This is a genomic window from Rhodococcus sp. 05-2255-1e, from assembly GCF_002259025.1.
Taxonomy (GTDB): domain Bacteria; phylum Actinomycetota; class Actinomycetes; order Mycobacteriales; family Mycobacteriaceae; genus Rhodococcoides; species Rhodococcoides fascians.
The window spans coordinates 1-57373 of record NZ_NOZE01000007.1; the positions used below are offsets into that span (position 1 = coordinate 1).

57 protein-coding genes and 2 pseudogenes (1 of these 59 cut by a window edge) are annotated in these 57373 nt (G+C 64.6%); 31 read left to right on the plus strand and 28 right to left on the minus strand.

Annotation, left to right across the window (positions count from 1 at the left end; all coding sequences use genetic code 11):
• Positions 1–186, minus strand: a 186-nt coding sequence (locus tag CH262_RS02835) for a recombinase family protein (protein WP_256988656.1), incomplete at its 3' end; no start/stop codon positions are given.
• Positions 187–547: 361 nt separating this feature from the next.
• On the opposite strand from CH262_RS02835, the gene CH262_RS02840 reads away from it, so the two are divergent.
• The gene (locus tag CH262_RS02840; protein ID WP_094716828.1) at positions 548–1096 is read left to right on the plus strand and encodes a recombinase family protein; all 549 of its coding nucleotides are present in this window, start codon (positions 548–550) and stop codon (positions 1094–1096) included.
• 124 nt (positions 1097–1220) lie between these two features.
• Here CH262_RS02840 and CH262_RS02845 read toward each other — a convergent pair whose 3' ends face one another.
• The 4 genes from CH262_RS02845 to CH262_RS02860 all read right to left on the minus strand — a co-directional run bounded on the left by CH262_RS02845 (position 1221) and on the right by CH262_RS02860 (position 7657).
• Positions 1221–3773, minus strand: coding sequence for a DEAD/DEAH box helicase (locus CH262_RS02845; RefSeq protein ID WP_032406392.1), 2553 nt, complete (start codon positions 3771–3773; stop codon positions 1221–1223).
• Positions 3770–5788, minus strand: coding sequence for a site-specific DNA-methyltransferase (locus CH262_RS02850; protein WP_032406391.1), 2019 nt, complete (start codon positions 5786–5788; stop codon positions 3770–3772). The genes CH262_RS02845 and CH262_RS02850 overlap by 4 nt, the downstream gene beginning before the upstream one ends.
• A gap of 316 nt (positions 5789–6104) precedes the next feature.
• Positions 6105–6464 carry a hypothetical protein gene (locus CH262_RS02855; protein WP_052060480.1) on the minus strand — a complete coding sequence of 120 codons (360 nt, stop codon included), beginning with the start codon at positions 6462–6464 and terminating at the stop codon, positions 6105–6107.
• Positions 6461–7657, minus strand: a complete 1197-nt coding sequence (locus CH262_RS02860; protein WP_032406390.1) for a TRAFAC clade GTPase domain-containing protein — start codon at positions 7655–7657, stop codon at positions 6461–6463. Before CH262_RS02860 ends, CH262_RS02855 begins: the two co-directional genes overlap by 4 nt.
• A 200-nt stretch (positions 7658–7857) precedes the next feature.
• Here CH262_RS02860 and CH262_RS02865 point away from each other — a divergent pair, with 200 nt between their 5' ends.
• A complete protein-coding gene (locus CH262_RS02865) occupies positions 7858–8139 on the plus strand; it encodes a hypothetical protein (protein ID WP_052060479.1) in 282 nt (93 codons plus the stop codon).
• Positions 8140–9139: 1000 nt separating this feature from the next.
• On the opposite strand, the gene def is transcribed toward CH262_RS02865, so the two are convergent.
• Entirely contained in the window at positions 9140–9715 is a 576-nt protein-coding gene (gene def / locus CH262_RS02875; RefSeq protein ID WP_306436768.1) for a peptide deformylase, read from the minus strand.
• A gap of 277 nt (positions 9716–9992) precedes the next feature.
• Between def and CH262_RS02880 the strand changes: the two genes are divergently transcribed.
• Both CH262_RS02880 and CH262_RS02885 read left to right on the plus strand, forming a co-directional pair.
• Positions 9993–10472 carry a DinB family protein gene (locus CH262_RS02880; protein ID WP_094716829.1) on the plus strand — a complete coding sequence of 160 codons (480 nt, stop codon included), beginning with the start codon at positions 9993–9995 and terminating at the stop codon, positions 10470–10472.
• A 432-nt stretch (positions 10473–10904) separates the two neighbouring features.
• Positions 10905–11900, plus strand: a complete 996-nt coding sequence (locus tag CH262_RS02885) for a hypothetical protein (RefSeq protein ID WP_094716830.1) — start codon at positions 10905–10907, stop codon at positions 11898–11900.
• A 165-nt stretch (positions 11901–12065) separates the two neighbouring features.
• Here CH262_RS02885 and CH262_RS02890 read toward each other — a convergent pair.
• The 3 genes and pseudogenes from CH262_RS02890 to CH262_RS28025 all read right to left on the minus strand — a co-directional run.
• Positions 12066–12242, minus strand: a pseudogene (locus CH262_RS02890) (dienelactone hydrolase family protein); the annotation flags it as partial.
• 50 nt (positions 12243–12292) lie between these two features.
• Positions 12293–12808 (minus strand): hypothetical protein, encoded by a 516-nt coding sequence (locus CH262_RS28020; RefSeq protein WP_256988686.1) that lies wholly within the window; start codon positions 12806–12808, stop codon positions 12293–12295.
• Positions 12809–12881: 73 nt separating this feature from the next.
• Positions 12882–13094, minus strand: a pseudogene (locus tag CH262_RS28025) (hypothetical protein); the annotation flags it as partial.
• 122 nt (positions 13095–13216) lie between these two features.
• Between CH262_RS28025 and CH262_RS02900 the strand changes: the two are divergent.
• Positions 13217–13819, plus strand: coding sequence for a class I SAM-dependent methyltransferase (locus CH262_RS02900; protein ID WP_094716831.1), 603 nt, complete (start codon positions 13217–13219; stop codon positions 13817–13819).
• Here CH262_RS02900 and CH262_RS02905 read toward each other — a convergent pair.
• From CH262_RS02905 to CH262_RS02920, 4 genes are all read right to left on the minus strand, one after another.
• Positions 13797–14720: a serine hydrolase domain-containing protein gene (locus CH262_RS02905; RefSeq protein ID WP_094716832.1), complete on the minus strand. Its 924-nt coding sequence runs from the start codon at positions 14718–14720 to the stop codon at positions 13797–13799. The two genes, CH262_RS02900 and CH262_RS02905, sit on opposite strands and share 23 nt — an antisense overlap.
• Before the next feature lie 158 nt (positions 14721–14878).
• Positions 14879–15958: a hypothetical protein gene (locus tag CH262_RS02910; RefSeq protein ID WP_094716833.1), complete on the minus strand. Its 1080-nt coding sequence runs from the start codon at positions 15956–15958 to the stop codon at positions 14879–14881.
• A complete protein-coding gene (locus CH262_RS02915; RefSeq protein ID WP_094716834.1) occupies positions 15955–17121 on the minus strand; it encodes a site-specific integrase in 1167 nt (388 codons plus the stop codon). The genes CH262_RS02910 and CH262_RS02915 overlap by 4 nt, the downstream gene beginning before the upstream one ends.
• 345 nt (positions 17122–17466) lie before the next feature.
• A complete protein-coding gene (locus CH262_RS02920) occupies positions 17467–18396 on the minus strand; it encodes a LysR family transcriptional regulator (RefSeq protein ID WP_094716835.1) in 930 nt (309 codons plus the stop codon).
• A gap of 90 nt (positions 18397–18486) precedes the next feature.
• On the opposite strand from CH262_RS02920, the gene CH262_RS28330 reads away from it, so the two are divergent.
• The gene (locus CH262_RS28330; protein ID WP_218829289.1) at positions 18487–19038 is read left to right on the plus strand and encodes a DapH/DapD/GlmU-related protein; all 552 of its coding nucleotides are present in this window, start codon (positions 18487–18489) and stop codon (positions 19036–19038) included.
• Positions 19039–19246: 208 nt separating this feature from the next.
• On the opposite strand, the gene CH262_RS02930 is transcribed toward CH262_RS28330, so the two are convergent.
• A complete protein-coding gene (locus CH262_RS02930) occupies positions 19247–19738 on the minus strand; it encodes a GNAT family N-acetyltransferase (protein WP_256988664.1) in 492 nt (163 codons plus the stop codon).
• Positions 19739–19810: 72 nt separating this feature from the next.
• The gene (locus CH262_RS02935; protein ID WP_256988665.1) at positions 19811–20617 is read right to left on the minus strand and encodes an aminoglycoside 6-adenylyltransferase; all 807 of its coding nucleotides are present in this window, start codon (positions 20615–20617) and stop codon (positions 19811–19813) included.
• Between the two features lie 311 nt (positions 20618–20928).
• Between CH262_RS02935 and CH262_RS02940 the strand changes: the two genes are divergently transcribed.
• The gene (locus CH262_RS02940) at positions 20929–22284 is read left to right on the plus strand and encodes an MFS transporter (protein ID WP_218829290.1); all 1356 of its coding nucleotides are present in this window, start codon (positions 20929–20931) and stop codon (positions 22282–22284) included.
• Between the two features lie 519 nt (positions 22285–22803).
• Here the strand turns inward: CH262_RS02940 and CH262_RS02950 are convergent.
• Together CH262_RS02950 and CH262_RS02955 are read right to left on the minus strand one after the other, a co-directional pair.
• Entirely contained in the window at positions 22804–23334 is a 531-nt protein-coding gene (locus CH262_RS02950; protein ID WP_094716838.1) for a hypothetical protein, read from the minus strand.
• Positions 23335–23345: 11 nt separating this feature from the next.
• On the minus strand, positions 23346–25028 hold the full coding sequence (locus tag CH262_RS02955; RefSeq protein ID WP_256988667.1) for a Mu transposase C-terminal domain-containing protein: 1683 nt from the start codon (positions 25026–25028) through the stop codon (positions 23346–23348).
• A 248-nt stretch (positions 25029–25276) separates the two neighbouring features.
• On the opposite strand from CH262_RS02955, the gene CH262_RS02960 reads away from it, so the two are divergent.
• Positions 25277–25999 (plus strand): hypothetical protein, encoded by a 723-nt coding sequence (locus CH262_RS02960; RefSeq protein ID WP_143547046.1) that lies wholly within the window; start codon positions 25277–25279, stop codon positions 25997–25999.
• Positions 26000–26054: 55 nt separating this feature from the next.
• Here the strand turns inward: CH262_RS02960 and CH262_RS02965 are convergent, their stop codons facing one another.
• The 8 genes from CH262_RS02965 to CH262_RS03000 form a co-directional block, all read right to left on the minus strand.
• Complete coding sequence (locus CH262_RS02965; protein ID WP_143547047.1) at positions 26055–26567, minus strand: hypothetical protein; 513 nt, start codon at positions 26565–26567, stop codon at positions 26055–26057.
• Positions 26568–26611: 44 nt separating this feature from the next.
• A complete protein-coding gene (locus CH262_RS02970; protein ID WP_094716841.1) occupies positions 26612–27253 on the minus strand; it encodes an LNS2 domain-containing protein in 642 nt (213 codons plus the stop codon).
• Positions 27250–27915 (minus strand): TetR/AcrR family transcriptional regulator, encoded by a 666-nt coding sequence (locus CH262_RS02975; protein ID WP_094716842.1) that lies wholly within the window; start codon positions 27913–27915, stop codon positions 27250–27252. Before CH262_RS02975 ends, CH262_RS02970 begins: the two co-directional genes overlap by 4 nt.
• On the minus strand, positions 27912–28844 hold the full coding sequence (locus tag CH262_RS02980; RefSeq protein WP_094716843.1) for a DUF2637 domain-containing protein: 933 nt from the start codon (positions 28842–28844) through the stop codon (positions 27912–27914). Before CH262_RS02980 ends, CH262_RS02975 begins: the two co-directional genes overlap by 4 nt.
• 172 nt (positions 28845–29016) lie before the next feature.
• Positions 29017–29292, minus strand: coding sequence for a hypothetical protein (locus tag CH262_RS02985; RefSeq protein WP_094716844.1), 276 nt, complete (start codon positions 29290–29292; stop codon positions 29017–29019).
• Entirely contained in the window at positions 29289–29921 is a 633-nt protein-coding gene (parA, locus tag CH262_RS02990) for a ParA family partition ATPase (protein WP_094716845.1), read from the minus strand. Before parA ends, CH262_RS02985 begins: the two co-directional genes overlap by 4 nt.
• Positions 29922–30356: 435 nt before the next feature.
• Positions 30357–32255: a hypothetical protein gene (locus tag CH262_RS02995; protein WP_143547048.1), complete on the minus strand. Its 1899-nt coding sequence runs from the start codon at positions 32253–32255 to the stop codon at positions 30357–30359.
• Between the two features lie 174 nt (positions 32256–32429).
• On the minus strand, positions 32430–32852 hold the full coding sequence (locus CH262_RS03000) for a hypothetical protein (protein WP_143547049.1): 423 nt from the start codon (positions 32850–32852) through the stop codon (positions 32430–32432).
• A 162-nt stretch (positions 32853–33014) separates the two neighbouring features.
• Between CH262_RS03000 and CH262_RS03005 the strand changes: the two genes are divergently transcribed.
• Positions 33015–33851, plus strand: coding sequence for a class I SAM-dependent methyltransferase (locus tag CH262_RS03005; protein WP_179274899.1), 837 nt, complete (start codon positions 33015–33017; stop codon positions 33849–33851).
• On the opposite strand, the gene CH262_RS03010 is transcribed toward CH262_RS03005, so the two are convergent.
• From CH262_RS03010 to CH262_RS03020, 3 genes are all read right to left on the minus strand, one after another.
• The gene (locus CH262_RS03010; protein WP_094716849.1) at positions 33841–34779 is read right to left on the minus strand and encodes a hypothetical protein; all 939 of its coding nucleotides are present in this window, start codon (positions 34777–34779) and stop codon (positions 33841–33843) included. The two genes, CH262_RS03005 and CH262_RS03010, sit on opposite strands and share 11 nt — an antisense overlap.
• A gap of 12 nt (positions 34780–34791) precedes the next feature.
• Entirely contained in the window at positions 34792–34971 is a 180-nt protein-coding gene (locus CH262_RS28335) for a hypothetical protein (RefSeq protein WP_143547050.1), read from the minus strand.
• A gap of 434 nt (positions 34972–35405) precedes the next feature.
• The gene (locus CH262_RS03020; protein ID WP_143547051.1) at positions 35406–35897 is read right to left on the minus strand and encodes a hypothetical protein; all 492 of its coding nucleotides are present in this window, start codon (positions 35895–35897) and stop codon (positions 35406–35408) included.
• A gap of 1607 nt (positions 35898–37504) precedes the next feature.
• Here CH262_RS03020 and CH262_RS03030 point away from each other — a divergent pair.
• From CH262_RS03030 to CH262_RS03140, 22 genes are all read left to right on the plus strand, one after another.
• Positions 37505–39106, plus strand: a complete 1602-nt coding sequence (locus tag CH262_RS03030; protein WP_094716853.1) for a cutinase family protein — start codon at positions 37505–37507, stop codon at positions 39104–39106.
• 29 nt (positions 39107–39135) lie between these two features.
• Positions 39136–40473, plus strand: coding sequence for a hypothetical protein (locus CH262_RS03035; protein WP_094716854.1), 1338 nt, complete (start codon positions 39136–39138; stop codon positions 40471–40473).
• A 137-nt stretch (positions 40474–40610) separates the two neighbouring features.
• Positions 40611–41555 (plus strand): hypothetical protein, encoded by a 945-nt coding sequence (locus CH262_RS03040; RefSeq protein ID WP_094716855.1) that lies wholly within the window; start codon positions 40611–40613, stop codon positions 41553–41555.
• Positions 41552–42319 (plus strand): hypothetical protein, encoded by a 768-nt coding sequence (locus tag CH262_RS03045; RefSeq protein ID WP_094716856.1) that lies wholly within the window; start codon positions 41552–41554, stop codon positions 42317–42319. The genes CH262_RS03040 and CH262_RS03045 overlap by 4 nt, the downstream gene beginning before the upstream one ends.
• Positions 42316–42870, plus strand: coding sequence for a hypothetical protein (locus tag CH262_RS03050; protein ID WP_094716857.1), 555 nt, complete (start codon positions 42316–42318; stop codon positions 42868–42870). Before CH262_RS03045 ends, CH262_RS03050 begins: the two co-directional genes overlap by 4 nt.
• The gene (locus CH262_RS03055) at positions 42870–43157 is read left to right on the plus strand and encodes a hypothetical protein (RefSeq protein ID WP_094716858.1); all 288 of its coding nucleotides are present in this window, start codon (positions 42870–42872) and stop codon (positions 43155–43157) included. Before CH262_RS03050 ends, CH262_RS03055 begins: the two co-directional genes overlap by 1 nt.
• 80 nt (positions 43158–43237) lie before the next feature.
• A complete protein-coding gene (locus CH262_RS03060) occupies positions 43238–43516 on the plus strand; it encodes a hypothetical protein (protein ID WP_094716859.1) in 279 nt (92 codons plus the stop codon).
• Entirely contained in the window at positions 43504–43731 is a 228-nt protein-coding gene (locus tag CH262_RS03065; protein ID WP_143547052.1) for a hypothetical protein, read from the plus strand. The genes CH262_RS03060 and CH262_RS03065 overlap by 13 nt, the downstream gene beginning before the upstream one ends.
• Positions 43732–43835: 104 nt before the next feature.
• Entirely contained in the window at positions 43836–44129 is a 294-nt protein-coding gene (locus tag CH262_RS03070) for a hypothetical protein (protein WP_094716861.1), read from the plus strand.
• On the plus strand, positions 44126–44482 hold the full coding sequence (locus CH262_RS03075) for a hypothetical protein (protein ID WP_094716862.1): 357 nt from the start codon (positions 44126–44128) through the stop codon (positions 44480–44482). Before CH262_RS03070 ends, CH262_RS03075 begins: the two co-directional genes overlap by 4 nt.
• A complete protein-coding gene (locus tag CH262_RS03080) occupies positions 44479–45138 on the plus strand; it encodes a hypothetical protein (protein WP_094716863.1) in 660 nt (219 codons plus the stop codon). Before CH262_RS03075 ends, CH262_RS03080 begins: the two co-directional genes overlap by 4 nt.
• Entirely contained in the window at positions 45135–46016 is an 882-nt protein-coding gene (locus tag CH262_RS03085) for a hypothetical protein (RefSeq protein ID WP_094716864.1), read from the plus strand. The genes CH262_RS03080 and CH262_RS03085 overlap by 4 nt, the downstream gene beginning before the upstream one ends.
• Positions 46007–47566: a hypothetical protein gene (locus tag CH262_RS03090; protein ID WP_094716865.1), complete on the plus strand. Its 1560-nt coding sequence runs from the start codon at positions 46007–46009 to the stop codon at positions 47564–47566. Before CH262_RS03085 ends, CH262_RS03090 begins: the two co-directional genes overlap by 10 nt.
• Positions 47567–47744: 178 nt before the next feature.
• A complete protein-coding gene (locus tag CH262_RS03100) occupies positions 47745–49238 on the plus strand; it encodes an SCO6880 family protein (RefSeq protein ID WP_094716867.1) in 1494 nt (497 codons plus the stop codon).
• A gap of 55 nt (positions 49239–49293) precedes the next feature.
• A complete protein-coding gene (locus CH262_RS03105; RefSeq protein ID WP_094716868.1) occupies positions 49294–51189 on the plus strand; it encodes an ATP-binding protein in 1896 nt (631 codons plus the stop codon).
• The gene (locus tag CH262_RS03110) at positions 51186–51503 is read left to right on the plus strand and encodes a hypothetical protein (RefSeq protein ID WP_094661994.1); all 318 of its coding nucleotides are present in this window, start codon (positions 51186–51188) and stop codon (positions 51501–51503) included. The genes CH262_RS03105 and CH262_RS03110 overlap by 4 nt, the downstream gene beginning before the upstream one ends.
• Positions 51504–51574: 71 nt before the next feature.
• Positions 51575–53209: a M23 family metallopeptidase gene (locus tag CH262_RS03115; protein WP_094716900.1), complete on the plus strand. Its 1635-nt coding sequence runs from the start codon at positions 51575–51577 to the stop codon at positions 53207–53209.
• The gene (locus CH262_RS03120; RefSeq protein ID WP_094716869.1) at positions 53206–53784 is read left to right on the plus strand and encodes a hypothetical protein; all 579 of its coding nucleotides are present in this window, start codon (positions 53206–53208) and stop codon (positions 53782–53784) included. Before CH262_RS03115 ends, CH262_RS03120 begins: the two co-directional genes overlap by 4 nt.
• A 62-nt stretch (positions 53785–53846) precedes the next feature.
• Positions 53847–54230, plus strand: a complete 384-nt coding sequence (locus CH262_RS03125; RefSeq protein ID WP_143547053.1) for a hypothetical protein — start codon at positions 53847–53849, stop codon at positions 54228–54230.
• Between the two features lie 184 nt (positions 54231–54414).
• Entirely contained in the window at positions 54415–54546 is a 132-nt protein-coding gene (locus tag CH262_RS28040) for a hypothetical protein (RefSeq protein WP_256988675.1), read from the plus strand.
• Positions 54543–55142 (plus strand): hypothetical protein, encoded by a 600-nt coding sequence (locus CH262_RS03135; RefSeq protein WP_094716872.1) that lies wholly within the window; start codon positions 54543–54545, stop codon positions 55140–55142. Before CH262_RS28040 ends, CH262_RS03135 begins: the two co-directional genes overlap by 4 nt.
• A 31-nt stretch (positions 55143–55173) precedes the next feature.
• Positions 55174–57373, plus strand: partial view of a type IV secretory system conjugative DNA transfer family protein gene (locus CH262_RS03140; RefSeq protein ID WP_094716873.1) — the 5' portion only. It continues 17 nt past the right edge of the window; 2200 of the gene's 2217 nt are visible here — the first part of the coding sequence; the start codon lies at positions 55174–55176; the stop codon falls past the right edge of the window.

Genomic DNA, 57373 nt, shown 5'->3' on the forward strand with positions numbered 1-57373 from the left:
GGGCAGAAGGACGTCGAGGAGTTCGGTCAGTGCCGGCCGGGTGGTGGTGGATCCGCTCGCGGTGTCGGTGAAGATGCGTTCGCAGCCGAAGGCGCTCAGTGCGTCGCTCTGTAGGTCGAGGTTCTGTTCGGCGGTTGAGACCCTGGCGTATCCGTATTTGTGGCCCACGATCGTCCACTGTGCCACAACTCATCAGTTTCGAGGTTTTGACATGCGGGGGTTTCGCGTACGTTTTTGGCACTACTCAACGGCTGGTCGACGGATCGGCTGTGTCAGTTTCAGAAGACGAGTGCACGAGTTCAGAAGTGCGCTGCACTTGACACCTCTCAAGTAATCTAGCGAAAACGCTAGATTGCTCCTTTGGTGCTTTGACTGCCCGATCGTCCGAACCTAGGCGCTCACTTATGACTACGTGCCTTTAACCATCGTTTTAGACACATCGAGCTATTGACACAGGGTCGACGAGCAATGTATGTGTCAAAACTCATGTCCAAAACCTGCCGAACGCAATGTGTCTATATGACGAGTTCTGACACACTTGATCGTTGTGGGTGAACTTTTGGGGTACGCGAGGGTGTCGACGACCGAGCAGAGCGCCGATGCGCAGAGGGACGCTCTCAGCGCTGCGGGGTGTTCGCGAGTGTGGGTGGAGACGGCGAGCGGCGCGACGACGTCACGGCCGGAGTTGTCGGACCTGTTCTCGCATCTGCGGTCCGGGGACACTCTGGTGGTGTGGCGGCTCGACCGTCTCGGGCGATCACTCCCCCACCTTATACAGACGGTCGAAGATCTCGACTCCGATGGTGTGGGGTTTCGGTCGCTGACGGAGTCGATCGACACAACCACCTCGGGCGGCAAGTTGATCTACTCGATTTTCGGTGCCCTGGCGGAGTTCGAGCGCAACCTCATCCGCGAGCGCACGCAGCTCGGGCTGGCGGCCGCGCGGGCGCAGGGCCGAACGGGTGGCCGACCGCGATCGATGTCGGAGGCGAAGATCAAGCAGGCCCGGCGAATGCGTGCCGGCGGCATGTCACTGGCCGATATCCGAGACGTCGTGGGCGTATCCCGATCGACGCTATACCGGTACCTGAAATAGCGCGCGTAGCAACGGGAACCCCCAAACCGTGTCCCGAATTGCCAAGGTGACAGGGATGTCGGACTCAGTCACGTAGACCAACAAAGTAGTTGCTAGCCTCCCCTGGTTGCCAACGATCCGGGTCTCAGGGATAGGCCATTCCTTCTGCGGCGAACAGGGCCTCGATAAGGTTCTGGTTGGTCGCTGCGGCAATCCGCGCCTCAATTCCGGCTGCTGTGAGGTCCAACGCTCGTAGCGCCCCACTCACCTCGGCGACGGCGAGACAGCGGCGGACTCGATCTGGATGTTCATGGGCATAACGCGCGAGCGTCGACCACTTCGACGAAGTATCAGCGAGATCAAACCTGTGCGGATCGACGATGTCCATGACGTACTCTCCATCACCGTCGTCGTGCCAGAACAGGAAATCGGGGTGCATCAGTTGGTGCTTGTCCCCGAATTCATAAGGAACTGCGAGCGCGTGCCGACCTGACGAGGGGTTGCGATACCACCCGACGAGAGTCTCGACTGCTAGTTCGGCATCGAGCACCTCCGCTTCCCACGACGACCGGGACGTGTCGACAGGAAAGCGGCCGGCGTGGGGCTTGCCGTCTGGGATGACGAAAAGGTGCGCCGGGTATGTTTCGATGGACTCGACGGTGTTACCACGAATCTTCTCTGTAGCGGCCGGATAAGTATCGCGCGTCTCGACGGTGGTGGGGAGCATCGGTTCCGAGCCGAGGTGCCAGAGCGGTTCTGTCTGGTCGCGGATATGGCGGGGTTTGGCAGATACCTTCGCAGCGTGTTGATTTCGCCAGTCGGTGATCAGAAGCGTCGCCTGGTTCTCCACGACGGATGCGAATCCAAGATCGGCCATCGCAACCAGACGCGCGGATGCATCGATTTCGTCCTCGCCGCGGTCGCAGAGCTCGTTGAAATACCAGTTGGCGGATCCGTCCGGGAGCAAACGCTTGGCTCGCTGGAAGTAACCTTCAAGGTCGCGTTCATTAGTTGGGGTGTCGGTTTTACCGACACTCTGCATGATTGATTCTCCGTAGGAGACCATCGTCGTACTGATGGACAGCGACATGATGTCGTCGACCTTGGCGTCGATCTCGCTGCTTCGCTGACTGTCGGCCGCGTGCATCTGATCGACGATCCATCGCTTGGCCTTGGCCGAGCCTTGATCGATCAGACCATGCTCCGTGAGCGTTGCGGCCAGTCGCATCAACTGCCCGGTGCGGGAACCGAACGATGTCCTCTGTCTGGTGTACGAGGGAAGCGTGTCCAGCAGGTCGAACAACGCCGGGGGAACAGCTGTCGATCTCCCGCATAGGACGGGGGCGATGACGATGTCGATCTCGACAGTCTCGTCTTCGGTCAGCGCGTTCACTACTCGCGCCACGTGCTCGGTTCGGAACCCTGGCAGGTAGGCCGCCACCTCCCCCAGTCGCTCGTCGCCCCCCTCGATGCGCTTGGCCAGCGGTGTTCGGACCAGTCGGCCGATGAGCTGGGCGATCTCGGTGTAGCTGTCCTTGTTCTGGAACGAAATCATCACTTCTGCTCGCGGGCAGTCCCAGCCGGTGGTCAACGCCGATTTGAACAGCACCACGCGTGCCTGGTCGTCGCCGGAGATCGCCTCGGGAGGAAGGTAACGAATCGTCTTGTCACCAACCTTGTACTGGGCGTGATCGCCGAAGGCGTGAGCAATCGCGTAGTCGGAGAGCTTCGGCCATGTCGATTCCATTACTGCGAGGATTTCGGCGAGCCTTGCTTCTTCCTTCGCCGGCGAAAGCCCTTGTTCGACTTGAACGACCAGAAGCGGCTCGACGAGCCGGTCGCCGGTGGCTTCGTGGTGGCTTCGCCAGGATGCATCGGAAGACCTCAGATCCTCCACGGCGAGGGCGAGCATCGTGTTGTCAGCCGACTGCGACTCCCCCAGGCTTCGCAGCAGGATGCGGTCTTTGAGAAGACCAGACTCACGGACGTCGCCGGCTTTGACTTCGACCAAGCGCGGTGTCCGATTTGCGGCGTTCATAGCGGCGAGGAAGCGATCGGGGGTGGCTGAGATGCCCAGTACGACTGGAGCGGGCGGTTGGTTGGTGCCGATGTTCGTGGTGCCACCGTCGACAATGGTTCCGGCGATCGACTTGCGGTCGGTGTTCTTGGTGCCGGAGCCGCGGTGCGCTTCGTCCCAGATGACAAGGAAGTCCTCGCCACGTTCGCGGACGGTGTTGGCGATCATGTCCCATGCGCCGTGGGTTCGTTTGTCGTTAGGAGTGCCGTCGGCGCGCACAGCGTGCAACGTCGAGTTCTTCTGCATTGCCTGGATGTGGACAAAGTAGATATGACCTTGTTGCAGGGTGCGGTGGTCGTCCTCAGCGATGAAGCGGATGCGGTTGATGTCGATCGCGCCTCCCGATGCCTGGGTGATTTTTGCGATGGTCTGGGCGTTGAGTGCTCGGTCGTCAGTGATCCACAAGACCGTCATGTTGGGGTTGGCAGCCCTGATCGACGTGCCTTTGTAGATCCCCTCAAGCACCGCCGTGGCGATGACGGTCTTACCGGCACCGGTGGGAGCGGTCAGGCCCACCGCAGTGCGTTCACCATCGTCGAGGTATCCGGCACGGGCTTTGGCGAGGTTGGCGAGCACGGATTCGACCGCCGAGCTCTGGTAGGGCTCCAGAGTAAATTTCACCGCGCGCCACCAGCGATGTTGATGGTGTAGTTCGACAGGTAATCCTCATAGAGTTGCACGGTGTTGACGCCAACCGGGAGGCGCTCGACGGCTCGCTGGTACTCGGCTTCGGAGTCTGTAATGACAAACACAACCGTAGGCGAAGCCCCAGTCACAGACTCGCTGGCGATTGCCCGAGCGAACTCCACCAGCACGTCGACGTCGAACAACACGCCGTAGCTGCCAGTCAGCGCCCAACCCTTGTCGGGGATTCGATCAATCCGGGGGCCGCGTGCGCCGGCTTCGAGCCACATCAGAGGAGCGACGGCCTCAAACTCACGGCCCCTGCGAACCATGCCTGGATCGAGGTAGGTCAGGTCGAACATCTCCACGTTCGCAGGCAGTCCCTGCGAATAAATGGTGCCATCTGGGCGGTGACCGGAAACAACGGTCGAGATACGAGGCCTGCAAACGTGCTCGAAGACGCCTTTCGACTCCCACTCATCATCGCCTGGATGAAGACCAGCCTTGCGTAGTTTCTTCGCTTCGGTGGCCCCGATCTCGTTGTTGGTCACCAAGATCGCCTGTCGGGTTCCGTTGTCCTGCCTATTCAATTCCATGACAGCATCACAGGTTGTTCCCGAGCCGCCGAAGAAATCCAGCACAATAGCATCAGCGGGTGCAACGAGACCGATCCATCGCATGAGGACATCGCGATCCTTCGGGTTCGGAAATCGCAGGTCTCCAATAATGTTCCGAAACTGGGTATTCGACGCCTTGCGGTCCTGCGTAAACACAGACAAGGCAACCTGCTCATCCATTTCGTCCAAAAACGTTATCTTGCGGGGAATTGTCGACTCGTCGTCTCCGAACCAGACGCGCCCTTCAGCAATTTCTCTCTCCATGCGCGCTGGGTCCTTGTACAGCCAGCCTCTGGAGGGAGACTTCACCGGCTTACCGGTCACAGGATGTTTGACCTGGTAGGTTCCACCGCCACCGCCAGGCCATGTGATGTCCTGGTAAGTGTTGATGGGGCGTCCTGTTGCCGGGTCGAGTAGGTCGTAACGCGCTACCGAATCGGTGATTTCCCCGCCTGTTTTCTTGGCACGAAGCCAACGCTTCCATTCGGTGTTGGCGTTGTCGATGTCGGCACTGCTGGCCTCCCAGATGCTTTGAGCCTTCTGCAGGGCAGCGTGAACGCCTACCTTCTCCTCGCGCCACCGCGTCCCAGCAGCGCTCAACGCTTCCAAGTCGCGGGCGTAGAAGAACATGTAGTCGGCCCCGTTGGAGATATATCGGGAATCGTTCTTACGACCGCCCTGCCATACGACGTTCGAAATGAAATTTGCACTTCCGAATACTTGGTCGAGCAGCATGCGTAGTCGGTGGTGCTCCTCGTCACCTATTGCCACGATGATGACCCCGGTCGACTTGAGGAGGTCTCGGGCGATCAGCAGACGCCGTTCCATGAACGACAACCATTTCGAGGATTTGGCCCGATCATTCTGGTCGACGTAACGGTCGTTGTAGATCCAGCCATCATTCCCCGTGTTGTAGGGAGGGTCGATGTAGATCAGGTCGACTTTGTTGCGGTGAGTCGACCGCAAGGCCTGGAGGGCGTGGAAATTTTCGCCGTTGATGACGATGTGCCACGGCGCGTCTGATGGCCCGTTTTCGATCCGTTCGACAGTACGGAGTCCTGGATAGATTGGCTCGTCGAATTCTCGGACAACGACAAGGTCGGCAACGTGGCGCGTACCTCCGTCTCCACTGAGGACTGCTCTCTCACGGGTTCGGTCGGTGAAGTGGTCGACGAGCCAGGTTTCGGGGGACGTTTCGTCGCGTAGTGCGACACGGATCCCTTTTCGGACGGGGTGGTCGGGAAGGCGAACGGACTCGGGCAGATGGCGGTCGAAAACAAGGCCGAAGCGGCGGGACCCGCGGAGAAGTTCGACCTCGGAGGAAAGCCGGGTTCGAAGGGTGTCGTCATCAATGCGGGCGATGAGCTGGTCGAGGACGTTGGATTCGTCAGACATGGCACTTCTTGGCGGCGCCGCCTGCGGGGGTCTGGTCCATTGCCGGAGCTTATCGCCGGGTCTCCTGTTAATCGTCCACCAGGTCAACTCTGTGCGAACCTATCGTGTTCACCGTGAGGTGGCGACGAACGCTGACCGCCGTCGGGGTGCGCCATCGTCGCTCGAAGTGTCGAATATGACCGAGGACTTCGGCCTACCGACCGAACAAGCCTGAGCGAAGCCTTAGGGGACGTGCGCGGTCCCTACTGGGCGCGCCGGTGAAGGTGTGGGATGTCAGCTCGATAGGTCGGCGTCGCGACGGATCCGGTGCACGCTGTCAACCACCCGGCGCGGTGGGGGTGTCCCAAATGGCCGCGTATATCTCGGCTACCAATGGCCACACCTGGCGAAGACCGTCCTCGACGGAGCCGACGACCTGGGCGAGGTCGCCGAAGATCACGAACTCGTGGGGAATCACACGGCCAGCCGAGTCTCGGCGCCCGAGAGGATCCTCGATGCGAAGCGCAACACGCCCATCTCGGCGGTGCCACGCAGTCAGCGCGTCTCCAGCGTCGTCGAACGCGCGTTCGTAGTCCGGGAGTGGGTCGCTGAGTCCGGCGTCGAGAAGAAACCGAAAACCCCAATTACGGCCCCGAGTGGACCAGATGATGTCCGAGGGTCCGGAACTGGTGCTCACTTCGGGTTCCTGATCACCTTGTCGTCGACGCCCTGCTCGAGGTCCAGCTTGAACTGCGTCAGTGTCGCTCGCAGGTAATCGTGCTGAGCGCGGGCCTGCGAATTCATCTCTCTGAGTTTCGGTCCCACCAACCGCGCCGCGTCCGCCAGGATGGGCAGCGCGACGGCGGCGATCTTTTTCGCCTTTCCGCCCTTACCTGGGTTGACCAGTGCCAGAAGCTTTTCGATCGACGCGAATTTCTGACCTGTCAGACCTGCTGCCAGCAACTCTGCGCCGTCGGCGAGCGAGTCGAGCACTTTGCCGGGAATGTCGTGCTTCTCCTGCCATTGCACACGGCGCTGAAGCGGCAGAATCGACGCCACCGGGAGTACGAGATCGAGACCGATGCGCCGGGTCATGTCGATATTAAGCGTCTGTGAACCAGTGGACTCGCGCTCGAACTTGGCGGAGGACAGCAGCAGGAAGTCTTCCCCGATGGACAGGGCGGCGGGGGTGTCGATGAGTTCGGCGATAGTCGATCGGAGCTGTTCGATGTCTGCTGCTGCATTGAGAATGATCAGATCGCGGAAAGTGTCGACGTCCCAGTCCGGGAACAGATCCGCTTTCGAGAGCGCCAGGATCCACACCCGAGGGAACTCGACGATGGGCCCGTCCTCGAGCAAGTCGCCCTTGATTCGTAAGAGCCCCTGACGAAAGCTGAACATCAACGACTTCAGGTACAGCTCTTCGTCGCCTCGGTGGTCGAGTAATTTTTGTCCGTCGACCAGCAGGAAGGCGACGTCGGACCGAAGTAGAGAACGGAAGGTGTCGGTGCGGCGCTCGCTCTCCATCGCGCTGCTGGGCTCGGTCTCGAACCATTCGCCTGGATAGTCGTGCCATGCGAGTCGGAGGACGTCGAAGGGCCGCTTCTTGGCGGCGTCGGTGTCTGCGCCTTTGAGTTTGACCGAGAAGTAATGAGTCGTCGCCTTGTACTGGGTTTGTCTCGGTGCCGTCGCGAGATCCCGCATGCGGAGGTAGTTCCTGTAGAGCCGATTCCCTTGGCCGATGTCATCGGCAACGAGGTCCCAGAGATCGTTCGCGTAGCCCCCATCCTGGGTCGGCCCGAAAAACGACGACAGCAAAACAGTCTTGCCCGAACCGCTCTCGCCGAAAACAGCGATGTGTTGCTCTCGAACCCTGGGAAATTTGGCCATGGCAGGGAAGGTACAACACACGGCGTGAGCGCCTCTGCTGCGACAAGAGACCGCAGGTGAAACGTGCACGCAGTGCCGCCACCTTCGGTACCCAGAGCTGCACCTCTCGGCCGTAACCTACCGGTCTCGGGTACATCTACGACTTCGAGAATCGATAGACGCATAATTAGCCACGAAAATTCGTCTGCTTCAATTCCATCATGACCGAACCGGTAGAGATCACAACGACACCACCCACCATTGGTGACACACTCCAAGTGCGACGCCTAGAGGGCGGCACCGCTACCGGGACCGTAGTCGAGGACTTCGCCGACTACTTGCTGACCGTCCCTGCCGCCGGCCGAGACCGGGCCATGCCCCATCGATGGGCCATCGCGTCGGAGGACGGAACGCTGATCTTCGCCGACGACGCCGACATCATCGAGCACCACAAATCCGAACCATCGACGACAGCACCGACAGACGTCAGCGACAAGACCTGACCGGTGGACATCTACTCAATTCTGGTCGCCTCGGCTATCGGGTCCGCGGCCGTACTAAGCATTGCCATACCAGCCCTGTTGGCCATGACGATCATCGACATCACGCGAGCGCTGCGAAACCGCACCAAGGGTTCCCCAGGCCAACACCCGGTGTCAGCACGAAGTGCAGCCAACTTCTGACACTGACAAACGTCATCGACACTACTGATCCTCGCGTTGATCGCCCTCGCTGATGGAAGTCGATTCACGTCGCGATCACCCCATTTCCACACGCCACTGAGTGCATCGCGAACTTCGCTACCGGCCCGACGATGGCGTAGGCGTGTGGTACGCATGGGAGTACTCACGGAGTCGATCACGGACATCGTCGTCCAGGTCTGGGCCACTGGGCAGATTCAAGGCCCACCACAACCGGCGCCGATACTCCGCACCCGAAATCCCGAACGCCACGAAGATGTCTTCGTCATCGGCACCTCCATAGGGTTCCCAGCGCACCGCGAACCCCACAAAAGTCTCTGCCGACCGCTCTTCCGTCATACCGATGATTCTGGTCGACGTATCGACCGTCCGCACATCGGCCGCCCACCCCCACCACAGCCTTGAACACCCCGACCTGTGGTGCCGATTGTGCAGTTCACTTCTGCACTCAGAATGTCAGAAGACAACTGCAATCACGGGTAAAACCCCAGCAAATCGTGCAGCCTACTTCTGAAACTGACAGGCTGTGTCAGTGTCAGAAGTCGCCTGCACTCCTTCAGAAGACGACTGCACACGGCAGATGACATAGCTCGACGAGCACTGCCGCCGGGTGCTCAGCTTCCCCGATCCAGGGTGGCCAGGACGCCCGTCCGGAATCGCCCGGTAGTAACCGAAGCCCGAGGCGCGTCGGCAGCCATCCAGCTCGAACGACACGGACGTCGTATCTGAGCCGTCCGGGCGCCTCAGGTAGGTCGTTGCGATTCACGTACTGGTCTGCACGCAGGGCTGCGCGGGGGGTGCGTCACCTCACCGGCCAGTCGGATCCGTAACGGTCGGAGACCGCCTCATGGTCGCGGTGGAGCTGCTTGCGTCTACGCGTGGACAGTCGGTCGCCGAACACAATGCCGTTGATGTGATCGGTCTCGTGCTGAAAGCAGCGTCCAAGGGTGCCGCCGGCGGTGAGTTCGATCGAATCTCCGAACTGGTCTCGGCCGCGGCAGGTCGCGTATTCAGGTCGTGCGAGATCGGTGTATGCGCCGGGTAACGACAGGCACCCTTCCCCGAAGTCGATGAGTCGCCGATGACTCACCTCCGGCAGGTCGACGACCGGGTTGCAGACGACGCCGGTGCGCTGCCGTCCGATCTCGTCGCTGCAGTCGTAGATGAAGACCGCCAGATCGATGCCGACTTGCTGGGCGGCCAGGCCTGCGCCGTCGGCGGCTGTGTTGGTGGCGAACATGTCAGCCAACAGTTCCTGAAGTGCGCTGCCGAAGTCAGATACCGGCCGAGCTGGGGTGTGCAGCACGGGGGTGCCCCAACGGACAATCGGTCGGGCGGTGCCAAGACGGAGGAGTTCGGAGACAGGCATGACGTCCATGCTCGACCTCGCCGCAAGATGTCGCAACGAGTGCCGCCGAACACCCTGCGTTCAGTGAGTCGGGGCAGAGACTCGAAATAGTTCACGGCTTTCCCCGCCCACCAGTACTCGTGATCCGTTATCGTCGGGAGGTCGGCTGTAGTAGCGCCGACATTCCGAGCCTCGTTGCTCGATCCCCAAGTGCTGATCTCGAGGCGGGTGCTCTCCGCCGGGTCTCATCGCGCACCACCTCAGGCAGGGTCGAGCGCCCTGCTGCACGTCCACACCAGGAGGCACCATGAACCAGCAGTCGTCCACCTTCACCGAAAGAGAATCCCTCGATGCTCTTCTCGACGCGAACCGCCGCGCCCTCGTCGACCGTGTGCGCGGTCTTTCCGAGGATGAAGCCCGCAGACGGCTGGTCCCGTCGCTGACTACACCGATCTCTCTGATCAAGCACACCGCGGCCGCGGAACGCATCTGGTTTCAACGGTTCTGGGGTGGCCTCGACGAGTTCGGCTGCGACGGATACGCGAGCCGCGACGAAGGCACCTTCACCGTCACCGACAACGAAACCGTCGAGTCGGTCATCGCCGAGCTCGAAGCAGCAAGCCAACTCTCACGGATCATCTCCTCCCGCTTCGACCTCGACGACACCACTCATACAGACGACGAGGGCGCATTGAGCATGCGCGCGACGCTGCTCACCATGATCGTCGAGTTCGCCCGACACGCCGGCCACGCCGACATCCTCCGTGAACAGATCGATGCAGTCTGACCGGCGAATACAGAGATCGCCCTTCTCCGGGCACCAGCTGACTGCCCGGCGTCGGTGTCCGTGACCAGATTGCGAGTGGCCTCACCGCTCGATAAACGATGGCCGGGTCGGGGCCGAATCCGGAAGGCACCGCTTCACCGGTCACAGGGCCGACAAGGCCCCTGGTGGTAGACATCCTTCCCAGCTGCTCCGTGCCGGCCACCGGCGCATGCATCGAACTGCGCCGACTCAGAAGTGTCCTCGCGTCGGGGCGCGTCGGTGTCGGAGGGAACCCGTAGGTTCGTTATCAGCTGCACGCTCGGTAACTCTGTCGCACTGGAGGTCAACCATGGATCCGCTCACACTGGTCGCGGTGGCGGTCGCCCTGGGAGCGTCTGACGGCGCCAAGGAGACTGCCAAGGCCGCTGTTGTCTGCGGCAGCACTACGACTCGGTGTCACCTGAGGTCGAGGGACTCGAGGCCGAGCCAGACGAGGGGTTGCGTCGCCAACTGCTGGCGAAGAAGCTCTCTGCCGCTGGGGCGAGCGAGGACGAGACGCTAGAAGATCTCGCCAAGGACGTGGTCGGCCACGTCGCCGACGACGCTCCCGAAACGGCGCACTCCGTAGGTGTGCGCCTGACCCGGGTATCTGCGATGGGCGACATCGTGATCGAGGAAGTGCACGTGGACGGTGGTAGTGGTGTGGTCACGCAGGACGTCGCAACAGATGGATCGATTCGGATCAGCGGAGTGTCGTCCACGGGTTCTGCGATGTCAGGTGACCGTCGGCGGGGCGGACCTGCCGCAGGGGACAGCTCGTTCACGTCCTCGCAGCAGGGCGTGCAGGTCGGACGCGACAACATCGCTTACTTCTCCTACGGGGCATCGGATTCCGGCAGCAACAGCGGCCGCGTTCGAGCGGTCACCGCTTCCGTCGAGCGGATACCTGTCGGGGACGGATTGTGGACTGTCACGATCCACAACGGCACCCGTGGCCCGATCACCGAGGTCGAAGTCGACGTCTACGCGGTCGATGAGTCGGGAACTCGGTTGGACACCCCGTGTGTGCCCGCGAAGAACAAACTGCCTTTCGCTCAGCTGTTTCGGCAGCTCTTGACACCCACACTCGAGGGAACGCTCGACAGCTACGGCCAGGGCGCGATGTCGATTCCGGGAATGGCCTCACAGATGCCACCGGGGGGGCTCGGCTCGTACGGGGGAATGATCGCCAGTCACATCACCTCTTCGCCTCAGATGCACGGCTTGGAGCAGCAGGTCCGCGCGGCGATGCCGGACTCGTTTCCCAAGGTTCTGACGGCAGAACAGAGCGCCGCGGTCGTCTACATGTTCGACGGACGAGGCTCGCTCAGAGCTGACTTCACGTTCGCCGACGAGGACGGGAACACCTGGTCACGCCCATTCGGTGACGTGCCACGTCGCCTGCGCTAGGGCGCGTGCGAAAGAATCGCTTCTGTGAAGCGCCCTCCCCCGAGCAGCATTGGCGTTCTCCGAATCGCCACACCAGCCGGGGGACTCACTCCCTGAAGCGCCCGGATGCATGTCCGCAGGCGCGTCCTTAATCGCCGTGCTCCACCCGCTCCGGGTCGAGCACGGCTACTCGCAGAACGATTGCTTCAACAACGCACGTAGACGGTCCCAATGACGCTCTGCCCCATCGTTGTCGAAGCTGTCAGTGTCACGCACTGTGAACCCGTGGCCAGTCGCGGGGTAGATCTCCGACGTGTACGTGCCCTGGCTGCGGTCGAGAACTGCGTTGAGCGATTCGAAGTCTCGAGTCGGAACCTCGTTACGGGGTTAAAAGCAATCTATTGACGCATCCGTCATTTCATCGCGGCCGAGAACCGGTAACCACGTTGGCCACTCCCATCGAACGTTCCCACCAGCTCGAACGCGTGCTTCTCGTAGAAGGTCTGGGCTTCGGCCCACACTTCGGTGGGCGCGTCTTCGACGCGTGGACTCGGTAGGTCATCAACGAACACGAGAAAGTCGTTGCTGCCTTCTGGCATGTAACCCTGCACGCTGACCATAACTGGCCCTTCCTGGTCTCGTTGCATGACTGTGTCGAAAGCGTAATCGTTGTCCGTCAGATCGACCCGAGCTGTCCGAGTCGGCGGCACTGTAGGCCAGGACGATGTTCGGGTGAGCCACAACCCGGTCAGCAACGCGGCTCCCCCCACGGTGAACAACGGATCCCACACCAGGGCGTGCCCGATCATCGCAGTCCGGTCGTACCCGCCGGCGGGCACGATGACGCCGGTGAGCACCGCTACCGCGGACCCCGCCGACACCGACCCCCACACGAGCAGGGCTCCGCCCGCGCCCCAAATTGCATACACGGACCTGCCGATGGAGCCGGCCGTGGACGCGCTCGTTCATCCACGGCAGAACCGCAACGCAGGCCTTGAGAAGAGCGATCACGCCGAGTGCCAGGCCGATGGTCACCGGTCGTTCGTCGGCGAGCGAGACGGCCCAGTCCCCCACCGAGGCGAGCTGCCACCGACCACCCAACGCCCAGTACGCGCTCGCTACTGCGTGCAGCAGCCCGGCTGCGGCAGCGAGGACGAATGGGCACGGCCGCGGCCGTGCCCATTCGTTGGATACCAGTTGATGTCTGCACTCCATCGACACTAGGGACGATTCGGTCACCCGACCATCCGGGAACACCCCGACCACCACCCTGAGACGCGGCGTCTCTCGTCGAGTGGGTCGCGCTCCTGCGTCCTTGGCTATGCCACCGTGGTGGGGTGACGCCTCCACAGGATCTCTGGAACCACAACATTCACTACTACGACCTCGCGCTGCGCGCCGCACCGACGACCACGCGAACGGCACTCGACGTCGGTACCGGCGACGGGCTCCTGGCGATTCGCCTCGCCGAGCGGTTCTCCGACGTCACCGGCATCGATTCCGACCGCGACATCATCGCTCACGCGCAGTCCGGTACTACCGCTGATGTCACCTGGATAGTCGGCGACGTGCTGACCTACGACTTGCCGAGTGCGCACTACGACCTCGTTGTCGCGGTCGCAACCGTCCATCACTTCCCGGACCTCGCTCGTGGCCTTCGGCGTCTCGCCTACCTGACCTCGCCCGGTGGTGTCATGGTTGCGCTCGGCTGCGCACGTAGTGCATCCGTCCTGGACTACGTCTTCGAAGCCTTGGGCACCGTGCAGCACCAGGTGCTTGTCCGTACCCGCGGTTACTGGCAGCACAACGCACCCGTGCGAACAGAGCTTCCACATACCTACGACCAGGTGAAAGCGATCGCGGCCGAGACACTGCCGGGCATGAGATGGCGGCGGCTACCGCTGTGGCGATACTCCCTCACCTGGCACAAACCCAGATAGATGTACCCGACCACCAGCTCGGGTGACAGGCCGCCGACGGCATCCGACAATGCAGTCGCCGTCGCGAAGTCGTTGCGCAAGGCGACATTCTGCGGCGTTCCGGAAGAGACCCAACACGCGGTGGTGAGCTGTGGCAACGCCTCGTTCGGTGTGGCCGCATGATCGGCGGTGCACTGCAGCTTTGACCACCTCGGCGGTGCGCCGGCTTGGGCATCTCGTTCGGCAGATCGTCGGGTGTCCTGTCGATGGAGGTGCTCTCGTCCATACCTATCGGGTCGAGCACGTGTTCGCGGAGGTAGTCGTCGAACGGTTGCTCGCTGACGACCTCGACGAGGCGGGCAGCGAGATGGTAATTCGTGTTCGTGTAGTGGTGACGGGTTCCGGGTGTGTCTTCCAGCGTCGCGGCGTGGGCGCGCTCCTGAGCCGCCTGGAGGCTGATTGGTTGCGACAGGCTCTTCTCACGCAGCGTTCGATCGCTGATCCCCGAGGTCTGGTTCAGCAACTCCCGGACCGTGATTTCCGAGCTGCGTGGGTCGTCGACCGCGAAGTCCGGCAGGTACGACTGCACCGGATCGTTCAGGGCGACGTCGCCGGAGTCGACAAGCTGCATGACGGCAAGTGCTGTGAAGGACTTGCTCACCGACGCCACCGGCATCGGTGTGTGTGCCGTCATCTCGGCGCCGGTGGAATCGTGACCGTAGCCCGCGGTCAGGAGGCCATCGTCTCCGTGGGTGAGGGCGACCGAGACCCCTGGATACCCGGCCCTGTCCATGTAGGCAGTCACGTAGCTGTCTATTCCGGAAGCGTCGAAAGCAGTGGGTTCCGCCCGCGCCGAATGCGTCGGCAGCAGGACTGTAGCCACGATCAGAGTTGCCCCGACAAGGCGGCGGGTAGTTCGCATGGTTTCAAGCTACGAATCCAGAACAAGCTGCACATGACCCGAAAGTCATTCCCACCCCCTACCTTCGTCAGGGGTCGGTGACCACTTGAGATCGTTTCGGTTGACGGTAGCGCGGGCGGGTGACCGACGGTTGATCGGATGCGGGTCGATCGCAGGGTTCACTGCCACTGTGCGCCAGGCCCTGACTCACTCGACCCCATCCCCGCAGACAACACGGACGCACCGTCGGTGATGTCGTCGAGCCGACATAGGAGTGCCTCGATGCGTTCGTCGATCTCGTCGAGTCGAGAACCCAAGTCCGACAATCGCTCGTGGGCGCGCCGACGCGCCGCGATCCCATAGGCGTAGTAGCTGCCGCCGAGGACCACGTCGTCCTGCACCGCGGGGGTGGCCGTGGTGTCGCCGCTGTGCCCTGGTGTCGCGATGCGGTCCCGATGGGTCGGTGGTTGCCGCGTCAGGTGCGCTCGCGCCAGCACGGACGCCGATGTGCGGGTCAGCGGGTCCGGCGCCCAGGGGGTGTGGCCCCAGCGGTCGATGCGCACCAGGAGGGGTTCGCTCGCACGAGCCGTCGGCACTACGTCCGGCGGCGGGCAGGCTATCGCGGCGGACGCACGGTTCGGGTCGAGAGCATCGGCGACCATGCGGGTGGTCGCAGCTCCGTCCAGGATGGCCTGGATCTGTGCCCACCGCCGGTAGATCGCGACCGGTTCGTGTCCAGGTCGGTCGCCGAAGAGGTTGCTCGTAATGCGGTGGTCTTCGGAGACAACGAGGTCCGAGCTGTCGACGATGATGTCGCCGCGCCGCAGGACGGTGATCTCCGTGGGCGTCATGCCGGACGCGAGAAGGGTGAGGATCATCGCGTCTCGGCGTCCGAACAACCCCCCTGGCCAACCGTTCGCTGGAACCTGTCCGATGATCGATGCCGCCGCGGCGCGGACCCTGTCTGCCTGTTCTCTGCGTCGCTCGTTCACAGCCAGCCGGATCGTCACCGTCTTGCCAGGCTCGGCCAGCCCGCGGCGTCGGTGGGCGGTGTCGATGTCGGCAACCCGGCGCCGCTGCGTCGATGCTGCCGCCGGGTGAGCGACGAGGAACCGTGCCAGTGTGGACGCGGTGGCCGGCAGGGCCAAATGGGCAGTGGCGACGCACCAGTCGCAGAACAACGCCCACGTCGGCAATCCGGACAGGTCGCGACCTGCCCTGTCCGCCGCATCTTCCGTTGTTCCGCTCGTCGCGCTCACAAGCCCAGCCTGGTCACGGCGTTACCGATCAAGGGTGCGTTCTCGCGGGCGTAGATTTCCACCATTCCGGGGGTGGTGTGCCCGGTCTGGCGCATGATGGCGTGGGCATCGGCGCCGTTGCGGTAGGCCTGGGTGACGAATCCTGCGCGCAGTGAGTGCCCACCCAATTGGGCCACGGTGTGCGCGTCGTACCCGGCGTCGGCGGCGCGGCGACGGATGGCAGCATGGACCGCGGCGCCGGACAGTGCCGTTGTCGAGAGGTTGCCGTTCTTGCGGATCGACCGGAACAGCGGCGCTCGGCCCTCGGCGGTGGGCAGCGTATCTCGGCACACGTGTTCGTCGAACGGTGTTGCGCGGGTCAGCAATCGAATGACGGACACCCGCCCACCCGCATCGAAGGCGGCCACGACCTGCAGCCACCGGACCCACGCGCACACCGGGCACGTGCGGTGCTGGTCGGTGAACGGCAACGCCTTCACCGCACCCGATCCTTCCTGGTCGGTCTTGGATCGACTGATCCGCACATGGGCGCCATCGAGGCGGTCCCGGCGAACGTCACTGCATTCGAGGTCGACGAGTTCGCTGCGCCGGAACGCCCCGGTATATCCCATCAACAGCAGCGCCGTATCGCGGCGCTCCAACACCTCCGAGGACCACCCGGCCACGCTGCGGCGGGCGTGATCGACGATGACGGTGATGTCCGCGGTCACCAGCGGTGCACGCGGGTTTCGAGGTCGGTCCCCCGCCGCGGCGTAGTCGCGGCGGATGCCGGCGAGGGTGGCCCGCACCATCTCGTGGCCGCACGGGCTCTCGCATCCCGTGCTTCGGTGGCGGTCGGCGATCGCGGCGACCCACTTCCCCAGCGTCGCCGGAGCATAAGCACGAGTCCCGTCGGTCGTGACCGTGTCGGCGGCGCCGACGAGGTATGCCGCGACGGTGGCCGGGTGTGCCGGTAGCGGACGGTGCCCGGCGCGCGCACACCAGCTCTCGAACCGTCGCCACGACGACGAGTAGGCGCGGCGGGTTCCCGCAGACCGCGCCGAGGCCATCGACCGCTCGATCCGCGCAGCCACCTCTGCCGTCAGGTCCGGGAACGTCGCTGCGGCACCCGCGAGGACGACCGGAATCGGCCTCGACGTGTCGCCTGGCTGCTGATGTGCCATGTCCGGCACTGTATGCCGCACCTCCGACACGCCTCCTCACCCAAAAGTGCGCTGAACAGGCCATTCAGCGGAGACGCTGCGGGAAAGGAAATTCTCGTTGGTCACCGCACAACTAAGGTAAGTGACTCGACCTGTCCGCCTTCGTGTACCTGTTCGGGCGCAGGCCACGTCAATGGGGATCGCCCAGCCCCTGCTGCCGCGCAGCGACTCCGCCGCAGAAATGCGAGGTGAAAGACGTGGTCCGATCGTTTACCCACTCGTGGCCGGTTCTTTCGTGGCGGGTAGCGCGCCGTTGGTTGGCAGGCCAACCAGCACCGGAGCGCGTCTGTTGAATCGGCCAATCGATTAGTGCGTCACCCATTCAGGAACCCATACCTTGTCGTCGATCTGCGGTCGGGTGGATCGGAGGTAGTCGCGCAGGTCGGCCAGGACAGGATGCTGGTGCCCGGCCCGTGTGATCAGCACGTGCGGGTAGAGCGGTGTCGGCTCGCGCAGAGGGATTCGCCGCAAGTCGTAGCTGTCCGGCCACAGGTACCGGTCGTCGGTGCCGACCAAAGTGGCCAGGGAGCCTGACCCGGCCAGTGCGTCCATGAGGGCCTCGTCGCCGAAGTCGGGGCCGAGAGCGTCGATGCTCAGCCCGAACTCCTGCGAGAGCGACCGATAGAACAGCTCCCACTCCGTGTCTGGTCTGATTCCGGGGACCCATATGCGATGACCAGCGAGATCGGCAGGCCGGACATGTTCCTTTCCTGCCAGGGGGTGAGCAGGACCGACCAGGACCTCCAGCGGGACGTCCATGAGCCGTTCGGCCCTGATCCCAGCGGGAAGCTGGTCGATCGACATGGCCCGGAAGGAGGCGTCGATGCTTCCCGCGAGGACGGCCCGAGCCGCCTGAGCAGCGTTCCCGTCACCGAGAGTGACCGCGTCCAGAGCAGTGCCGGGGCGCGAGCGGTAGAAGCGGTAGACGGTCTGCGCCGGTGCGATGCGCCGGTTGAGGACGTCCACCCGCAAGGGACGGCTACCGGGACGCACTGCCTGCGCTGCCTGTTCGAGCGCTGACAAGACCTTCTTGGCGTGTGGGAGGAAGACCCGCCCGTCCAGGCTCAACTGCGATCCCCGCGAGGTGCGCACCAGGAGCGATACCCCGAGGCTCCTCTCCAGGCCCACGATCCTCTTGGAGACCGCCTGCTGGCTGATCCCGAGCTCGTCTGCCGCTGCCTGGAACTGTCCGGCCTCGGCAACGGTCACGAAGGTCCGTACCGCCTCGATGTCCACACCCCGAACCCTAGTGTCACAACCAGTGGTTGTGTTCAGCGTTACTCGGGTTGTTTGATCGTGGGTCCGTCGTGCTGCTGTGATCAGGGCATGTCCACACGCACCCAGCAGGTAATGTACGTCCAGTCCCCCGAGTTCACGCGCTTCGCGCAACGGATCGCCGTGGTCACCGATGCGACCTCCCGGTTGAACGTCCTGCCGTTCAGCGACACCGCGGCCCGTGCGGAACTACTGTCGGTTGTATTCGGCGGGCCTCTGCCGGACTCGGTGACGATCTACCCGCCCTTCTACACCGAGCACGGCCTGGCCACGACGTTCGGGAAGGACGTCTTCGTCAACCAGGGCTGCACCTTCATGGACGGCGGCGGCATCACCATCGGTGACAACGTCATGATCGCTCCGCGGGTCAGCCTCATCACCGGCGGGCACCCGCTGCCGCTGGCCGAGCGCTACGATTACACCGCCAGCGCACCGATCGCGATCAAGGACGACGTCTGGATCGGTGCAGCCGCCGTGGTCACCCAGGGAGTGACCATCGGGGCGGGAGCGGTCGTCGCCGCCGGCGCCGTCGTCACCCGCGACGTGCCCGCGCACACGCTGGTCGCCGGCGTTCCCGCCCGGGTGATCAACACCATCGACTGATACCGCCTCGCCCCCGTCCCTACACGCCAGATCGTGCAGCGTCCGCCCGTCCTTCGCTGAACTCGTCGTCTCCGGCTCCCGAAAGAGCAGCGGGAGAAAATGCGTACACAACACAGCTGGACAACAGGACTGGACTGGGTCGACCACCGCCGGTCCGTGGAAGGGACCATCTACCGCTACCGCAGAGGCCCGCAAGAGCAGACACGGCCTAGTCGGATATGTCTCTGAAGTAACGCGCTACCGGCCATCGCTCGAAGCCGTCGGACTCGTAAGCCAGGCGGGCCGCAGTGTGCCCGGAGTCGTCACCAGTCTCGACCATCACCATGTGCATCCCAGCGGACTTCGCGCGAGCTGTGGAGTGGCGCATCAGCATGCGCCCAACTCCCTGACGCTGCCATTCAGGATCGACGGCAAGTACGTAGATCTCACCCATGCTGTCCTCCGGATGTATCCGTGTGCAGACCCACCCCACCAGCGCAGAGCCACTGAGCGCGACGTCGACGTTCTCGGGTTCCTGTGCAAGAACCGTTGTCAGATCGTCTTTTTGACGCTTCCGCCATCCCTCTGGATAGAAGGATCGGTAGACGAAGCTCGGCACAGCGTCCTCGAGAAGCGGGAACACCGGCTCCCACGCCCGCAGGGCCACGTCGAGGGCTTCAGGCCGATGGCTGTTTGTCTCGAATGGGACGATTCGCACCACGCCCCGAACCTAGCCTCCACCAGTCGCAGACTCGAACGAATTACGCCGACCGGCCCGTCGAGAGCCTTCGCGTCACCCGGAGACGTCACGGTTCGCGGTCAGTATGCGGTCGACTTCTTCGCCTACGGCGGTGTGATGGAACGGACCGAGATTCATCGCAGATACGATTCGATCGGCCAGCTCCTGAAATAACGCAAGGGTCGCTCTGAGGGCCTGACCGCTGCGGTCGCCGAATGGGGCCCAACACCTGACGAGGCGGGCCTGGATGTCGTCGTCCATCCACTGGCGCATGCGCGTGCCCAAGAAGCGAACGTCACGTGTGGTTCCGTACCGGATGTTGTGGTCCCATTCAATCATCCGCAACAGCTCGGACTTGAGGTCCGCATCCCGCGTGATCACTGACCACGGTTCGTCGCGCACCATGGCTTTCGCTGCCATCAGCGCAGCTGCCGAAGCCCAGTTGCAGCACTCGTCGAACTGCTGTTGGTCTGGGAGCTCAGGCTCGTGTGCACGCAGCGAAAGGGATGTAGTCAGGCCGTCCTTGTCGAGGAGGACCTGGAACGGGCGATCGTGTTCGCCGGTCGCATCAGCCACGTTCACCAGGGTGAAGTCGAGCTTTCCGCCGACGTAGTAGATCAGCCGTGTCGGCTGGTCGTCACCGTTCTCCAGCCGTTCCACGGCGAGCACCTCACCGAGGTCGCGCCACCAGGAATCGTCGTCTTCCAGCGGTCCGGTGCTACGGACATACAGTTCGATGTCCCGGTCCGACAGTGCATGTTGTGCGTGCGCTGCGGCAGATCCAGTGAGAACGACGGCCCTGACGTTCTCGTTCTGCATCGCCCAGGTCAGTACCGATCGGACAGCCAGGTCGTAGTCCACGGTCCGATTATCCGTGCGCGGAACGTCGATTGGAGCTCGCGCGGATACGGGACACAGGCCCAGAGTCGTAGTCTTCCGCTGCTAGCATTTGCGGTATGTCTGCCGCTTCATGCTCGGCCGCTTGCGCGGCAGTTACCAGGACGTCCCGCTAGCGGCGGGACGTCCGGCACCCAGCAACACTTCACCTGGAACGTTCAGTCGCTTCGTGATCCATCCGGAGCGGCACTTTGTGCTGCTCGTAATTCTTCAGAGCGACGGAGCACTAGATGCGTTCAGGCGTTTCCTTTTCTACCCGCGTGCACAGTCCCAGTGTGCGCGCATGGCTCGTGCTGTGCGCGATGTCCATGCTGCAGTTCTTCATTGCGGTCGACGTGACCGTGGTCAATATCGCGCTGCCCTCGATCGGCGCGGACTTCGGTGTCGCAGGCCATTCTCTGACCTGGGTCGTGGTCGGCTACACCGTCACCGGCGGCGGGCTGCTGATGCTCGGCGGCCGACTCGGTGACCTGCTCGGACGCCGCCGCACCCTCCTGGTCGGCACGACCCTTTTCGGCGCGGCTTCCCTGCTCGCGGGCCTGTCCACGTCCTTTCCGGTCCTGGTCGCCGCCCGCCTGCTCCAGGGAGCCGGCGAGGCTGTCGCGCTGCCCGCGGCGATGGCGACCATCGTGCTGCTCTTTCCCGAGGGTCCGCGCCGGTCACGCGCCCTGAGCGTCTGGGCCGCCGTGGCCAGTTGCGGCCTGGTACTCGGGTTTGCCCTATCGGGGATCATTACCGCCCACCTGGGCTGGCGCTGGATCTTCTTGATCTCGGTGCCGTTCATCCTGGTCGTGATCGTGGCCGCGCTCATCCTGATCCCGGCAGACCGGCCCGCGTCTCGTGAGGGGATCCGACTGGATCTTCCGGGCTCGCTTCTGCTGACCGCGTGCCCGTTGCTGTTCGTCTACGCCGCAGTCGAGGCCGGCGAGCCTGCGACCAATCCGTGGGTGAGCGTGGCCGCGTTGGTCGGCGCAGCGCTGGCTGCCGTCGGGTTCGTGCGGGTCGAGTCGAGGTCGCCGAATCCGCTGGTCCCGCTGACGTTCTTCGCTGACCGCGCTCGGCTGCGGGCGAATCTGACGACGATGCTGCTCAGCGGGGCGTTGTCGACCTCGTTCTTGCTGTTCACTTTTTACCTGCAGGACAGGCTTGGCATCGGGCCTTTGGGGGCGGGCCTCACGATGTTGCCCCTGGCCGGGGCTCTGATAGCGGCGTCGGTGCTCGTGCCCCGGTTGCTGGGACGCTGGGGCGCACGCGCGTGCGTGCTGGTCGGGCTCGCGTCCGCTGTAGGCGCGATGGCTATGGTCGCGCTCGTGGCCGTCCTGGGCGGCGCGGCGGCATGGTTGCTCCCGGCGATGCTGCTGATCGCAGCGGGAATGGGTTTCGGACTCGTGGGTCTGCAGTACATCGCGGTCAGTGGGACCACCGACGAAGACGCCGGGATTGCCTCCGGCGTCCAGCGAGCAGCAGACCAGCTCGGCGGAGCAGCCGGTGTGGCCATCTATGTGGGTCTCGGGTTCGCCCCGGCCCTGCACGCCGGAGACCCGTTCGTGATTGCCGCGGTACTCGCCATCATCGGGCTAGTGGTCGGTGCCGTGGTGATCTCCCGCTCGCCGGCCACTGCGTCGAGGTAGGCGTAGACCGGATAGCCGAGCAGGCTGCCGCGCCGCGCCCAGACGGCCGCGGCGCGGCGGCCCCGCACCTACGCTCCGCCGACGACTAACAGAAGACCACGTGCCCGTCCTGCCCACCTGCATCGCCAGCCCTCTATGGGAACAGCTCCAAGCACTGCTTCCCAAACGGGACATCAACCACCCTCTGCGTTGCTACCCGGCCGCGCATCCCTGACGGAGTCGTCTTCGACATGCTTCTGGCCCGCTTCGTCCTGGGGAAATTCAACAGCAGCACGCCGACGACTCCTGTTCGGCGACTCCCATTGCGCGCGCGTCGCGATGACCGGCGTCTTCGAGAACTCCACCACTCGGTACTGAAGACCTACGACCTGGACAGTCTCGCTGTCGACGGATGCATCGCGCCCGGTGCCCTTGACATACACGCCCTGTCCGCAGGACCCCAGGTGCGCCGGTTCGGGCGAAGCCCGGCCGTGACTGGGCGGTGCCGGTCCTCGCCGTCAAGACACCGCACCCCATTGATCACGACGGAAGTCGAATGTCCAGGTCAGCGAACGCCTTCTCGAGTCGGACCGTGTCGGCCGGGGTGTGGCATCCGGTGTGCAGGAACGCGAACAGCGAAGCCGCCGCAGCGCTGTTGCCGCGGGCGAACTCGATGGCGGCGTCGATGGCGTCCTGCACACCGTCCCACGCACTGTGCTCGCGAGCCGGGAAGGACGAGCGGGTGGGAGCGGTTCCCGGATCGACTGTCGCGACCGGGATCGGGGCGAGGAGACCGCCGTGAGTGCCTCCGGCCGCGATGTCGCCGCGCTCGATCGCGGAGATGGCCGCCGCGGCGGCAGCGAGGACGCGTTCCTGCTCGGTCCATCGCAGATGCTCGAACACCACTCGCGACGCCTGTGGCGGCCGCGGATGCCCGGTGGAGTTCCAGATGGCTGACAGCACCGTCGACCACCGCCCCGCGCGGCAGAGCGGGGTGCAGACGTCGTCGACGACGCTGCGCAGCATGCGGAACCACACTGCGGCGTGGACCCGGTCGCGGTCGAGCTGCACCCACCCGGACGTCAGAGCTCGGGCGGTGCGCCGGTCGAGTGCGACGACTTCCGGCGGTGCCGAGACCGGCTGCAGCCGCTCCTCCGACGCGGTGCGGTCCCAGAGAACGGCCCGCCCGGGCAGGACTGAGCAGAATTCGAGTCGAGACCCGCTCTGCGGGTGTCCTTCTGTGCACGGTCGGTGAGGTCGCGCATCTGCTCGATCATCGAGAACAGGGCACTCTCGTCGATGCTCGACCGTCCTTGCTCTCGCAGGCGGGCGGTTGCCGCGCGGTGCTCCCACAGTGTCACCGCAGGGTGCGCCATCATCCGGTACGGGACCTCGATGTATCCCGCGCCGTCCGGTTCGAGAACCCAGATGCGGCTCAGATCGCGGGGGTCACGTCGGATGACGAATGCGCCCAGGTGCTCTCGGCGCGCGACCCACGGCTTGAGTGCGTTGGAGAAGTAGCGCACATGGTCGACGACGAATCCGGTGCGAGTCACCCTGCGGCGGATCACGGGCAGGAAGTCGATCAGGAACGCGGCCTCGTCGACCACCACTCTCGGCGGGCTTGTCGCAGCGTCGACTCCGGTGCCCCATCTTGTCGCCGGAGACTGCCGGAGGCCCGTGTGCACGCTCTCGTGGTAGGTCGCGATCGAGAGCACCAGCCACCGTTCCAGCTCGCGCAGCGTCAATGCGGCGTGTGCATCCGAGTCGTAACTGCCTCGCTGGCTCGGGTTCGAGAACGTCGTTCCGGGGAGCTCGTGCACTGCGGTCATCGCTGTTCCGATGACGCGTTCGACTATCCCGCCGTAGTGGGGTCGCCCCGGTGGCCGGTAGTCGAGTGTGATGGCGTGTTGAGCGCAGCCCCGACGCAGTGCCTCGCTCTTGAATTCGGCGGCGTTGTCCAGGTACAACCGCTGCGGCTTGCCGGCCATCGGCCACCGGACCTCGGCCGTCAGGTCGTGGGCCTGCAACCATGTTTGTTTTTCACTGCACACACGTCCCAGGCACAGGCCCACCGAGACAGCGGAGGGCGGTTCCAGTGTCACCACGAAACCGAGTACGGCTCGACTGAAGACGTCGATGGCAACCGTCAGGTAGGGCCGGCCGATCGGTCTGCGCTCGTACTCGTCGACGACCATGACGTCGACAACGGTGTGATCGACCTGAACCAGTTCGAGGATCCCCCGAATCGGCGGTGGGATGTCGCCGGCCGCCTGGCGTGGACGTGCCTCGTCCGCTCCCCCTCGTGCTCGGGCCACCATTGCGGGATTCAGGGCCGCGATCCGTGTAGCGACCGTGTTTCGAGACGGCGGCAGCAGGCCCGCACGGTGACAGACGACAGCGATACGACGATGCACCGCAGCGACACTCAACTTCTGGCGGCGGAGGAAGTGTCGTCCCACCTGCTCCGCGATAATCGATTCGACAGCATCGGACACCCGGGTTCCACCGCGACCACCCGACGGCCGGCGCACCAACAGATCGGCGACAGTTCCTGTCCCGTTCTCGAGCTTGTCGAGCAGGACGTACACCTGCCGACGGGACAGGCCCAGCCGTTCGGCCGCATCGTCGACAACCGACAAGCCCACCGGGTGCGTCTCGACCAGTGGAGCGAGCACCGCGAAACGGGATTCAGCCTGCCCCCAACTCTTCGGCGACGCGGTCAGAACCCCGCTCTCGATCACATCCAGCTTGTCTACGTCCACCTCGTCCCCAGGCCACCCGAGTTCGCGACAGTGCTGCGCTCTTCCGACACCAGGATTTCAGAACGCGACTGCACTCACCCAAGAAACGCGACGAAAAGGAGCGGTTCACTCCTGACACTGACAGGCTGATTCGTGGATCGAGGGGGTGACAGAAACGTTCGTTTTAGTCACCCGTCACTGCATATCGGTTCGTCACCCTGCGGTGTGGCGGAGACCGGCAGCGGCCGTAGGCCTTTTAGGGTTCGGCCATGGACTCGCGCGGTACAGGTGATGACGATCGACAGCCCATGGACGAGACCGGCAACAGCGGTGACGGTGTGGTCATTCCGGTGAACTTCGGGACCGGGACATCTTCCCGGAGCGATGCCCCGTCCCCCGGTGCGGAACCAGAAGACCTGGCGGCAGATATCGACGGTGATGCAGGATTCGAGGATCTGGTGATAGAACTGACGGCCCGGCAACGCCGGTTCGTCGAGGTCGCAGCGTGGACTCTGGCCGATGATGTCTACGACGCGATCGAGGAGCTACACCGACGTCCGGAGTCGGCATCGCGCAGTTCGTCGATTCTCAGTGACTTCCCGCCTGTGACATGGACGCAGCCGGCGGCATGGTGGCGTGAGCAGGCCCGCTGCTTCGACGATCTCGCACTCGAGGCTCAGGCCGGTATCGACCCGGATCCGGTCTGCACCGGGGAGGAGATGGCGCTGCACCTGGTCCTCGGTCGAGCACGGGCAATGGCCACCGACGAGTCCGATCGCCGTATGGATTTGGTCGGCGGCATCGCCGCGCACGACAACGACGACGACTGGGAAGGTCCGCTGGACTTTCTGTTCCAGGACCACGATGTGCTGACGTTGTTCAACAACGATCTCGAACCGTTTCCCGGTGCCGCCAATCTCGCGCCCGTCGATTGGTTCACCCCGTTCGTCGACATCGAGTCCCGCAGGCCCGATCGCGGCTTCCGACGCTGACAGTGCTCCTGTAACCGGGTCACGTCTGCGAGCCGATACCGCGAGAAGCTCTGTCTCAGGTGAGATCGGGGGGCGGTTCGGGATGTGCACTCGTTGCCTCGCGGACCGCGTCGGGCTCGAAGGACAGGATCGCCGTGCCTTCCTTGCGGCTGAGGGGGCGGTTGTCGTGGTGGTGCGGGACCGCTTCGGGGTTCGCGAGGTCGCGGACCCGTACCCCGACGAGTTCGGCGAGGGCGACGGCCTGTTCCCAGGTCGGGTACAGCACACCGGCTTCCCACCGATCCACTGCTGGTTCTTCGGCTTTGCAGGCGATGTCGACGTGGGGTCCGATGTGTTGGCCGCAGTCGAGTGTGTGGGTGATGTACCAGGGGACCAGCTTGCCGTCACGCCAGTGTTGCCAGTCAGTGGTGTCAGGTGCCGTAAAGGGTTGCCGATTCTCGAAGTGCACAGCGAACCGGTGGGCGCGGTCGAGATCAGCCTGCGGGAGCGAGCTCGCGCAGGGCGGCGTCATAGTCGGGTCGGGTGTCGATTCCGCCTGGCGGGTGCGGCGGTTGAACGGGTTTCGCACTCGTTCTCGTCGTCTCTCTTTGCGTCGCAGTGGGGGTGTCGATTCTAGGTCTGCGAGGCCCGCCGACCGGTCGTGGGTGCCGTCGGCGCTTCGAGTGCTGTGCGCAGCTCTGTTGTCGTCAAACCCGCGAGGGTGTGCGCGTCGACGGCGGGGATCTCGGCGGCGGTGAGTTTGGCGAGCATGGCCGCTTCGTCGTCGATGAATGCCCGTAGCCAGGCCCGGTGTTGGTGGGTGACTGCTCGGGCGTGGGAGAGCTTGGTCTGCCAGGCTGGTTGTGGGTGCAGCCCGGCTGGGGTTTTGGGCCTGGTGAACATGGCTTTCCCGGTCGGGAAGTCCTTGGTGGTGAGCCAGAGTCCTGAGGCGTCTCGGGTGTAGCGGGGTCGGGTGGTGGAGTAGACGATGGTGTATCCGAGACCGTCGATGGCCCAGGCGAGGTCGTAGCCGGTGTCGATGACTGCGGCGTCGGGAATGTGGGCGAAGAACTCTTCCCACCGTTGCTCGGCCGGTCGTTCGTCGACGGCAAGCAGCGACTCGTGCGCGCTGAGGTCTGCCAGGACGCCGTCGATGTCGATGATGACGACTCGATCGTCACCGGGCTTGGCCCACGGCCGGCGGGGTTTCGTGGTGCGGGCTCGTTTGGCCGGCCGCTGTGCGGGCTTGTTCGCGGGCCGGTCGACGGTGGTCATCGTTCGCTCACCTGATCATTGGTACCAGCTGCAGCTGGTGTGGTCCGCTCCCCCGTTTCGGCGCGGGAATGCAGGTAGTCCTGTGTCGCGGCTGCTGTGACCAGTGTTCGGACGGTGTCCGAGAAGAGGTCGCGCAGGTCCGGAGGGTCGCTGTATGCCGGGGTTATGTCGGCAAGGATGCGGTGTCCGGCGAGTGTGGCGAGAAGGAAGTTCGTGAACCGCTCTGCGGTGAACCCTGAACGGAGGAACCCTGCTTGTTCGGCGTTGACGGCGTGGTTGCGGATGGCTGCTTCCCATACGTGGGATGGGCGCTGCAGATCGGGCAACGGTGGATCTAGCGCCAGCTTCATTTCTGCGCGCCCTGAGACGCTGGTGGCGACGGCCGCGATGTCGTCGACGATCCCGGCGATCGCGTCGAAGGGCTGGATGTGTGCACTACGCCATCGTTCGACGATCGGTGTGTATGCCGAGCGCACGTCTTCGAGGACGGCTTCGGCGAGGGCTTCCTTCGATGGAAAGTGGAAGTAGAGCGCACCTTTGGTGGAGGTCGAGTTGGCGAGAATGCTGTTGACCGACGCGCCGGCATAGCCACGGTCGGCGAACTCGTGTGCGGCGGCGGCGAGAAGTGCCGCACGGGTCTTGATGGCTCGTTGCTGTGTCACCGCGTTGCCTCCGCATACTCGTCAGCCGTCGCAATGGAGGCTGCTGCGTTGGCGTCGACCGGAGAATGGCCGTGCGGGTCTCCCTCGACCACCTCGTTTTGCGGGGTAGTTCGCGGGGTTGCTTTGGAGGCAGCGAATTTCTGTTGAAATTCGACCCATTTGTCGTACCGATCCGCAACGGTGCTCGGATAAACGCCCAGGACATCGGCCGTTTTGTTGAACTTGCCCATTGCCTTTGGGTGATTGAGGTAGACGTCCGCTGTATCCCATACGACCTGAGGAAGGTCCCCGCGTTCGGCTATGTACGCCTCGAGCTGTTCTGCGTCAGTGGGTGGTAGGGCAGGGCCATTCTGTGCCTCCGTGCCGCCAGTGGGGGTAGTGGATGACTGCTCGGCGACGTGCGCGTCGGTGCCTGACGGTGTCGTTGGACTACGACGGTGACGCGGTGCGCTGATACCGATGGACATCATTTCGCACATGGTCATCACCATCAGGGGCGCAAGTGCTCCGAGTGCGGCGGCGACTCCGGCGTTGAGGTCGGTGACGGTGAGGACTGCGTGGTAGGCGTTGCCGGCCATGCTGGCCAGTCCGGCGAGCGTGTAGACGGCGATGATGAAGCGCCGGCCGATCACCGTGGCCCTGTCGGTGTGTTGGGACAGTGCGACGCGGAAGATGCCGGCTACGAGGATCGGTCCGTCGAGGACTACGGGGATCACCCAGGCGGAGTCGCCCAGCCGTGCCATGGTGGCGAGGTCGTAGAGGGTGGAAAAGCTGAGCTTGAAGCTTGATGCGGTCACAGCGATGGCCACGATGAGGCCGATACCGAGTGCCCACTTGATGATGGCGGGGTGTATTTCGGCTGGCTGGCTGATGCCGTGAGAGTCGGTGCCTGATGGTTCGGTGGATTGGTCAGCGTTACGGTGGTTCATAGGTCACAGCTCCTTGAGTTGTCTGTGGCCGCCCGGCCCCGGTGGTGTGTCCGCACTACCGGGGCCTTACGGGATGAGCAGGTCAGGGCATCCGCCGAAGGTCTCCGCTAGGAACGGAAGTGAAGCGGCGGCGAACTATAGTTCTGCATTTCTGTGTTTCTGTGTTTTGCGGTTAGGAAGATCGGTACTTCTTGAGGAGCAGTTCACGGACTTCATCTGCGATCTTGGTTCCCCGCATTGCGCACTGCGCCTTGATGTCTCGGTGAAGGCTGGCAGGGATGTCGATCGTCAGGCGTTTGATTTCCTCTTTCTCCACCGCCTTGACCTGGGCGGGACGCGTTGCTGGCTGCTCATCGGTCGGCGCGGTGTTGCGGCTCTCGACCCACGTGTCCGCTTCGGGAGTGACGCGGGCCGGTTTCACTGGGATGTCTACGCGTTTGCCGCTCATTTCAGGTTCCTCAGCTCTTTCGTGACGCCCTTAATCTCCTCTGCCGCAGGAGAGCTCGGGTCTGCTTCTGCTACTGACAGGCCTTGCGCAGCGGACTCGGCGAACACGACTCGTTGGGTCACGAATCGTTCGAGGAGGGTCGTCTCCCCTTCCCGTTCTGCGAGAGCAGTTCGGACGTCTCGGCCGATCGCCGTGCCTGAGATTCTACGATTAAGCACAAATACAGAAATCAGGTCGTCTCGGTACACTTTCGACTCGGCCACGAGGCTGAGAACTTCCTCTGCGGCCCACACGTCGTACGGCGATGGCTGTATGGGTATGACTACGACGTCGGCGGCGAGAATGGCCGACCTTGCCAGATCGGTGACACGCGGCGGCCCGTCGATGACGACGTGGTCGTAGCCCTCACTCATTGTCGCGACCTCACGATGGAGCGTCGCCCGCGGGAAGCCGACGACCGTGAAGAGTGGTGGTTCCTGCCTGGCGGCGGCCCAGTCGAGTGCACTGCCCTGTGGGTCTGCGTCGACCAGGAGGACGCGAGATCCGTCAGACGCGAGCTCCGCAGCGACGTTGATGCTGAGAGTTGTCTTGCCGACGCCTCCCTTCTGATTCAGAAAACTAAAAATCATGAAATGCGCCTTTCTGTTTTTACAGAAGCACGTAGGAACGCGTCTGTAACTTTCTGTGGACCAGGGTTTCTGTAATTCTGCATTTCAGGACTACGCAGTCGTTACTCGCACACTTGAACAGCCCTCAAAGCCGGTGGTGAGGTGGCGCACAAAACAGGTTTTCTGTATTTCTGCAGATCATGAAACGTGCGTTTCCGTGATCAGGCCGAAACGCACCCTGCTTACAAGGACGGGCAAGTGGAGCTTGCGGCCTGGCATCCAGCTGCGCCCTACATTAACACAGATACGTAAACTTACAACAGCACATTTCCGTGCTTCCGGTTTTCTGTATTTCTGTGCTTCTGTACTCAGGGCTCGGAGGCGTGCTTTCGTTTTTGCAGAAACGCGTGTTTCTGCAAAAGCACAACGTTGGAGGTAACGGCCCTGCCGGGGGACTCAGGCGCGCACGATCACTGCGCCGAGATGGTCACTCAGGAGCTCGATCGCTTCCAGCACAGGATCGGGCTCCGGGGGTGGCCCTGCAGCGAGGATCGCCGCCCATAGCGTCTCTGACTCTGCCCCGCGCGGTGGGGGAGCGCCGTAGATCGGAACGTCGGCCGCTGGATCTTTCATGGCCAACGCCACGGCCGGACCGTAGAAGCGGTTTTCGAGCCACACCTGCCACAAGAGCCGTTCGGCTCGGTGTCGAACGATGCGGTCGGCCGCGACGGTCTCGAGGCCGTGAGCGTCCGCTACGTCGTCCAACGTGCGACTTCCGGGACCCAATGTCGCCCCGTCGCGTTCGATGAGTCCAGCGGCCGTCAGAGCCGCCAGAATCGCGTAACCGTTCGACGGCCGCAGCATCGCGCCGGCAAAGACGTCGTCGATGTTCGTAGCCAGACCCGCTACGACCAGCTCGTACACCGCCCGCCCACGCAGACCGAGCACGCTCCATGCTGGATGTACCGGCTCCACACGTGCACGCTCGATCCGCGCTCGTCTTGGGCCCTTTGTGGTCGCGGGTGTGGTCAGGGCGTAGCGATCTGCCTCACGGCCAGCACCGCGGGCCACGAGAAGCAGGGGAGACCCTGGAGTATCTCTGAGCACCCGCAACGCACTCCAGACCGTCGATTCCGACATCAACCCAGCCGAATGCGACAAGCTCCGTCCACCCACTGCCACCACCGGCACTCCCTCGACCAATTCGCCGGCCAGAGCCGATGTGTAGGCGAGTGCTTGGACCACTGCCAGTAGGACAGGGCGCTGGCGGGTACCGAGAAATTCTGAGTCAATCCACAGCTGTGCGTGTGCCAGCCATTGGCGACGAATTCGATCTTTCAGGAAGGAACTACTACCCCCTGTGTGTCTGTTCTTGTGCGTGAGTTGGTGGAATGGGCGGACGATCCTTGCGGCCCAGCTCAGGGCGTTGGCGACGTCTCGTTGCAGAGCGGCGGCGGAGTGCCTGCCGTACTTGTCGATGTACGAGTTACGGACTCCCGACCACGCCTTGGTGACGATCGCCTTCTCGATGTCTGCGGTGCTGGCACCGCGCAGGACGGCGTGGCTGATGACGGCTTGCCGCGCCTCTGAGGGGGAGTCCCAAAGGGCTCTGGCTGTTTTGGTGAACTTGCCCGTCGCCGCGTACGCCTCGACCGCCTCTGGGACGGCCGTAGTGCGGTGGAAGCGCGGGTCCAAGCGTCGGTCCCGGCCGACACCGACGAGGCGTTCGTCTTGGGTGAGGGAGGCAGCGACAGCGGCTACAGGGGTTCGGTGCCGGGGAGTGGTCGCACCGCCCAAGAGAGCGATGAGGCGGGGGACGATACCGCGGTCGGACCGAACGGTGAAGGCGTCTATCGCCTCGTCGAGGGTGCCGTCGAGGATGCGGTAGCCACCCTCGCGGCACGGTGAGCCCGGGGGAGTGATGCATCCCCAGTCCGCGTTGAGCATCGGAGTGGCGTCCAGGGTGACCAAGCGGGCCGACAGGAGCTGCATCACCATCTTGATGTCGTCGACGCGCAGAGCGATGTCGGTGGCCATCGGCACCAGGACGTGGCGGCCGCCGCTCGTCGAACGATCGGTGACGGTGCGTCCACCGCATTCGTGGAGCCATCCCAAGGCACGTTCGACATCGACGTCGACCTGCTCCGGCGTGTGGTGCTTGGCGTCGAAGTCCAGCGCTAGCAGGCTCGTACGGCCGCGCGCATAGATCGGCACCGCGGCCGGCACGACCGGTAGGTGCTTTGTCAGAGTCCGCGAGGTATCGAACTTGCCGCTAGCGGCACTCCAGACACGCATGGACCGACGCGCGGCCACCAACGGAGACAGACGTCTCCACGTGTTGTCGGGTGTCGACATTGCCGTGACGACACGAGCATCAAATCTTGAACCTTCATCAGGGCGCGATGTACCCTGAGACCTGTCTTCCACGACAGTCCCTTCGGGGATCTCGAGACCAGCGAGTTGCCGCTCACTGGCTCAGGCTTTTGACGGTCCCTCGATCCCTATCGGGGGACCGTCGCTTTATCTCTGCTAAGCAGTAAGGGAGAGCTGGCCCCCTTCTGCATATGAAATGTCCGGGCCGAGCTGCAAATCACGCCGCCCCGCGAGCCCGCAGAAGACATCGCGAGCAAAGCGTGAGACAGCGCTGTAACCAGCACGGTGGGCGAGTTCGACAGCATTCACCTTGTCTGGCACGCGAATGGTGTACTTCTGCGTGGTTTTAGGCGCTGCCGGTAGGCGGGCCGAAAACGGCAGCGGTAGCGCGTTGAGAGGAAGATTGACGTCGGGACCCAACTTGAGCTCCTCAAGGCCAGCGAGATCGCAAAAGACGTCTGCGCTGAATCGGGAAACCGCACTGTATCCCGCCTGATGGGCAAGCTGTTCTACGTCGACCTCTGACGGAACACCCCGGACGAGAAAGCCCCGCCGGGTCCCGAGGTGGGGTTGTGCCACGGTCACTCCTCTCGACGTAGTTGCTGCGGACCCATGTTCACACGCAGAGCGAATCAGATACGTGCACGACACGCGGTAGGGCCTGAGAAATTCCGTCCCGGAGCTCTATGGCGGCCTTGTGACGGATGGCGTCGACGGGCCTGCCCGGTAGCATCGCAAACCATGACACTTGAGGTTTCGAGCGTTGGCACGACTGCCGTCATCACCGCTCAAATGCGCGCCATCGAGTCGGCGCGCCCGGACAGGCTTTTCTCGGACGAACTAGCTGGTGAGCTGGTAAGTGCTGCGGGACTCGGCATCGAGCAGGTCACGCTGGACCAGGTGGAGGGCCAGAGGGTGTACGTCTCGTTGGCTGTCCGCACGCACTACCTAGACGACTGGTGCGCACGTTTGCTGGCCGGCCAATCGATCAAGCAGGTTGTGATTCTCGGCGCAGGCCTCGATACACGCGCAATTCGACTTGGATGGGTCGAGAGTGGAGTTTCCGTCTATGAGATAGACCGGTCAGACGTTACGGAGTTGAAAGCCCACACGCTGGGCATAGATTCCAACGCGCGCTGGCACGGTGTCGCGGCCGATTTGACCTCAGACCGTTGGTCCGAGACGTTGGTGGCAGCGGGCTTCGATGCTTCCAAGCCGACTCTCTTCATTGCCGAGGGCCTGTTCATGTATCTCAAAGACTCGGCTAGTCGGAAGATCATCGAAACTCTTCGCGGTGTGGCCGCCCCTGGTAGTCATCTACTGGCTGTCCATTTTGGGCTAGGTGCACAGCTAGACGCTGAAACCCAGGCCATGTCTGCTGCTGTCGGAAACAACGGCTATGCGTTCGAGTCAGTGATTGAGACGACGCCTCAGGAATGGCTAGGAGACACGTGGCAAGTGCAGAGCGCATTGTCGATTGCTCAATATGCACCCACGGTTGGTCGAAAGATCCCGTATGACGAGGATGCAATTGGGGCCGAGGTTACCTGGATGTTCGCGGCTGCAGTTAAACCGTAGACATCTCAAATAGCATTCGTCGTGCAATTACCGGTGTCCGCGCCGCCCGCCAGCACTCTAAACGAGTCTGCGGGATCTGTAGATGCTCGAACACATTGCGGTGTTCAAGCTGACGTGAGCGGACCCATTCGTCGTGACGGTCCCACAGCATCTGAAAGTACTGAATGCGCACCCAGAGACGGACCAGTAGCGGGACAAGAAAGGCAGCTAGCAGCTGAACCGTTACGAGCGTAGTAAGTGCAACCGCAATGAGCGATCCATTGCGTGCGTATGCCTCTGGAAATAGGCCGGGCGCTGCTTTGATGATGAAAACACGCAATACGATGTGCAATGCAAAAACTACGGCTGTAATGGCAGACGACGCTATTAGGAGCATCATGACTCGGATTGGCCCCGTGAATTCTCGAAGATTTCCAAGGATCAGTCCGAGCGAGATGATGCCGACGCCAGCAATTGCCAGGGCTATATAACCCCAAAAGATCACTTGCGACGCATTCCACTCAAAAGCGTCAGGAAGATATGGCTCCGGCTGACGCCATAGCCCACTGGTTATGAACGCCGTGAGCATAATCACGCTGGACCCACCAGCAAAGAGGTGAGGAACGAGTGGCTTTACGTCAGCTCCGACGAGCCAGGCAACAGCCGGCACGCAGTAGACGATTGCAACGGTCGTGCAGGTGATAGTCAGAACATAGGGGATGTTGTGCCAGTTGTAGTGACCAAGGAGCTCTCCCGCTACAAATGACACCTGGTCCTCGATTCCGGGTAGGTGCAGGAATCGGGCGGTAACAAAAAGCAAGACTGCGATCCCAAACCAGTGGCCAGCCGACGTTGGGTTTCGGACTGGCCCCGAGCGAGCGAGGAGGACGACCCCCACCAGTGCCAAGAACGACGCTCCGATGGACGTCGTGAGATCAAGAATCCACATTGTGACTCCCCTTTAGTAGTACCCAAAGGTGCGGGCAAGCCGGTCGAGCATCTGGGCGGTCTTGTCTGCGCCACGCCGCGCCGCAATTCGGTCACGCTTGTCGTCCACTTCAGCGAGCAGCAGGGAAGCAAACCACTCGGCCTCCTGCTCGATCGTCCCTAGAGCGGTGGCCGTAGGCGCTAGCTTGGCCACGGAGTGCACCTGGCAGGTGAACCTCGCAGCTCGCTTACGCACCAGGTGAGGCGGGAGTGCATCGAACCAAGAAACCCAGGCGTCCGGTGAAGCTTGTTGGGGGTGTTCTAGTAGTAGGTGTCCCATCTCGTGTGCGATGGCGTATCGCCGCTCATTAGCAGTGAGCCCCGGAGGTAGAACGATTTCGTCGGCCAGCTCGCGAGTCCACAGTTGCCCCGTGACACCAGCGGTGAGCGATATGAGGTCTCGTGACTCTATGACGGTGATGGGTCGTCGTCGCCGCCGCGCTTCGGAAGCTACGAACTCGTCCACACTCCAGGTCGGGCCGGGATTGATTCGTCGCACCAGCTGAACGGCCACCTGTCTAGGATCAGAAGGGGGCAGCTGGTCTGATTTGCTTCTCCCGGCTTCCTTTGAAAACCGGGAGAAGAGGGTCATGGCGCGACGCGGTCCAAGCGTCCTGTACGAAGAAGTTCTGCACGGTATGCACGCAGATCGTCTACCGACATGTTGCCCATTCCGTGCGGTGTCTCCCGCCCCCGCGCCAGCGGCATGCCAAAGAAGTTCTCGCAAAGGAAGAGCTCAGCCTGAACCAAGGGCTTCATGTACAGGTCAGGATCGTCAGCGAGGAGCTTGCTGCCCTCGTACCATTCGCACGCAACCGCGTATGCCTCTAGCTCGCGTGGGGTCGGCAGAAGTGTCCCGTCGAGGTGGGCCTTAATCGTCCTGGGGCGGATCGCGCAGCCTGCGCGGGTCAGCCGTTCAGCGAGCAGTTCGTGCGTGCCGTCACTCATCGCTGAGCGACCCGTCACTTCGATCATCAACCAGAGCCGGTGAGAAATCGCCTCCGACTTTCCTAGATCGCTGTTCCGTCGTGAGGGGGCAGCGACGTCTTCACTGGCTCCATCAGGTGCGGCGTTCGTCATTTTCGCAAGTCTAGAGAGCTTGCAAAGCAATCGCACGCAGCTTGTTAGTAAGGCGACATGCGTAACGACCGGTCTGATCTTCGAGGGCACCCACGAGCCACCTGCGGTAGTTCTGGTCGTCGACTTGCTGTTCGGTCGGCTTGTCGAAAGGTGGATCTTCTAGCAGGTAGGGGGCAAATGTGATCCTCAAAAAGCCTGGTATCGACCGGGTAGGCCCTCCGAAACGCTCCAAAACCTCTGTTGCATGCGCGGCCGAGAGTTGCTGCGCAAACCTAATAAGGGAACCGAGAGCGCTTGTCCCGCCCGCGAGATCCGAAGGGGAGAGGCTCTGCTGGATAAGAAGAAGTCCTTCCCGAAGTACCTCAACGGGCACTGCCACATATGCAAAGTCCAGGGGATCGCCCGCACTGCCTTCAGCAGCTAGCTCCTGTGGCGCACTTGGCTTAGTCGGCTGGGTAGGGATCGCTGCACTGATGTCTTCCAGCGGTGTCGGCTCACGCAGGTCAAGACATCCGGCGGCCGATCCTGGGACCCACTTCAGACCAGCATCTAAACGGTCGAGGGTGCTGGGACGTGGGTACGCCGTCGTCGCGGTCGGAGACTCGAGTCGCGCCATCGTCGAGTCAGAAGGGCCGCCGGCCTCATGAAGCCCGATTCGCGTGAGACCCAGGGCCCGACGCCTCATCGTCACGGCGTCAGCGAGGAACGCCAGCGGCGGCGGGATTTGCTCAAGCACACGCAAAAGCTTATCGCCCATAAGAGACCGAAACCCTCTTAAGGGCGATGACACCCGGGAATCCGTCACATACCCTTTATACACATGTCACACAGTCCTCGTTGGGATCGAACAACGCAGATTGCGACTCTCTTAGGCCCAGTTTGGCTACATAACGTGTTAGTGTGCTTTCTATGTCGGATAGGGTGGCCGTAAAAAGGCTGGTACACCGCGACCGACGACGCTCACACGACGTCTTTGGAGGCGTGCATGGAAGCTACCTACTCCCGGGTCCGGTCAGAGACGGAGTCGAAGAACGGCCGTCCCCTCTGCGAGTCCACTGGATTCATCAGCATGATTTTCGGAATGGTCGGGTGTTCACTTCCATCTGGCCACGACGGACCGCAACACGAGCTGCGTTGCGAGGCGACCGGAGAGCTCCTCGGAGCGTGGCCCGCCAAAGTGGGGAACGCCAGGCGGCGCGAAGACTCACCGCGCACGGCCGCCTAACCCCTGAACTCGGGTGGGCTTCTAGATGCCTGCTCGTGAGCTGCGGGAGCTCCCCGACGCCCTGCAGCTCGACCGGTGGACCGGCGCGAGGGTCGCGCAGTGAGCGCATTTCATCATGTTCAGCGCTGCGCGGCCCCGCCGGGACATCTACCGGATTCCCACACTTCCACTGACAGAAAGGAATACGCCCGATGCCGTGGATTTTCTCGCAGCTCTGGTTCTGGCTCAGCCTGCTGGGCTGACATCTTCTCCAGCCGTGCCGGTGGGTGCCTGCGTTTGTCGATCGACCTGGCACCCACCAGAAGCGCACCGAAGTTTCACGTTCCGGCGTCGTCGACGTCACAGCCCACAGTTTCTCTCGGTTTTGACAGGAGTCGAAATATTGTCCGACAGAACTCGTTTCAGATCCATCGCCGCGATGATGGCCGTCGCAGCGTGCACGCTGTCGGTCAGCGCGGCACACCTGCTGGTGACGCCGCCGACTGCCTCGGCCAGCCCGGAGCAGCCGTGGCTCGACGAACTGGTCACCGACTGCCCCGCCCTCTACACCCTCGCCGTCCAGGGGACGGGACAGTCCTCGCCGGATGCGCCGATCAAGGCCGACACCGGAATGCTCGGAACGGTCCTCGGCCCGGCGCTCGAGGCCGCGCGGGTGATCGGTTCTTCGCTCGACCGCGCGTACGTGCCGTACCCGGCTGCATTCGGCGGTGCCGTCCCCGGCGGTAAGCAGCCCTACACCGTCTCGGTGGAGGAAGCCGCAGCCAACCTCGAAGCTGCCGCCGAGAAAGTCGTCTCGAGCTGCCCGACAACCCGATTGGCCGTCGTCGGCTACAGCCAGGGTGCGCACGCCGCCTCGAATTTCCTCGAGGCGGTCGGCGCGGGCACCAGCGCAATCTCAGCGGACAAGGTTGCGGTCGGCGCGCTGTTCGGTTCGCCGACCAGAGGTGCCGGGTCGCCTGTCTTCCCTGGCAGCAGTAGCGACGACCCTTCCCCAGCTCCCGGCTCGTCCGGAAACCACGTCGCCGAACTTCCCCCGGTCTCCGCCCCTGCACCCGCTGGCTCAGGCATCGGCCCGGCCAGCGACGTCGTCTCCAGCTACGGATCGCTCAGCGGGCGGGTGGCCTCGATGTGCCAGACCGGCGACCTCGCGTGCGATGCACCCGCGAACGCCCCGATCGCGCGAGCGGTGACCAATGTCGCCGGCCAGGCAGAGGTCGGCGGTGACCCGTTCCGCGCCGTGTCGTCCATCGGCATGGCGTTGGCGTCGACATCGTTCGGCGTCGCGGTCGACGTCATCAACGAGGACGTCTCGGTACCGAAGAACTCCCTCGAGAATCTGTCCATCGCACCGAAGAAGTCGCTCTCGCAGCGGTTCGCCGAAGCCTCGGACCCGAAGGCAACGCCTCCGACCGGGCAGGAGGCCATCGCAGCACTGACCAAGGTCGGTCTGGTCGCGGTCAATGCCGTGGTGTCGGTGGCGAAGAAGGTCATCACGCCGCAGACCATCGCCGAAGTGTCCGCTGCCGGCTTGTCCAATCCCGCTGCAGCATTCGCGGTGATCGCAGCCAAGACCGCCAAAGCGGTCATCGAGCTCGTCCCGCCTGCAACATCGAAGCGGGTCGTGCAGCAGGCATTCAACGTCGTCAAGAACGAGGTGACGGCCAACAAGGATCTGTTCGACCTCGCAGCGTTGACCTCATACGCCAACACCATTGCCGCACATACCGGTTACGGCACTGCGGCGGCGACTCCACAGGGCGAATCGACGACACAGTTTGTAGCGGACTGGCTCGCGGCCGCCGCAGCCGACTTCGGTGACAGTTCCACCGACACGACGACGTCGTCGTCTCCGTCGAGCTCCACCACGACACGCACCGCAACGCCCACAACCTCGACCGCAACTACCTCGGTGCTGCCCTCGACTCGTCCCTCCACCACGTCCGGAACCGTCACCTCGCTTCCGGCTGCAACCCCCGTCCAATAGCTCCACCTACACGAAAGGTCCACTCCTTCATGGGCACTCACAAGATTCCCACTCGGTCACTGACCCGAATCGCCACCGCCACGACCGCAGCATCGGTGATGGCCGTGTTCTGCTACGGCACCGCATCGGCCGCACCGGGTGACGCCCCGGCAACCCAGGGCGACATCACCACCGCAGCCCCGTCGACCCAAGGGCCCCTGACCTCCGATGCACCGTCCACACAGGGTGAACTGACCGCACCCGCCCCGCAGCCCGAAAAGCGTGTCTACTGGGTTGCACCGCCCGTCCAGTACGACCAGACCGAATGGCAGACCTGGGACGCGTACTACGACAACGACTCCACCAGCACCAACAACAGCGGCACGGCGACGACCTCGGACAACTCCGGTACCACGGTCGAGCCTGCAGAACCGGTCGCTCCGGCTGAACCCGCAGCTCCGTTGGACGTGAGCACTCTGCACGGCCCGACCGCCGTCGAAGACCCCACGAACCCGACCGCCGCCCCGGACAAGACGGTCAAGTTCGGTGACTACTACGCCGACCAGCCCAGCTGGCTCACCGACGACGCACGTGACCGCACCAACAACTCCACGGCCGTCATCGAGGCGCAGGTGACCGACTTCTGGCGGTCGATCGGTGTCCCGACCGACCGCGCCCAGCGACTCGGTGCCGCCCAGATCGCCGCAGGCGGCGCAGGCCTGGTCACCGGCGCTGTGGCGGCCGGTGTCCCCGGTGCTGTCCTCGGCTCGCTCGCCGGCGGAACCATCGGCGGTATCGGCGGCGCGCTCGCCGGCGGGCTGATCCCCATCGCCCCCGGCATCGCACCGATCACCACCGGTATCGCCGGCACCGCAGGCGGAGCCGCGATCGGTGCACTGGTCGGCGGTGTACCCTCGGCCGCGATCGGTGGCGCAGTCGGTCTCGCCACGGGCGTTGCGCTCGGAACGACCTACGGTGCAGGCGATCTCGGTGAGCCGCAGAAGATCGAACTGCCGGACTTCCCGCAGCCTGCACCGGCACCGGCACCCGCCCCTGCGCCGGCACCGGCACCGGCACCCGCCCCTGCGCCGGCACCGGCACCGGCCCCGGTCATCGAGCAAGCCGCCCCGGTCTGGACCGTTCCGGACAACCCTGTCGACACCGCACGCGGATTCGTCACGACACAGATCGCCGGTGGCCAGCAGGCACTCGACACCGTCGATGCCGCTGTGGTCGACGCGACTCCGGCGGTACAAGCCGCTGTTGCCGACGCAACGCCTGTGGTGCAGGCCGCTGTGGCAGATGCAGCACCCGCCTTCGCTGCCATCGACAACGCGCTCGCGGCCGCCGGATTGTCCAACCCGCTCGCTCCGGCAGTGCCTGCCTGACCTATCCAGTGACCTGCTTCGGGAAGGCCGCGTTCCGACCGACCCGCACGCGGCCGGAACCGGCCTTCCCGAAGCTCCCCACTCCACCCGAACCCCTCGCGCTCTCATCGAACGTCTCAGGGACACAGGAGAAAACAATGGCGACCGACAATCACCGCGACAGCACGATGCTGTTCCCTGACCCCCAGGAAAACTTCGACCACTCGCAGTGGCAGCCGGCCGCAGACTCCGCCGTGCACCCGTCGATGACCCCCGCACCTCCGCTACCGGCGATGCCAGCAGTAGGCGAGAACAACTCCCCCACAACCGATCCGGCACACGACCTCGACACCGAACACGACTATGCCGATGCCGATTTCGGCGACATCGCCCCCGAGACCGTTCCCGTTCCGTACTGGGTAGCCGCGCACGTCCCGGCCGACCGCCTCGTGATGGACCAGCCGCAACGCCGGTTCCGTCGCCGTCGCACCGCAGCCGCGCCGACTCCCCCCGTCGACGACGCGACCTCGCAGCTCCCGGTATCGCCCGCGCGCCCGCGTCGACGGATCTCCCCGACGTGGATCGTCGCTGCCGGCGTCGCGGCCGCCGCACTGATCGGTGCCGTCGTCGTCGTCAACGGCCAGGACGACGCACCCGACACTACGAACTCGACCGTGGTGGCTGCCTCGACCGCCGCACCGAGAGCGAGCACCACCGCGCCCACCAGCGCCGCCCCCGCTCCCTTCTGCACCGCTGCCAGCACCCCCGACGCCACGACCACCGACGCTGCCGGGGGACGCGGAAACGCGGTCGATGTCATCGCAGCGTTCGAGCACGCCTACTACGTGGAGCGGTCCGGCGCAGCTGTCGCCTCTCTCATGGTCTCTCCGGCACCACCGGAACGCATTCAGGCCGTCATCGACCGCACCCCGGCCGGTACCGAGCACTGCGTGACGATCGCGGCCACCGACAACCCGGACGTTCATGCCGTCGCTCTCGCGCTGCGGACACCGTCCGGATCGGAATCGGCCATCGCCTCCCGGATCACCACCGTGCGCACCGGCGCGAACTACGCCATCAGCAACGTCGAGGAGGTTCGGTGAGCACTGTGGTTCCCATCCGCCCGGGCAAAACCCCACCGCCGCAGCAGGTCTGCATCATGGTCGGGTCGTCCGCAGGTGGTGCGTCCTCGACCACCACCGCCCTCGGGCTCGCGACCGCCATAACCACACCGAAGTTCCCGGTCGTGGTGGCCGACGCCACCACCGACGGCGGAAACCTCTTCGAGCGCGCCGCCGCACACACACTCGACAACCCGATCACCGCCGGCCTACCCGTCAGCAGCGCCGCCACCACCTCGAACGCAACAGTGTGCGGACCGACCTCGGACCGCAGCGACCTGACCCTGATCGACAGCATCTTCGCCTCACGCGGAGCAGCGCGCATCTACGACGTCGGCACGGCCCTCGACGCACCGCGCGTGGCAAGCCTGCGAGGACAGGCCGTGCTCGTCCTGACCGCCATCGCACGCGCCGAACCACTCACCCGCCTACGAGGACGCCTCGAGCACATTCGCGCCGCCCACGGGGCGACTGCGCTCGCTCGCACCGTCGTGGTCATCTCCCACACCATCCCAGCCGGCACCGTCGATCTCACCGCCGTCCGCTCCGGACTGAGCCCTGTTCTCGCCGCACTGGTCGAGGTGCCCTTCGACAATGCCCTGGCTGCACCCGGATTGTTCGATCACCGCCGCGTGGCCCCGGCCACGACGGCCGCATGGTCCACCGCCGCATCTGCCGCGCTGGCCCTCTCACTCGCCGCCGCCGACCTCGAGACCGACCAGCAACGAAAGCGAGAGCAAGCATGACCGAGACCATCGACACCACAGACTCAGCGACACAGTGGATCTCACCGTCACTGTGGCTGCTCGGTGCCACCCGCGAAGCAGGGGTGAGCACCCTCGAACAATTCTGGTCCTTCACCGCTGACAGCGAAGGATCGTGGCCACCGGGCGACGACCGCGAACGCGTCTCCCCCTACGTCGTCATCGTCGCCCGCGACAGCTTCAAATCGCTCACCGCCGCACAGAATCTCGCACTCGCACACCAGCGAGGAGAAATCGGGGCCGGATCGGAGCTCCTCGGGTTGATCACCGTCGCGTCGGCCCCCACCTTGGACAAACCGATACGCCAACACCGCGACGTCGTCGGTGGGGCGTTCGAGCAGTCCTGGCACATCGGATGGCACCGAAGCTTGCTGTCGGCGTCCCTGGATCGGCTCCCACGCTGGCATCCCCTCGCCGCCGACGCAACCGCCCCCAACCCAGCACTACCGACCGATATCCACACCGTCGGCATCGCCCTGACCAACGCCGTACACGCACGCATCCCGGCACTGTTCACCGGACAAGTTGCCTGATGAACACCGCACTGACGATCAGCGAGACCCTCGCTCACGTCGAATTCCGTCCGACCGAGAGCACGATCCCGCCGCCGATAACGGATGTGGGAGCGCTGCTGCGGTACATGACGGTCGGTGCGTGCATCGCTAGCGGAGCGGCGTGTGTGTTCGAGTTCGCCCGCCTGGCATGGACGTGGAAACACGAGGACGGCCGCGAGGCCCAGGACCTGAAATGGCTTGCCCTGTCCGGGCTCTGCCTCATTGTCTCGGTCACCGCCTACCAAGCCGTCCGCTCCATCACATGACGTCCAACGCCTCTGTTCAGCAGCCCGATCGGACACGTAACCGCACTGACGAACCCAACGGAAAGGCTCGGTGACCACACATGATCCTCATCGACACTGTCCAGAGCGCCGTGACGCTGGCGCAGGATCCGCTGCCCCCACCGACCGGGCCATTGAAGATTCTGCCGCTCTTTCGGGGGTTGATGCTGGCCGTGTGCGTCCTCTGTGGAGCAGCGTTTGCTATCGCGTTGAGCCGCATCGCGTGGGCTCGAATGAGCAAGACAGGCTGTCAGGCCAAGACCACGAAGGTGCTGATCGGGACCGTGGTCGCAGGCCCTGTCTCGTTCGCCGCCTACGAGTTCATGGGGTGGATCGCATGATGGCCGCGCTCGGCGCACTGCCGATGCTCGGGGTGCTCACGCTGTCGATCTACCTGGCCTGCGCGATCGGGGTCCTGGTCGCGTTGGGCCGCATGGCACGGACCCGCAAGCACCACGACGGCCGCGAGGACAAGAACACGAAAATGCTGGTCGGATCCATCCTCGGCTGCCTGATCATGGCCGGCACCTACGGCCTCTCGCCCTATATCTCGTAACCAGTTCACCGTTGCTGCCTCACAACGAGTTTCGGACCGCAGTACTGATGCGACCGATGTTCACCGCTTCACCGAACACGACACGAAAGGCTCGATGATCGCCCATGATTCTCGCAACCGCACAGGCCGTGCAGGACTTCTCGGTCCAGGCCATCGAATTCAACGTCACCGCCGAACTCCCGCCCGGCGCGAACGGACTGCTCAAACTGTTGAACTGGCTCTTCTGGGGAGTGCTGCTGGCCTGCATGGCCGCGATCGTGTTCTCGGGCGGAAAGATGGCCTGGGAGAAGTGGAATCAGGGAACGATCCAAGCCCCGAAGATCCTCCTCGGCGCTTTGGTCGGCGCGATCGTCTCCGGTAGCGCCAACGCCATCCTCAACGCAGTCGCCGGCGGATGACCGGGGCCACCGACGCCGGGACTGTCCTGGCCATGCCCGCCGATGTCGTCGAGAACATCAACACCGCCCTCGGGTGGATGCTCGGGCTCGTCGCGGTGGCCTGCGTAGGAAAGATCATCTTCGTCGGTGCCCGCATGGCCTGGGATCACCAGCACACTCCCGGTGTCGAATCGCCTGTCTCGGCCGAGTTCTTCGCCGCGGTCATCGGCTGGATTCTCGCCGCCGTCGCGGCCGGAGGTATCGCCGCTGCCCTACTGGACGCGACCGGCACCGTCTCGAACGATCCGCAACCGAACCCCAGCGTCGTCGACGACATCGAACGCATCAACCCACCTCTGAAAGGCGGACAATGACCATCGCCACTCACCCCCGCACAGGCCGTCGATACCTGGCCGCAGGTGCGGCCACCGCGATCACGGTCGGCCTCCTGCTGGCCGGTTGCGGCCGCGACGAGACAGAGCCGCAGAGCGATGCTCCCGCAGCACCGAGCATCGATCTTCACCGTGCCCCCGATATCGCCTCCTGGACCACAGCAGGGAGCATTGCGGTACCCCTGGGCGCAGTGGACGGACCGACCTCGTCCCCTGGGGCACCGTTCGCCGGCTACACCCAAACCCCGCAAGGGGCAGCGCTGGCCGCGATCGACCAATCGGTCCAGCTCGCCACCGCCGTCGACGGACGATGGGCGGAAATCCTTCCCGCTGTCAGCGTTGCCGGCCCTGGCCGCGACCTGTGGGCCGGCAACCGGGCCTTGGTCTCCACCAGCGGCATCGATCCCTCCGTTGCCCCCGAGATCGTCGGCTACACGATCGAGGAGTACTCGGCCGACGCAGCCGATGTCTCGATCGTTCAGCGCTTCCCCGACGACTCGCTGGCCTCGACTCTGACCCCGGTGACCTGGTCCGGCGATGACTGGAAGCTCACTCTCCCGGTCAGCGACACCAACCCGGTCGAGGATCTGGCTACCCTTCCCGGCGACATCGTCGACCTGGAAGGAACCAGACCATGACCGAACCGCACTACGACGAGAATCCCACGCCTGCAACAGAACCGACCGAGCCCGAAGGCAAGCGCATCGGCACCGTCGGCTGGATCGGCGTCGGAATGGTGGTGGTCATCATGCTCGCCGGCCTCGCCGTGAGCCTGGTGGTCCTCTCCCGCGACCAGGACACACCCCTGGTCCCCCTCGACGACGGCGGCACCGCGGCGCAGGTGACCCCGCAGGACACTGCCGGATTGTTCGAGCCCGATCCCGAGTTCGATTCCCTCGACCGGGTGGTCTACGTCCCGAAGGACCCGAACGGGGTCGTCCTCGAGCAGAAGACCCCACCTGCCGGCCGCACACCCGACACCGCTCCGGAAGGGGTGATGCTCCAACGGGTGCACGGCAACATGGTGCTGCCGTTCTCCACCTCGGACGGGCCGACTGCTATCGATTCCTCTGGTGTGGCAACAGGATTCAGCCACACCCCCCAGGGTGCGGCGTTGGCTGCGGCGCACTATCTCGCATACGTCACCTCCGGAAACGATCGCATCGACATGATCGCAGCGTCGGGTCAGGCCGACGATCCGACCGGCACCAACGCGGAAGCCAAGCGCTACAACGCCACCGGCGTTCTCGGCTCCGTCGCGGACGGTTCCGCATACGTTGCGCTGCCCTCCTTGAAGTTGAACTACACCGACGCCCTCACCCGCGTCTGGTTCGGCTACACCGCCACCCTCAAAGATGGCGCTACCCAGTACCGGCGCGTGTACTCGGACTTCGTCTGGCGCGAAGACCGTGGATGGGTCCTGCAAGTCCGGCCACTGAACTCCCCGCAGGGTCCGACGGTCGGTGGCAGTGCCGACTCGACACCGTTCGAGGCGGGCTGGCTGACATGGTGGTGATCGGGCGTCGACTGCACACACTTCTCACCCATTCGCTGCGCGCGGTCTTCACGTTCGCAGCCGTTCTTGCCCTGGTAGCAGGCAGTGCCGGTATCGCTGCCGCACAAGATCCCGCGCCACCAGCAGAGGATCCGTCCTTTCTCGACCAGGCGGGCGCGGTCTCGAAGTGCTTGAGCCCGTACGGTGCCATCGCATCTGCCGTAGGCGAGATCGTGGACGCCGCCTCGGGAACCGAGAGCGAACCGACCTGCATCGACACTGCGGCGGATGTTGCGGCCGCACCGGTCAACGCCGTCAAGAACGCCGCCGAAGGCGCATTCGAGAAAGCCGGTCTGAGCTTCGGTGAGGCCGGGGGCGCGGCCCTGAAATTCGCTCTGGGCTGGTGGATCGAGATCCCCGGCCAGAACGAACAGGCATTCCAGAGCGTGCTGTCCACTGTCGGCGGCTACACCTACGACATCCAGCTGGCGTTCCTCATCGTCTCGATCATCCTGCTCGGCGGCAAGCTCGCCCTCGCCCGATCGGGAGCAATTCGGCAGGTCTCGGAGGAAGGATTCCGCCAACTCGCCCGTGCCACGATCATTTCCGGTTCCATCGGCTTCTTCGTGGTCATCGGCACCCGGATATCGGACGGGGTCAGTAGCTGGTTCATCACCTCCACCGTCGGGGACGATCCCGCCAAGCTCGTCGAAGCAATGGTGCGGATCACGGTGTTCACCGGATCGGGCGGCATCGCGATGCTGTTCGTCATCGGACTGATCGGAATCCTCGGCGGTCTGCTGATGGCGTTTCTGCTCATCATGCGAATGGGCATGCTCGTCGTCGTCTCGGCGTTCCTGCCGATCGTCGCGGCCGCCGGCGGAACACGCATCGGTGCGGGCGCATACGACCGCCTGATCGCATGGACGCTGGCGTTCCTACTCTTCAAGCCGGTCGGCGCGTTCGTCATCGGAATCTCGGCCATGCTCTTCGCCCAGTCCGCACCCTCGCAGGAAGCCGACGGCGGCATCATGACCGCCGTCGTCGGAGCACTCCTGCTGGCCTGCACCGCACTGGTGTTGCCATCGCTGATGAAGCTGCTGCTTCCTGAAACCTCGGGCGGTGCAGGCGGTCTCGCGGCCGCTGCCGCTCTCACCGGTGCCGCGGTCCAGATCGGAGGCATGGCCGCGACCGGCGGTGCCAGCGCAGGTGCGGGCGCGGCCGGCGGCGCAGCGGGCGGCGCGGCCGGCGGCGGCGCAGTCGAGGGATGGGCTCCGTCGAGCTCGTCCGGATCGGTTCCCGCGTCCTTCGGTGTCGGCCCCTCCGGTGGAGGCGGCGGCGGAAGTGACAGCTCGGGGCCGAGCAGCGGCGGATCGGACGGCGGAGGCGGATCGATGCCCAGCGGCACCGGTGCAGGCGATTCCGGCGCAGAGACAGCAGGGCGGGCCACCGACGCCGGTGGACCGGCCGCAGGGGGTGGATCGGCCCCGGATTCCTTCGGGTCCGGCGTCGACGGAGCAGCCGACCGCAACCTGGGAAACACCAACGACGACAGGGGCTTTCAGATATGAACCACCACTGCGACAACCGTGATGAGCTATCGGCCGGGGTGCATCGGTCGATCGCATCGAGTGCAACGCTGGTGCCTCGTCGACCAGCCGGATGGCAGCAGGATCCAGCGTTCTGGACTGCCGCCCGCCGTGTGGCGGCCGCGATCGGTGTCACCGACCGGACGGGCAGGACGATTCGATGAGCAGCGAGCGCAGAGTCCCGACCACCTACGGCGCGTGGCGATTGCCGCGTTCGGGCGGTGCATTCGGTGTGAGCTTCGCAGTGACCATCATCGGCATGGGCGTGGCCGTGGCCATGATCGCCACGTACCTGTTCACACGGTCGCTGATGGCCTCTGGCCTGGTGGTGGCCGCGGGTGCGGTGGTGCTCGTGCCGATGGTGATGAACAAGGACGGTCAGAGCGGACACCGCCGATTCTCCGGCTGGCGTTCGGCTCTGACCTCGCGCCGTCGCGGGGAAGACACCTACGCCTCCGGTGCCTTCTCGAAGGTGCCCGGCGGGATGCTGCGGCTACCGGGTGTGCTCGCCGGTACCGACCTCTACGAGGCGATCGACTCCGCCGGCCGCACGTTCTCCATGATCCACATGCCCGACAAGAACATCTACACCGTCGAGCTCGCCGCCGAGCCGCAAGGCGGAGAGAACTTCGACCAGGAACACCTCGACCGCGCGGTGAACAACTGGGGACAGCAGCTCACCGCATTCGGCGACGTCTCCGACATCCCGTTGGTGGCAGCAGTACTCGAAACCGTTCCCGATACCGGCACGGTGCTGATGGAGACCGTCCGCGGCCGGGTGCGCCGCGACGCCCCCGAGCTCGCGCGGCAGTCGATGTACGAAACAGCGACCGGCACCGCCAAAGGCGGCGTCCGAATGGCCGCCCGCCTGGCGATCACCTTCGAGGCCCAGACCGACGAGCGTCGCAAGGACCCCGCCGAGCAGGCCGTGGAGATCGCCCGTCGACTTCCCGAAATCACCTCCGCCGCAGCCGCTGCCGGGGTCATCTGCACCCCTATGACCGCCGACGAGGTCGCCGGAACGGTGCGCCGCTCCTACGATCCCGCTGCTCTCGAAGCCGTCGAGGCGGCTCTCTACTCCGGTCAGGGCACCGGCTTGAACTGGGCGGACTGCGGGCCCCGCACGGCGTTCCGTAAACGCGATCGCTACCTGCACGACGGCGCGGTGTCGGTGACCTGGGAAATGCGGGCTGCACCGAAACGCGCAGTCACCGAACGCGTCCTCGAACGCCTGATCCGCCCGCACGCCGAGCTGCCGCACAAGCGGGTGACGATCATCTACCGCGTCCACCCCGCCGGCGAGGCCGCCGATGTCGCCGCCAGCGACTACCGCAACGCCCGCGCCCGCCGATCCGGACGCACCGGCCTGGACAACATGAGCGACGTCAACGACGAGCGCGCCGCCAATCTCGCCCAGCAGGAACAGTCCCTCGGGCACGGCATGACCCGGTTCGCGGTCCTGATCACCGTCACCGGACCCGCCGAGAGCACCGACGTTCCCCGCATCGATGCCATCCTGCGCGACGTCTCGGTCCAGGCGCTGCTGTCGGTGCGGCGCAGCAACTACTGGCAGGACGCGGCATTCGCGGTCGGTCTCGGGGTCGGGGTCTCCGCACCCGAACACACCTCCCTGCCGCGCCTGGCCGACGGCTGATCCACACCCGCAACCACCACTGCCGCGTTGTCGACCGATCGAGAGGACCACCCCGGTGCCCACCACCCACGCCCGCCCGCCCAAGCCCGCATCGACCCGCGTCGACAAATACAAGGTCATGTCCGACGAGGAGCGGGCCGCGCTCGAACGGCGGTGCGCGGCCGCGACCGGTATCACCGCCTTCTGGCTGCGTGCCCGCCTCAACCGCGACGCGAACCATCGCCGCAACCGGGACCGCGACCTGGCCCTGCTCGGTGACGGCACCGATCCGGCGCGGTTCACCGAATCCGACGCACGCGGATTCAAAGGCGCGAGCAGCGGCCGCATGGCCATCGTGTTGCCGCCGGTGGAGTACCGCGGCACCACCAAGCAGGTCGCGGGGCTGTATCCGTGGATCTTCGGTGCCTCCGCACCGATCCTCGGACCGATCCTCGGACCGCACCTGTCGACCGGCGCTCCGGTCGGCTTCTCACCGCTCGCTGCGAAAGAGCGCGGCGCGATCACCGCACCGGCGTGCATCATCATCGCGCTCAACGGATTCGGTAAGTCGACCCTGCTGCGCCGTATCGCGTTGGGAGACATCGCCGCCGGTATCCGGGTGATGTGGCCCGGCGACGTCAAGCCCGACGGACGCAAGCTCACCGAAGCGGTCTGCACCACCGGTGTCAACGAAGTCGGTTACGGCACAGGCTCGTTGAATCCCCTCGATCCCGGTCCGATCGGGGTCGCTCTGGCCCGGTACGTCACCATCGACCCGGATCTGCGTCGCCGCTACGAGTTCGCGCTGCACTTCCGTCAGGTCAACCTCGTGCTGGCACTGTGCGAGATCGTCCGCCGTTCTCCGTTGCAGGACTACGAAGAAGCGGTCATCGACTCGGGTATCCGACTGCTCTACACACCCGTCTCGGGCGGTGGCCGCGGACACGACGTCGAGCGGCCCGCGCGCCTGTCGGACCTGCTCGACCTTGTCGACAGCTGCCCCGAGGAACTACAGAACGACGTCGTGGCGGACAGCGAAGAGGAGTACCGCGGGCAGGTCAAACCGCTGCTGCGAACGCTGCGCGCGCTCACCAAAGGCCGGTTCGGGGAAACGTTCGACTCGAATACCACTGTCCGGATCGACATCGACAACCCCTCGACCTGCCTGGACATGTCCGCCGTCCCCGAAGGCGACTCGTTGATGCGTGCCGCAGTGCTGGTCTCGGGCTGGTCGGAGTGCTTCGCCGCCGTCGACGCCGCGCACCTGCGCGCTACCAGCGGCAACGGCCCACACCTGGCGTTCTCGATCCTCATGGACGAGCTCTGGCAGGTCCTCTCGTGCGGTCCGACGATGGTCGACCGCCTCGACGGTGTCCAACGCCTGCAGCGCACCAAAGGCGTCGGCGTCATCGCGGTCACCCACTCGGTGGCCGACCTCGAAAAAGTCGGTGCCTCAGGATTCTTCGAGCGCTCCCGCGCCCGCATCATCGGCCCCATCCCCCGCAGCGAGGTCGCTCGCCTCTCCGAGGTTATGCAGTTCTCCGAGCGGGAGAAGACGATGCTCACCAACTGGTCGGACTCGGCCGACCTGGGTTCGGCCGCGACCGCGATGACCGCGGCGCGGATTCGCTGCAAGCACTGCTCACGGTCGCTGCTCTACCTCGCCGGCACCCAGACACCGGAATGGGTGCACCAGGACAGCGAAGCTCGGTACTGCGACGCCGTCGACCCGCAACAGGACGCGCACTTCGAGGCGCAGGACACCGACCGCATCGCCGAACCACTCGAAGCGGTCAAGCAGCCACCCTCCGGGATGGGGCACTTCCTTCTCAAGCTCGGTGAAGGCGGCCGCCCCGGTGTCCCGTTCCGGGTGTGGGTGACCCCGGCCGAGAAGAAGTCGGGAATCCACGACACCGATGAGCGGCTCGACGCGGCCGCCGAAGAGCAGCGCCGTGCGGCGGTGACCCGATGACCGCGTTCGGTGGCGGTGAGCGCCGCAAGTACCGGATCGTCGACGACGCCACCCGCGATGCCGCGATCGGCACCGTCTGCGATGCGATCGAGAAGGGAACCTCGTTCACCGCGGCCTGCAAGGTCGTCGCCCAGCACCTCGACGTGGCCGAAACGACGGTCCGCGGTTGGGTGAACGACTCCGGTCGGCGCCCGCGCGCCGATTTCGAGCAGGTCCTCGAACTGCGCCGCGCCCTCGAAGCCGCAGCCGAGCTCAACCACCGACTCGCCGCCGGGCGCACCAGCGGGTCGATGTTCGGGACGGCGACCAGCTGATGGCGTCCTCGTCGTCGTCCTCCTCCTCGTCGGCCGTGATGGGCGTGCTCGCTGCCGTCGTGGCCGCGATGATGGGCCTGGTCGTGATGATGGCCTTCCTCGCGCAGGACGAAGAGGACCAGGCCGCGATCGGGGCCCTGGACTGCATGCCCGGCAGTAGTGCGACCGGAGCGAGTCCGGGCAACCTTCTTGCTGCGCCCGGGTCGTTCATCAAGCCCGTCGACCCCGCCCAGGTGACGTTCACCAGCGGCTTCGGGATGCGGTGGGGATCGATGCACAAAGGCATCGACCTTGCCGGCCCGATCGGAACCCCGATCTACGCCGCCGCCGACGGCACGGTCAACGCCGCCGGCGACGCCTCCGGCTTCGGGCAGTGGGTCGTGCTCGATCACGTCATCGATGGCAAGACCATCTCCACCGTCTACGGGCACATCGACACTTTCACCGTCGCCGCCGGCCAACCCGTGCGCGCCGGGCAGCTCATCGCCACCATCGGCAACCGCGGCCAATCCACTGGCCCGCACCTGCATTTCGAGATCTGGGACGGTGGCCACGCCGGCGGGCAGGCCATCGACCCCCTCGCCCAGTACGAGGCCGCCCCGGCACCGGGGCAGGCTCCCGCTGCGCCGAGTCCGGCACCGGCCGCCCCTGCTGCTCCCGCTGCCCCGGTCGACCAGCTCGCCGGCGCTACCGCAGGCGGCGGTGACCTCTCGGCTCCGACACCGGCGTCGATGGGTTCGGAAGCGAACTTGCAGGTCGGCACCAAACGGTTGATGCGCGCCCTGGCCATGAAGTTCGGGGACCGGCTCGACTCGCTCGGCGGGTGGCGCGCGAACGGCGGAGCGGCCACCGATCACCCCGAAGGCCGCGCCGTCGACGCGATGATCCCGAACTACTCCTCCGGCGAAGGCGTCGCGCTCGGCAACGAAGTCCTCGACTACGTCATGGCCAACGCGGACTTCTTCCACCTCGAGTACGCGATCTGGCGTCAGACCATCCATTTCCCCGGCCAGGAGCCCTCGCTGATGGAGGACCGCGGCTCGGACAACGAGAACCATATGAATCACGTCCACATCACCGTCGACGCCTCCGGCTTCGACGACGCCGGCACTGTCTGGGGACAGCTGCCCGGCAGTGGCGGTTCGGGGTCGAATGCTGCGGCCACGAGCCCGGGCTGCACCGTCGCCGGCGGAGGCCTCGGGGAAGATCTCGCCGACGGATCGGTCCCGCCCGAGTTCGAGCCGTGGATCCGCAAAGCAGGCGGGATCTGCCCGCAGATCAAGCCCTCGCTCATCGCCGCTCAGCTCGACGCCGAGAACGGATTCGCCTACGGCGCAAACGCTCCCGTCTCCTCCACCGGTGCCGGTGGGCCCGCACAGTTCATGCCGGGCACCTGGGCGACCTACGGCAAGGACTACGACGGCGACGGACGCGTCGACGTCAACTCCATCGGGGACGCGGTCATGGCCCAGGGCCAGTACATGTGCGATATCGCCAAGGCCATCGACGCCGGTATCGCAGACGGCCGCGTGTCCGCACCGAACGGACCCACCGAGCTCTATCTCGCCGGCTACAACGCCGGCGAGGGAGCCGTGCTCTCCTCCGGCGGATTCCCCACCGGCTCCACCGATTACGTCGTTCAGACCCGCCCGTACGCCGACAAGATCATCGCCGGTGAAGCCAAGTACAGGAAGCAGAACTCATGAACGCTCACACTCGCGGCACCTCACCGGCCCGTCGACGCCGCGCACTCGCCGCGGGCATCGCCGCGGCCGCGGTACTGGCCATCTCCGGCTGCGGGGGCTCACCCGATTCCGATCCGATCCCCGAAGGCACCGACGCCCACGTCCAGATCGACCCGCTCGACCCCGCGGGCCTCGATGCCTCCGGTGCCGCGACGACAGCGATGAACGCCATTCTGTCCTGGCAACCCGCCGTCGACGCCAGCAAAGCCGACGCGCTCGCCCGCGCACGGCCCTGGATCACCACACCCCTGATCGACACCCTCGATGCGCCCCAGAGCACCACCGAGCTACGTCCGGACCGGGAGTGGGACGCCTGGGCCCGCTCGAAAGACACCCTCACCGCCACCTGCTGGCCCGTCGAAGGTGCCACCACCCCGCCGGCCGGAATGCGGACGGTCATCGTCGACCTCGAATGCCGGCAACGAGTCCTCCACGCCGACGGCTCGTCGACGCAGCGGCCCGTCGAACCCTGGCGGGCAACGGTCATCACCACCCCGAACGGATGGAAACTCTCCGACTTTCGGTACCGCACATGACCGAACCACCGCCACGCCAGCACATCACCCGCTCGACCACGACGGACAAAGGAGCACCGACCGTGACCATCACACCTTCGACCACCATTCACCCCCTGGACGCAGTGGGGAGGTTCCGGCTCTGGGCTGCCTGCGCGGTGGCCGCCCTGGTGCTGTGGGCGGTATGGACCATCCCGTTCCCCGCCGCCGCCGTCGACGCAGTCGCGGCCAGTGACGATCCCGCGGTGCGCGGTGCCGTGAACAGCGGGTGGTGGGCGGTGATCGTCGCCGTGTGCGCGGTGGCCTTCGGATCGCTGATCGCCGTCGTCATCGACTACCAGCGGGGCCGAGACTGGCCGCTCACTGCCCTGCGATCGGCCCTCAAACTGCTTGCCATCGCCGCCGGTACATGGTGCCTGTGGACGGTCATCGTGTCGGGCGCACTCGATGCGGCGGCTCGATCATGAGCGAGCGAGATCGACACCAGCACAGGGTAGCTCGGCCCGAGCACATCCCGGGCGACGAGGGTCGAATCGACACGACCGACCGCATTCACCGGCAACTGTTCTCCGACTATGTGCCCGCACATCGACACCTTCGGCCGCCACCTCCACCGGAGCGAACTGTCGGACAGCGCAGCAGGGACTACCGATGACTCACTCCGCCGATGACGCGATCGCGCACTGGACGGTCCTGATCGCCAAAGCAGAAGCCTTACAGAACGTTTCGACCACCGACCCACAACACGACACCCCACCGAACACGATCGAGGAGTACCGATGAACGTCACCCACACCATCCCGACGGTGCGCCGGGCCGCAGGGCTGTGCGCCGTTACCGCGGCACTGCTGCTGGCAGGATGCTCGACCACCTCCAGTCAAGGCGCGACCGGCAGCGATACGCAGGCATCGGAAACCGTCGACGGCTCCGCGATCGCCCTCACCAGCAATCAACGCCTGGACGACGGCGTGGACCCGGGAGTCCTGTTCGACACGGCCCGGCGGGCGATGGAGACGGTCCTGTCCTTCGAGCCGGGCCCCGATAGCAGTGAGGCCGACGCCCTCGAACGGGCGAGACCGTTCCTGACCGACGAACTCGCGAACTCCACTGCTGCACAGCCACGTCCGGTGAGCGGTCTGTGGCAGATGGTCTCCGACGCCCACCAGCAGGTGAGCACACGCTGCTACGGCGGTCAGTACGCGGTCCCAGAAGACGCGGTGACCATGGCAGTGGATCTGGACTGCAGACGGCTGATCCATTCCGCCGCCATCGCTGAGCCCGACAACGATCCCGCCGCCAGGACCTACGACACCCGGCAGGTCCGTGTTCGGGTCACCGACACCGGCCACGGCATCCGCGTCAGCTCGTACACCCCCTGAATTTCGGCGCGCGCACCCGAGGAGAACCATCGTGAACAACGACGTCAAAGATCCCACGACCGACACCGCCAGCACGTGGCTGCTCGGCGGCATCGCCGGTGCCGCAGTCCTGATCGGCGGCGGAGCCGCAGTATCGCTACATCTGGGCACCGCCCTGTCAGATACCGACCAGAGCGTCCCCGCCAACCCCGCCGACGTGATCTCCCAGCTCTACACCGGCGATCTGGTGTGGCCGACCGGCGCGACAGTAGTGGCGACGTTCTTCGCACTGGTGCTGATCGTGCTGCTGGTGACCACGGGTCTGTTCTGGCGACGCCGACGCAATCGCAAGACTCACATCGACGACGCCGCCCGCTACATGGGATCGGCCCGAGACATGAAGGATCTGTCGGAGAAGGCCGCGTGCTCACACGCAGCGTCGATCGGCACCGATTTTCCGGATGGGACGGTGCCGGGCATCTACCTCGGACGCATGGTGCACGGCGGCATGAAGCTCTACTCGACCGTGGAGATGACCTCGGTCGACATCTGGGGCCCACGATCGGGTAAGACCACCTCGCGGGTCGTGCCGGCGATCCTCTCGGCGTTCGGGGTGGTGGTGACCACCAGTAACAAGCGCGACGTCCTCGACATCACGCGTGTCTTCCGCGCCCGTTCCGGGCGGGTCTGGGTGTTCGATCCTCAAGCGGTGGCCAACGAGGCACCTCGCTTCTACTGGGACCCCATCGCCTGGGTGCGTTCGAGCGCCGCCACGGCCGAGACCGCCGAAGCGCTCGCGACGGTATCGCTGACCAAGACCGAGCCGGAGATCGACGAGGACGGCGACGGTTTCGTCGACACCGCCCCCGGCGGCGATGGCGACGCCCAGGCCAGCGACGACACCGCGGGTACGGTCTTCGGCCTCGACTACGTCGAGGAAATGGGACTGACCGAGACCGAGCAGCAGGAGCTCAGCCTGCGCGGAGGGTGGGAACTCAAAGCCTCCAAACTCGCGCACCAATTTGCGATCAGCGCCGACGGCGATGCCGCGAAGAAAACGGACTTCTTCGACGCGATGGGCGAGGATCTTCTGACAGGCCTGATCATCACTGCGGCCGTGGCCGAGCGCCCCCTTCCCGAGATCTACCGATGGGCGGGCAAACCGGAAAACCGTGAGGCACTGACGATCCTCGAAGACGACGGACGGTTCCCCGACATCGCCGCGGGTCTGCGTGCCCACTACAACGAGACCCCCAAGACGCGAAGCAACATCTTTGCTACCGCCCGAAAGATGGTGAACTGCTTGAAGTTTCGCACCATTCATCCGTGGGTGATGAAGATGAGCGAGAACGACACCCGGCCGAGTTTCGACGCGGACGCCTTCGCAGCCAGCGATGCCGACAGCTTGTACCTGCTCTCGAAGGAGGACATCGGCTCGGCCGGCCCCCTGGTCACAGCGTTCACCATCGCCGTCAGTGACGCGTTGGTCGCCCGCGCGGTCAGGGAAGGCGGGCGACTGTCGCGCCCGGCTCTGTTCGCTCTCGACGAGGCCGCCAACGTGGTGCGCTGGGACGAGCTCCCCAGCTTGTACTCCCACTACGGATCCCGCGGACTGATGCTGATGACCATTCTGCAGTCCTGGTCGCAGGGCGAAGCCTGCTGGGGCAAAGAAGGTATGCGGAAACTGTTCGGAGCGGCGAACATTCGAATCTACGGCGGTGGTGACGTCGTGGACGACGACCGATTCGTGGAGAACATGTCCACCGCGATCGGAGACCACTACGAGATCACCGGATCGGTCTCGCAGACCAGCTCCGGACGCACCGTGAGCCGCCAGCGATCGACAGTGCGGACCCTTCCTGTCAAGGACATCGAATCATGGCCACGCAAAAGGGCATTGGTCCGCGTATCCGGGCAGCGGCCGGTGATCGTGGAAACCACACCGTGGTACGAGGGACCGTACGCCGAGCTCGTCAACGCCCTCAACAAGGGCACGCCGCTCCCCGAAGCGCGGCTGACCCCACGCCAACGCACCGCACAGTGGTGGGCGAAACGGGGCCGCACTGACGATGACTCGATCGACGCAGAGGTCGATTCGGTCGAGATCACGACCTCGACGGACGCACCGTCCCTGCCCCTCTCCGCAGCTGGTCCGTCTCTGCGCAAGGCATCGGGACTGCGCTACGACCCCAGTGACCCCACCGCACCACGAGCCGGACAATCCACCGTCTCGCACCGGGATTCGGACGCCG

What these genes read in the sequence shown, in the direction of transcription:
- CH262_RS02850 (WP_032406391.1), bottom strand. Translation starts at nt 5,788, where the DNA reads ATGTCTGACGAATCCAACGTCCTCGACCAGCTCATCGCCCGCATTGAT.
- CH262_RS02860 (WP_032406390.1), bottom strand. Translation starts at nt 7,657, where the DNA reads ATGGCCAAATTTCCCAGGGTTCGAGAGCAACACATCGCTGTTTTCGGC.
- CH262_RS02865 (WP_052060479.1), top strand. Translation starts at nt 7,858, where the DNA reads ATGACCGAACCGGTAGAGATCACAACGACACCACCCACCATTGGTGAC.
- def (WP_306436768.1), bottom strand. Translation starts at nt 9,715, where the DNA reads ATGGACGTCATGCCTGTCTCCGAACTCCTCCGTCTTGGCACCGCCCGA.
- CH262_RS02880 (WP_094716829.1), top strand. Translation starts at nt 9,993, where the DNA reads ATGAACCAGCAGTCGTCCACCTTCACCGAAAGAGAATCCCTCGATGCT.
- CH262_RS02905 (WP_094716832.1), bottom strand. Translation starts at nt 14,720, where the DNA reads ATGCGAACTACCCGCCGCCTTGTCGGGGCAACTCTGATCGTGGCTACA.
- CH262_RS02915 (WP_094716834.1), bottom strand. Translation starts at nt 17,121, where the DNA reads ATGGCACATCAGCAGCCAGGCGACACGTCGAGGCCGATTCCGGTCGTC.
- CH262_RS28330 (WP_218829289.1), top strand. Translation starts at nt 18,487, where the DNA reads ATGTCCACACGCACCCAGCAGGTAATGTACGTCCAGTCCCCCGAGTTC.
- CH262_RS02960 (WP_143547046.1), top strand. Translation starts at nt 25,277, where the DNA reads ATGGACTCGCGCGGTACAGGTGATGACGATCGACAGCCCATGGACGAG.
- CH262_RS02970 (WP_094716841.1), bottom strand. Translation starts at nt 27,253, where the DNA reads ATGACCACCGTCGACCGGCCCGCGAACAAGCCCGCACAGCGGCCGGCC.
- CH262_RS02980 (WP_094716843.1), bottom strand. Translation starts at nt 28,844, where the DNA reads ATGAACCACCGTAACGCTGACCAATCCACCGAACCATCAGGCACCGAC.
- CH262_RS02985 (WP_094716844.1), bottom strand. Translation starts at nt 29,292, where the DNA reads ATGAGCGGCAAACGCGTAGACATCCCAGTGAAACCGGCCCGCGTCACT.
- parA (WP_094716845.1), bottom strand. Translation starts at nt 29,921, where the DNA reads ATGATTTTTAGTTTTCTGAATCAGAAGGGAGGCGTCGGCAAGACAACT.
- CH262_RS02995 (WP_143547048.1), bottom strand. Translation starts at nt 32,255, where the DNA reads ATGTCGACACCCGACAACACGTGGAGACGTCTGTCTCCGTTGGTGGCC.
- CH262_RS03005 (WP_179274899.1), top strand. Translation starts at nt 33,015, where the DNA reads ATGACACTTGAGGTTTCGAGCGTTGGCACGACTGCCGTCATCACCGCT.
- CH262_RS03010 (WP_094716849.1), bottom strand. Translation starts at nt 34,779, where the DNA reads ATGTGGATTCTTGATCTCACGACGTCCATCGGAGCGTCGTTCTTGGCA.
- CH262_RS03020 (WP_143547051.1), bottom strand. Translation starts at nt 35,897, where the DNA reads ATGACGAACGCCGCACCTGATGGAGCCAGTGAAGACGTCGCTGCCCCC.
- CH262_RS03035 (WP_094716854.1), top strand. Translation starts at nt 39,136, where the DNA reads ATGGGCACTCACAAGATTCCCACTCGGTCACTGACCCGAATCGCCACC.
- CH262_RS03040 (WP_094716855.1), top strand. Translation starts at nt 40,611, where the DNA reads ATGGCGACCGACAATCACCGCGACAGCACGATGCTGTTCCCTGACCCC.
- CH262_RS03050 (WP_094716857.1), top strand. Translation starts at nt 42,316, where the DNA reads ATGACCGAGACCATCGACACCACAGACTCAGCGACACAGTGGATCTCA.
- CH262_RS03055 (WP_094716858.1), top strand. Translation starts at nt 42,870, where the DNA reads ATGAACACCGCACTGACGATCAGCGAGACCCTCGCTCACGTCGAATTC.
- CH262_RS03060 (WP_094716859.1), top strand. Translation starts at nt 43,238, where the DNA reads ATGATCCTCATCGACACTGTCCAGAGCGCCGTGACGCTGGCGCAGGAT.
- CH262_RS03070 (WP_094716861.1), top strand. Translation starts at nt 43,836, where the DNA reads ATGATTCTCGCAACCGCACAGGCCGTGCAGGACTTCTCGGTCCAGGCC.
- CH262_RS03075 (WP_094716862.1), top strand. Translation starts at nt 44,126, where the DNA reads ATGACCGGGGCCACCGACGCCGGGACTGTCCTGGCCATGCCCGCCGAT.
- CH262_RS03080 (WP_094716863.1), top strand. Translation starts at nt 44,479, where the DNA reads ATGACCATCGCCACTCACCCCCGCACAGGCCGTCGATACCTGGCCGCA.
- CH262_RS03085 (WP_094716864.1), top strand. Translation starts at nt 45,135, where the DNA reads ATGACCGAACCGCACTACGACGAGAATCCCACGCCTGCAACAGAACCG.
- CH262_RS03090 (WP_094716865.1), top strand. Translation starts at nt 46,007, where the DNA reads ATGGTGGTGATCGGGCGTCGACTGCACACACTTCTCACCCATTCGCTG.
- CH262_RS03100 (WP_094716867.1), top strand. Translation starts at nt 47,745, where the DNA reads ATGAGCAGCGAGCGCAGAGTCCCGACCACCTACGGCGCGTGGCGATTG.
- CH262_RS03110 (WP_094661994.1), top strand. Translation starts at nt 51,186, where the DNA reads ATGACCGCGTTCGGTGGCGGTGAGCGCCGCAAGTACCGGATCGTCGAC.
- CH262_RS03115 (WP_094716900.1), top strand. Translation starts at nt 51,575, where the DNA reads ATGGGCCTGGTCGTGATGATGGCCTTCCTCGCGCAGGACGAAGAGGAC.
- CH262_RS03120 (WP_094716869.1), top strand. Translation starts at nt 53,206, where the DNA reads ATGAACGCTCACACTCGCGGCACCTCACCGGCCCGTCGACGCCGCGCA.
- CH262_RS28040 (WP_256988675.1), top strand. Translation starts at nt 54,415, where the DNA reads ATGACTCACTCCGCCGATGACGCGATCGCGCACTGGACGGTCCTGATC.
- CH262_RS03135 (WP_094716872.1), top strand. Translation starts at nt 54,543, where the DNA reads ATGAACGTCACCCACACCATCCCGACGGTGCGCCGGGCCGCAGGGCTG.